Here is a 48,432-nt window from a genome sequence, read left to right on the forward strand (position 1 = left end):
TCCCCCTCCGACGGCGCTGTGCGCCGCCACCTCCCCCAAAAGGGGAGGATTGCCATACTGTTCCCCCATCCAGTCCCACACCGGGGCCATATCGGGGAAGAAGCCCAGGTGGCGGAACGGGGTGCATTGTGCGGTAAAGCGCACGTCGCCCCGGCACAGCGGCCAGCCCTCTTGCGGGACAGGCCGCGCAAATTGCCAGCGCCCGCCGCCGTCCTCGTCCGATCCGGGCACGAATTCGCCATGGCTGGCCCAGCGTTCCAGCCGCGGAGTCCACAGCGCCTGTCCGTCCGGACGGATGAACTGGTATTCCCCATAGCGTTCCAGCTTGCGGCCATGCCCGCTGTCGATCAGGGCATAGTCGTCCCAGCCCTGACCTAGCAGGAGCTGCGGCGGGATGGTCAGGCTGGCCATCTACCCCCGCGCCACCGCATGCTTGGCGATGTAATCGGCAATCGCGGCGTAATCGCCCGGCAGCTCGACCAGCCGCTCTTCGCGTTCGAACAGGTCACCGATCCGCGTGGGCAGGGTCGGGCGCTGGCCGGTTGCGCGCTCAACCGCATCGCGGAACTTGGCCGGGTGCGCGGTGGCGAGCGTGACTACGGGCACCTCGGGATCGATCCCGGCCGCACGGGCGGCGTGCAGGCCAATCGCGGTGTGCGGATCGAGCAATTCGCCCGAGGCATCCCAGGCCCAGCGGATCGCCTGCGTCATCTGGTCCGGATCGGCGCGGTGGCTGGTGAACAGCCTGGCTGCGCCTTCGCGCTGCTGGTTGGTCAGCTGCATCGCCTTGCTGGCTTCAAAGCCGGCCATCTGCGCCGCCAGCGCCGCGCCATCACGCCCGCCGACATCGAACAGCAGCCGTTCAAAGTTGGAGGAGACCTGAATGTCCATCGAAGGCGCGGCCGTGGGCGTGACGGTCCCCGCCGAATAGTCCCCGGTGGACAGCGCGCGGTGGAGAATGTCGTTGACGTTGGTCGCCACGATCAGCCGCTCAATCGGCAGGCCCATCTGCGCCGCGACATAGCCCGCGAACACGTCTCCGAAATTGCCGGTCGGCACCGCGAAGGCGACCTTGCGGTGCGGCGCGCCCAATTGCAGCGCGGCGGCGAAGTAATAGACCACTTGCGCCATCAGCCGCGCCCAGTTGATCGAATTGACCGCGCCGATGCTGAACCGGCTGGTCATCGCGCTGTCATTGAACATCCGCTTCACCATCGCCTGGGCATCGTCAAACGTGCCCTCGATCGCGATGTTGTGGACATTGGGGGCCAGCACCGTGGTCATCTGGCGGCGCTGCACGTCGGACACGCGGCCCTTGGGGTGGAGCATGAAAATATCGACCCGCGCCCGGCCCGCCACGGCATCGATCGCCGCCGAACCGGTATCACCGCTGGTCGCCCCGACAATCGTCAAGGGATCGCCGCCGCGGCCCAGGAATTCCTCGAACAGCAAGCCAAGCAGTTGCAGCGCGACGTCCTTGAACGCCAGCGTCGGCCCGTGGAACAGTTCGAGCAGCCACTGTTGCTCATCCAGCTGCTTGAGCGGGGTGACCGCATTGTGCGCGAAGCGGCCATAGGCTTCGGTGGTCAGTTCCAGCAGCCGCTCCGGCGTCAGGCAATCACCCACGAACGGCTGCATGATCCGCTGCGCCAGCGCGGCATAGGGCAGCCCGGCCATCCCGGCGATGTCCTCAGCCGAAAAGCGCGGCCACTCACGCGGCACATAGAGCCCGCCGTCGCTGGCCAGCCCGGCCAGCGTCGCCGCTTCGAAGTTCAGCGCCGGAGCGCTGCCACGGGTGGAGACGTATTCCATGGCGGGGCCGTTAGCCCCCCTCGCCCCCGGCGGCAAGCCGCTTGCGCAGCGCCAGGGCATAGATGACCAGCGCGGTAAGGGCGAAAGCGAACCATTGCAGGGCATAGGACAGGTGGTTGTTGGGCATGGCCGATGGATCTGGCTTGGCGTTGGCGGCAAGCCCCGCCAGCGGCGGATCGGCCACCAGCGCGCCGCCCCCGTTGAGCGTGCCGTGGACCAGCCCGCCCTGCCAGCGCACCGGCGCAGGGCTGCTCGCCCAGCCGAGCACCACCTCGATCCGGTCACCCTGCTGGGTCGTGCAGTCAGCCACCTGGGCCCAGCCGGTATCCCCCTTGGCATTGTGCCCGGCACGCGGGGCGATCGCGCCCAGCCTGGCACAGTCAAACCAGACGCGGTGATAAAGCAGGCCATCGGGCACGCGCGGCCCGTCCCAGCCTTCCAGCGCGCGTTCCGGGGCCTGACCCGCCTTGGCATAGAGCGCCAGCAGCGCTTCCTTCTGGTACAGCCGGTCAAGCTGCCAGCACCCCAGCCGCACCATCACGGCCACCGCGATCAGCACCACCAGCGTCGGGATCAAAGGCAGACGTTTCAGCATCAGTCCTGCTTCAGGTCCTGCGCCCCGGCCGCTGCCGCGTGGCGCTTGAATTCAGCGGCGAGCAGTGCGGCCTTGCCCACCCGCAGGCCCCACAGCGTCGCGCCCGCCGTCAGCGGCACCCACAGCACCACATGGACCCAGACCGGCGGGTGAAAGGTGAATTCGACCCACAGCGCCAGCCCCAGCACCACCGCGCCCAGCACCATGGTCAGGAACGCCGCCGGGCCATCCCCCACGTTGAAGCGGCTGAAATCCTGCCCGCAGGCGCTGCACCCCGGCGCAAATTTCGCCGCCCCTGCAAACAGGCTGCGCGCGCCGCACTGGGGGCAGAGACCGAAAAGGGCAGCCGGAACGAGTCCCGGCTGCCCTTCGGATTGCTTGGATTGGAGATCCGGCATTAGTGCGTCGGATAACCCCAGCCGCCCCAGACATAGACCGCGACGAACAGGAACAGCCACACCACGTCAACGAAGTGCCAGTACCAGGCCGCAGCTTCGAAGCCGAAGTGCTGCTTGGGCGTGAAGTCCCCATTGTAGGTGCGCTTGAGGCAGACGATCAGCATGATCGTGCCAACGATCACGTGGAATCCGTGAAAGCCCGTCGCCATGTAAAAGGCGCTGCCATAGGTGTTCTGGCCGAAGGGAAACGGCGCGTTGGCATATTCGTAGGCCTGGATGCTGGTGAACAGCAGGCCCAGCAGGATCGTGGCCCACAGCCCCTTCTTGAGGCCATCGCGATCGTTGTGGATCAGCGCGTGGTGCGCCCAGGTGACAGTGCAGCCCGAGCACAGCAGGATCAGGGTGTTGAGCAGCGGCAGGTCGAACGGATCCATCACCGCTTCGATCGCCTTGGGCGGCCACTGCCCGCCAACCACTTCAGCCAGAGCCGAAGGGAACATCGAGAAATCGAAGAAGGCCCAGAACCAGCCGACGAAGAACATCACTTCCGAAGCGATGAACATGATCATGCCGTAACGCTGATGCAGCTGCACCACCGGAGTGTGATCCCCGGCATGGGCTTCGCGAACGATCTTGGTGAACCACTGGAACATCGCGGCCAGCATCAGCGCCAGACCGGCCCAGGGCACCACGTGCCCGCCGGGCATCTTGTGCATGAACAGCACCATGCCGGTCAGGAAAGTGAACACCCCTATCGTGGTTGCCAGCGGCACCAGATCGGGCGGCAGGATGTGGTAATCGTGGTTCTTGGTTCCAGCCATGTGCTTAGGTCCCCGTTGATTCCCTCTGGTCCGGCGAGCTGCCCGCCGGAGATTTGCAAAGGCCCTTATCGCGCCCGTTCGGTGCGGTCCAGTCCATTTGCAGTGTCCTGCGCAGAGATGTGGAAAGTGTAGCTGAGCGTGATCTGCTGCAGGTCCCTGGTCTCCGGATCAGTCATGATCGCGGGATCGACATAGTAGAGCACCGGCATGTCCACCGTCTGCCCCGGCTGCAGGGTCTGCTGGTTAAAGCAGAAACACTGGATCTTGTTGAAATACTTGCCCGCCAGGTCCGGCGAGACGTTGAAGCTGGCGACCCCGGTGATCGGCTTGTCTGAAAGGTTCTGCGCCCGGTAATAGGCCACCTTGCGTTGGCCAATCCTCATTTCCTGGGTGGTCTGTTCCGGCCCGAACTTCCACGGCATGCCGCGATCGACATTGCCGTCAAATCGGACCGAGATCGATCCCGCCGCCACTTTCACCGCGGCCGCCTGCGCTTCGCTGACCCGCATGGTGGTGCCACCAAACCCGGTCACCTGGCAGAATATCCGATACAGCGGAACCGCCGCAAAACCGAGCGCCAGCATCAACAGCGCCCCGCCCGCGGCCAGCAGGCCGGTGCGGCGCAGATTGGCGGAACGGGTCGTAGCGGCGGTCATGCTCAGTGGCTCATCTTGGCGATGCTGATCGCGAAGAACAGCACTGCAAACCCCGCCAGGACCAGGCCCAGCATCCGGTTGCGGCCCTGGATGATCTTGCGGCGTTGCGTTTCGAATTCGTCAGGCGTGGTCATCATACAGATCCCATGATCCAGCGGTCCGCCACCAGCGCGGCGAACAGCACGAACAGATAGAGCACCGAATAGGCAAACAGGCGCTTTTCAGGCCGCATGTCCATATCCGCCGCCCCGCCCCTGAACACCGCAACCCGCAGCGCCAGCAACAAAAACAGCCCCGACAGCAGCAAGGCCGCCCCGCCATAGACCGGCCCTGCCCCGGCAAACCAGAACGGCGCCAGGCTGAGCGGCAGCAGCAGCACGGCATAGACCAGGATCTGGCGGCGGGTGCTGTGATGCCCGGCTACCACCGGCATCATCGGAATGCCCGCCGCAGCATAGTCCGTCTCGACAAACAGGGCGAGCGCCCAGAAGTGCGGCGGGGTCCAGAAAAAGATGATCGCGAACAGCAGCACCGGCATCAACGTGATCTCGCCGGTGGCGGCGATCCACCCGATCATCGGCGGAAACGCCCCGGCCCCGCCGCCGATCACGATGTTCTGCGGCGTGCGCGGCTTCAGCCAGATGGTATAGATGACCGCGTAATAGATGATCGAAATCGCCAGAATCGCTGCTGCCAGCCAGCCCACAGCCACGCCCAGGATCAGCACCGATGCCGCCGACAGCGCGATCCCGAAATCGCGCGCCGCCTTGCGGTCCATCCGGCCCGAGGGCAGCGGGCGGTTGGCGGTCCGCTTCATCTTGGCGTCAAGATCGGTTTCCCACCACTGGTTGAGCGCAGCCGCCCCGCCCGCGCCCAGTGCAATGCACAGGATCGCGGTAAAGCCCAGGATCGGATCGACCGGCCCCGGCGCGGCCAACAGCCCGCACAGCCCGGTGAAGATTACCAGACTCATCACGCGCGGCTTGGTCAGCGCAAAGAAATCGCGCCAGTCGGCGGGAAGCTGCAGGGTGGGGGCGGTCGTGGCGGTCATGATTCCGGGGGCGCTATAGGCTGGTCCGGGTTCGGGTGGAAGGGCAATTCCCACGCCCCTTTGGGGAAGAGCATGGCCTGCATAAACCGCCACCACCCCCAACCCCCTCCTCTGAAGAGGAGGGGGCTTCGAAGTAACGTCTTCCCGTCGGATGGCCAAATACCCCCCTCCTCTTCAGAGGAGGGGCAGCGAGACTTGGTAGCTCTGCTACCTAGTCGCAGCGGGGTGGTGCGGGTGCGAACGCTCCGCCAGCTTGCTAAAGCCGACTCAGCCAATCCACCAACAAGGCATTCACCGCATCCGGCCGTTCCTGCTGGGTCCAGTGGCCGCAGCCTTCCAGCACGTGGCCTTCGACGCGCGGGGCGAACATCCGCATCATCGCAACCGGGTCTTCGACCGCGCCGAACAGAGTGGTCGCGGGATCGCGGCTGCCGCCGATGAACAGGCAGGGCTGCTCGATCTGCTTGCCCTGCCAGGCTTTCAGCCATTCGTAATCCGCTTCGTGGTTGCGATAGCGATTGAGCGGCCCGCGGAAGCCCGATTGCTTGAATTCGGCTTCGTAGTAATCGAGATCGGCGGCGCTGAGCCAGGCCGGCAGCCCGGCGGGATCGGCCACATCGGGCAGCCCTTGCAGGAAAGTCGAACCGGCGGGCTTGTTCCAGTAATCGCCCGGCGGGACATCGCCAGAGATCGAATACATCATCTTGCGCACCCAGCCGCGCGGATCGGCTTCGGCCTCGGCCTCGGCCACGCCCGGTTCCTGGAAATATTCCTGATAGAAAAACCGGCCCTGGCTGGTGAAATGTTCGCGGAACACATCGGTAAAGGGCCGCAGCGGCGCGCCCGCGAACGGCACGGACAGTCCGGCCACGGCGCGAAACACATCGGGGTGAGTGAAAGCGGCATTCCACACAATTGGCGCGCCCCAATCATGCCCGATCAGCACCACCTGTTCACCCGGCGCGAGCGCATCGCGCAGCCCGACCAGATCCTGCGCGATCTGCTTGAGGCCATAGGCAGAGACTTCGTGCGGCTTGTCCGACCCGCCATAACCGCGCACGTCGATCGCACAGGCGGTGAAACCGGCTGCAGCGACCGGGCCGATCTGGTGGCGCCACGAATACCAGCTTTCGGGAAAGCCGTGGACCATGATCGCCAGCGGCCCGCTGCCCTCGATCGCGCAGCGCAGGGTAACCTCGCCGACGTTGATCATCCGAAATTCAGGCATCATTCGCTCTCCCTTTCGCTCACTCTAGCCGTTCGTGTCGAGCGAAGTCGAGACACCCCGCGCTGTGTTAGCGTGTCTCGACTTCGACCATAGGTCGAAGTTCATCCTGAGCGGGGCTGCTCAGGCGCAAGCCGAAGGGCTCGACACGAACGGAAGCGGGGGTGCCAGAACGAAAACGCCCCGGCGATAAGGCCGGGGCGCATTCTTGTCAGCCTTGCGACCGCGCTATCAGTGGTGACCCTTGTCCTCGATCACGGGCAGGGTTTCAAACTGGTGGAACGGCGGCGGGCTCGACAGCGTCCATTCGAGCGTGTCGGCACCTTCGCCCCAGTAATTGCCTTCGGCCTTCTTGCCCATGGTGTAGGCGTAGATGATGTTGATGAACCACACCACCATCGACGCGGCCATGATCTTGTAGCCAAGCGTGGACAGCGCGTTCCACTTTTCAAAGGCCGGGGCATAGTCCGGATAACGGCGCGGCATGCCCTGCAGCCCCAGGAAGTGCTGCGGGAAGAAGATCAGGTTCACGCCGACGAAGAAGATCCAGAAGTGGACGTGGGCCAGGAATTCCGAATGCCAGCGCCCGCTCATCTTCGGGAACCAGTAATAGAAGCCCGCGAACAGCCCGGTCACCGCGCCCAGCGACAGCACGTAGTGGAAGTGTGCGACCACGAAATAGGTATCGTGCACCACATCGTCCACGCCGCCGTTGGCGAGGTACACGCCGGTCACGCCGCCGACGGTGAACAGGAAGATGAAGCCGATCGCCCAGACCATCGGGCTCTTGAAGCTGATCGAACCGCCCCACATCGTCGCGATCCAGCTGAAGATCTTGATGCCGGTCGGCACCGCGATCACCATGGTTGCGGCGGTGAAGTACATCTTGGTGTTGAGCGACAGCCCGGTCGAATACATGTGGTGTGCCCACACGATGAACCCGACCACGCCGATCGCGACCATCGCGTAAGCCATGCCGAGATAGCCGAACACCGGCTTTTTCGAGAAGGTCGAGATGATCTGGCTGATGATGCCGAACGCCGGCAGGATCATGATGTACACTTCGGGGTGGCCGAAGAACCAGAACAGATGCTGGAACAGCACCGGATCGCCGCCACCGGCGGCATCAAAGAAAGTGGTGCCGAAATTGCGGTCGGTCAGCAGCATGGTGATGGCAGCAGCCAGCACCGGCAGCGACAGCAGCAGCAGGAAAGCGGTGACCAGCACCGACCACACGAACAGCGGCATCTTGTGCAGGGTCATCCCCGGCGCGCGCATGTTGAAGATGGTGGTGATGAAGTTGATCGCACCCATGATCGAGGCAGCGCCCGCCATGTGCAGCGAGAAGATCGCGAAATCGACCGCCGGGCCCGAGGCGCCATAAGTCGACAGCGGGGCATAGGCGGTCCAGCCGATCCCCGCGCCCTGCCCGGTGCCGCCCGGCACAAAGGCCGAAGCGAGCAGCGAGACGAAGCCCGCCACGGTCAGCCAGAACGAGATGTTGTTCATCCGCGGAAAGGCCATGTCCGGCGCGCCGATCATCAGCGGCACGAACCAGTTGCCAAAGCCCCCGATGATCGCGGGCATGACCATGAAGAACACCATGATCAGGCCGTGCGCGGTGATCAGCACGTTCCACAGGTGCAGCGACTGGTCAAACGTGGGATTGGCCACGCCGAACAAAGCCGAGAACTTGTCGAGGTACTGGATCCCCGGGGCGGCCAGTTCCAGCCGCATCATGCCCGAGAAGGCCCCGCCGATGATCCCCGCAAAAATCGCGAAGATCAGGTACAGCGTGCCGATGTCCTTGTGGTTGGTCGACATGAACCAGCGGGCGAAGAACGCCGGCTTGTGATCATGATCGTGATGTCCGTGGGCTTCGTCGTGAGCCTGGAAGTTATCTGCGGTGGTGGCCATGGGTTTGGACCTTGTCCTTGGAAGTTTCGGGCTCAGGCGGCGGGCTTGGCCGGAGCGGCCTCTGCCGGGGCGGCGGCGGGAGCGGCGGCAACGGCGGGCGCTTCGGGCGCACCGTCAATCTTGCCGCCGGCCTGTGCCATCACCCAGGCGTTGAACTTGTCACGCGGCAGGGCTTCGATCGCGATCGGCATATAGCCATGGCGCGCACCGCACAGTTCCGAGCACTGGCCGTAATAGACCCCCGGCTCGTTGATGAACAGCTGGCGTTCGTTGATCTTGCCGGGGACGGCGTCGATCTTGAACCACAGCGAAGGCACGGCGAAGGCGTGGATCACGTCAGCGGCAGTCACCTGCAGGCGGATCGGTTCACCAGCCGGGACGACCAGGCGATAGTCAGCCGCCAGCTGCGGCGGTTCACCGTTGGCCACGGCCTTTTCATCGGGCAGCATGTTCGAAATCACTTCGATCCCGCCATTGTCCGGATAGCTGTAGGTCCAGAACCACTGGTTGCCGGTGGCCTTGATCGTCAGCGCTTTGGCCGGGGGCATTTCGTAGGTCTTCTTGATTAGCTTGATCGAGGGGACCGCGATCACCACCAGGATCAGGATCGGAACCGCCGTCCACACCACTTCAAGAACAGTGTTGTGGCTGGTCTTCGAGGGAACCGGATTGGCCTTTGCGTTAAAGCGCAGGGCCACGAACACCAGCAGGGCCAGCACGAACACCGCGATGACCACGCAGACCCACAGCAGGAAGTTGTGGAGCGGCACGGCCTGATCGCCAACCGGCGAATACTGCGTCTGGACGTCCAGACCGCCATCAACCGGCATGCCCTTGCCCGCGGTGGGCTTCATCGGAGTGTAGCCGCCCGGTGCCACCTTGAAGTGCGGATCGTTGGGATCGATCTTGGGCGCTTCGGGAGCCGGTGCAGCAGCCGCAGTCGGTGCAGCAGTGGTCGCAGCAGCCTTGGCAGCATCAGCCGCCGGAGCAGCGGCTTCGGCAGCGGGGCTGGCAGCGGCGGCAGCGGGTGCCGCGTGAAGAGCCTGCGGAGCCGCCAGCAGTGCCAGCGAGAGTCCGAGTGCCTTGATTGCGCGAGCCGCGTCGCGGGCAGTTTGGCCGAATGTCATCGTTCGAGTGCTTTCGCTTTCCTTTGCCGGCGAGAAGACACAGTGCGCCCCCTCCCGCCCCCGTGGGAGACATGTTTGGCAGGGCCTATACGCGCGCTTGCGGGTCACCTCAAGCGCCTCTAGGGGATATTTTTGACGAAGTTCAATGACGGCTGTCCATAAGCCGCCGCTAAACCATGAAAGGCACCGAATCCGATGCAGGAAGAAGACGTTTTGGCCGAATTCCGCGCCAGCAAGGCGCTGCTTGAAGGCCATTTCCTGCTCTCATCGGGCCGCCACAGTGCCCATTACCTGCAATGTGCGCGGGTTTTGATGGATCCGGCGCGTGCTTCGCGCCTCGCAATTGCACTGGCTCAGCGAATCCCCCGCGAACTGCGCAAGGACATCGCCAAAGTGGTCTCTCCGGCGATGGGCGGGGTGATCATCGGCCACGAAATGGGCCGCGCGCTGGAAGTTGAGGCGATGTTCGTCGAACGGCCCGAAGGCACCTTCGAACTGCGCCGCGGCTTTGCGCTGGAACCGGGTGACAAAGTGCTGATGGTTGAAGACGTGGTCACCACCGGCCTGTCGAGCAAGGAAGCGATCAAGGCAATCGAAGCCGCCGGGGGCGAAGTGATCGCCGCGGCCGCGCTGGTCGATCGCAGCGCCGGAACGGCTGATCTGGGCGTGCCGTTCTTCCCACTGGTGGCGATCAATTTCCCGACTTACGCCGAAACCGAGCTCCCCCCCGAACTGGCCAGCACGCCTGCGGTCAAGCCGGGGAGCCGCGCAGCATCGTGACCCCCGGCCGCCTTCGCCTTGGCGTGAACATCGATCACGTCGCCACGATCCGCAACGCCCGCGGCGGGGATCATCCCGATCCGGTGCGCGCGGCAGAAATCGTCGCGATGTGCGGGGGCGACGGGATCACCGCCCACTTGCGCGAGGATCGCCGCCACATCCGCGATGCCGACCTCGCCCGGATCCAGGCCGCGACCGGGCTGCCGCTCAACCTCGAAATGGCCGCGACCGAGGAAATGCTCGAGATCGCGCTGCGGCACAAACCGCACGCCGCCTGCATCGTCCCCGAACGGCGCGAGGAACGCACGACCGAGGGCGGGCTTGACGCCGCCGGGCAGCACAACCGGCTCTACCCGATGGTCCAGCGCCTGCTTGATGCCGACATCCGCGTCAGCCTGTTCATCGCGCCTGACGTGCGCCAGATCGATGCCGCCCTGCGCCTGGGCGCGCCCGTAGTGGAACTGCACACCGGCGAATATGCTCATGCAACGGGTGAAGCACAGCTGGCTGAACTCGCCCGGCTGACCGACATGGCCGCCCTCGCCGCGCGCAACGGGATCGAACCCCACGCCGGCCACGGCCTGACCTATGACAATGTCCAGCCCGTCGCCGGAATTGCTGAACTGGCAGAACTCAACATCGGTCACTATCTGATTGGCGAGGCGGTGTTTGTTGGCCTGGAGACGGCAGTGGTGCGGATGCGCGAACTGATGGATGCGGCGCGCCGCTCGCATGGCGCTGGATAAGCGAATGATCATCGCCATCGGCTCTGACCTCTGCAATATCGAACGCATCCAGAATTCGCTGGACCGCTTTGGTGAGCGGTTCGAGAACCGCGTCTTCACCGAAATCGAACGCGCCAAGGCGGCTCGGCGGCCCTATACCAAGGCCGGGACCCTGGCCAAACGCTTCGCCGCCAAGGAGGCTTTTTCCAAGGCGGTCGGCACCGGCTTCAAGGCCGGGGTGTTCATGAAGGACATCGGCGTGGTCAACGCCAAGAGCGGCGCGCCGACCCTGGCGCTGACCGGCGGCGCGGCGGCGCGGCTGGCGGCGATTACCCCGGCTGGCCACGAAGCCGTGGTCCACCTGACCCTGACCGACGATCACCCCTGGGCTCAGGCCTTTGTGGTGATCGAAGCCCGCACGATCTGAAAGCATGAGCCAAGCAATGAACGAGCAAACCACCCCGCCTGCCGGCAGCGCCCCCAATCCGGCCCCGGCCGGAGAAAGCGATGCGGCGCCGGGGATTGACTGGATCGCCGAAATCAAGGGTCTGGCCTGGATGCTGGCGGCAGTGCTGGCGTTTCACAGCATCATCGCCAAGCCGTTCTACATTCCGTCAATTTCGATGATGCCCAACCTGCTGGTGGGTGATCGGCTGGTCGTATCGAAATTCCCCTATGGCTGGAACTGGGCCTCGGCCAGCTTTCACGTGCTGCCGCGCGGGGATTGGCGGGTAATGGGCGGAACACCGGACTATGGCGATATCGTTATCGTCGTGCCGCGCAACCGCAACGAAGACCTGATCAAGCGCGTCGTCGCCCGCCCGGGAGACCGGATCGCGGTGCAGGGCGGCCAGATCGTGCTCAACGGCAAGCCGATCCCGCGTGAAATCGTACCGACCGTGCAGATCCCGGCCGACGATGACCTGATGTGCGGCGATGGCGGCTTCATGACCCATTGCTATGACAGCTTCAACAGCTTCCGGGTCCGCTTGCCGAGCGGGAACGAAGTGTTTGAACTGCCGGCCTACCGTGAAACCATGCCCAATGGGGCCAGCTATATCGTGATCGACGATTTGCGCACCGAACAGGACAATTTCGCCGAAGTGACCGTGCCCGAAGGCCATGTTTTCCTGATGGGCGACAACCGCGATCATTCTGCCGACAGCCGCGTTTCGCTGGCTGAAAGCGGCCTGGGCGGGGCGGTGCCGCTGTCTGACGTGGGCGGGCGCGCCGAATTCACCACTTTCAGCCTCAACGGCACAGAAACGTTCAACCCGTTGACCTGGTGGGGGGCCTTGCGCGAAGGCCGCGCCTGGCGCAGCCTGCGTCCGGTCCATGTTCCGGAGGGTAAGTGATGGCCGATCAAGCCGCTCCTCAAGCAAGCGCCAAGCGCGCCCGCCGCCCGCGCAAGGCGGCGCCCGTACTGCTGGAAAACCAGTCCGGGCCAACCGACTTTTCCGATCCGCTGCTGCGCAAGGAAATCAAGCGTGCCGCAGTGTGGATCGGCATGGTGGTGCTGGTCGGGCTGGCGATCTATCTGGCCGAACCGCTGCTGGTGATATTTGGCGGCATGGTATTTGCCGCAATGATTGATGGCGGCGCGCGACTGCTGGGCCGGGTGCTGCCCGTGCCGCGCGCGATCCGGGTCACGCTGGTGCTGCTGCTGGCGGTGGCCTTCTTTGTCTGGGTATCGATGTTTGCAGGCAGCCAGATCGCCGATCAGGCCGCGGCACTGCCAGCCACGGTCGAAGCGCAGGTGATGCGCGGCGCGCAGTGGCTGCAAAGCAACGGCGTACGGATCGATGCCAAGGCCGTCGAAGGGCTGGCGGAAAAGGCTTTGGGCGGGGTCAGCCAGTTGACCAGCGCTGTCGGCGGCGTGCTGGGCGGGCTGACCACGGCTTTCCTGGTCATGGTGCTGGGCATCTATTTCGCCGCCGAACCCCAGCTTTACCGCCGCGGCGTGGCCTGGATGCTACCCCAGGGAGAGCGTGAACATTTCGCCGGAACCACTGCCGAAATGGGCCGCACCCTGCGCATGCTGATGTTCGGGCGGCTGATCGGCATGACCGTGGAAGGGTTCGGCACCTGGCTGATGCTGGCCATTTATGGCGTGCCGATGGCCAGCCTGCTGGGCCTGCTGACCGGGCTGCTGGCTTTCCTGCCCAATATCGGTGCGCCGATTTCCGGGCTGCTGATGGTCCTGGTCGGATTTTCCGGCGGGGTCGACATGGGGATCTACTGCGTGATCGTCTATGTCGTGGTGCAGACGGTGGACGGCAATATCATCGTGCCGATGATCGCCAAGAAGACCGCCGATCTGGCCCCGGCGCTGGTGCTGGGGGCGCAGCTGATCATGGGCGCGCTGTTCGGGATCATCGGGCTGATGCTGGCCGATCCGATGGTGGCCATGATCAAGGTCGCGCTGGAACGCCAGTCGCAGCGCAACCAGCCCACGCCTGCAACGGACTGAAACCTTGGCCCGCAAATTCCTCTACCTCGTCGCGATTCTGATCGCGCTGTTTGTCGCCGCCGGGCTGGTGTTCCAGCTCGCGCCGGACAAAGTGATGCGGCTCGCATTCGTGCCGTCAAAGCCGTTCGCCGCCCCGCTCGCCCTGCCGGCAAACCGCTATGCCGATCAGAAACTGTGGTTCGCGCGGCCTGGCCTGGCCAGCGATCCGCTGCATTGGGAGCCCAAGGGGGCCAAACCCGCCGCACCGGTCAAGGCGGCGGTGTTCTTCATCCACCCGACCAGCTACCTCGCCCGGGCAGACTGGAACGCCCCGCTGGACGACGGCGAATCGCAGGACCGGGCCAGGCTGTTCCTGCGCGGGCTGGCCAGTCCGCTGGGTAACGCGGTGCAGGTCTGGGCCCCGCGCTATCGCCAGGCTGCGTTCGGGGCGTTCTTTACCGATGGGCCGGAAGGCAAGCAGGCGCTGGACGCCGCCTATGCCGACGTGCTGGCCGCGTTCGATCAGTTCCTGGCGGAAGCCCCGGCCGATCTGCCGATCGTGCTTGCCGGGCATAGTCAGGGCGGTTTCCACCTCCGCCGCCTTTTGGCGGAACGTGTCGCGGACCAGCCGATCGCGCGCCGGATCGCGGCGGTCTATGCGGTCGGCTGGCCGGTCTCTGCCGAACATGATCTGCCGCGCATGGGCCTGCCAGCCTGCACCGCGCCGGACCAGAGCGGCTGCGTGGCCAGCTGGTTGAGCTATGGCGAACCTTATGACGCGGCGCAGATGGCCGGGGCCATGGCGCGCTATCAGGGGCTTGACGGACAAAGCCTGAAGGGCGGGCGATTCCTGTGCTGGAACCCGCTGACCGGCACGCTTGATACCAATGCGCCCGCCAGCGCCAACCTGGGCACGCTGGTGCCGACCAGCGATCTCAAGGATGGGGAAATCAAGCCCGGTTACACCCCCGCCGGATGCCGCAAGGATGGCACGCTGTCGCTGGGCGGCACGCCCAAGATGGGGCCCTATGTCCTGCCGGGGAACAATTACCACGTTTATGACATGCCGCTGTTCTGGGAAAATCTCCGCGCTGATTATGCGCGGCGGGTGGCGGCGTGGCAGAGCAAACATTGACCGGGCAGGCGCTGATCACCACCAGCGCGGCGGACCTGCGCGGGGCCTTGCCGCAAGGCGGGGCCTTGCTTGGGCTGGATCTGGGCACCCAGACAATCGGCACGGCCTTCTGCGACGCGGGCTGGCGGTTCGCCTCGCCCGGCAAGACCATGAAGCGCGGCAAATTTGGCGCAGACCGTGATACTTTGGCCGCGCTGATCCGCGAACGCGCGATCCAGGGCGTGGTGATTGGCCTGCCGCTCAACATGGACGGCAGCGAAGGCCCGCGCAGCCAGTCCAGCCGCGCCTATGCCCGCAACTTGTCCGCTGCCCTGGACCTGCCGATCCTGCTGTGGGACGAACGCTGGTCCACCGCCAGCGCCGAAAGCGCCCTGATCGCCCAGGACATGAGCCGCGCCAAACGCGCCGAACGGATCGATTCGCACGCCGCCGCAGTGATCCTGCAGGCTGCGATCGACGCGATGGTGGGCGGGTTCGGTTAGGCGGCGTGCGTACGAGGGTCCTTCGACAAGCTCAGGATGAGCGGGAATGATACGGATTTTGCACAAGCTTCCCTAAACGCCCACCAGCACCGCGCGCCGTGCGCGGGCTTCGTGGCCGACCATGCGGCTGCCCGAACCCTCCGCCTCGCGCCACAATTCGTCTCGACACGCCTCGTTCAGTTCGCGCCCCGCCAGCGCATCCCAGCAGGCCAGCCGCATCCGGTCGCTCGGGTGGCGGCGGGCAAAGCGGTGCGCCAGGTCCAGCGCTTCGCGGCTGCCCAGGCCAACCGCGATCTTGATGAAGGCCTCGCTTGGCCCCGGCGAAACAATCGCCCCGATCTCGCGCTTGTCGAGATCGACCCGGTACTGATCGAGCCAGGTCTGTGCCGGGCTGGTGTGCATCACGTTGATCGAGACCGAGAGCGAATCCGCGGGCAACTGGGCATGGACATCCAGATGCGCGCGGTAGAGCTGAAGCTTGCCCTCCTCCAGCCGTGACCGTTCGACGAAGCGCAGCGAGGGTAGCGCCTCGCCCCGGTATCCGGCCACTTCGCTGTAATCGAACTCGTAATAGTCGCTCCAGTACCCCGGCCCGAAATAGCCGAGCGTCAGGAAAGTGAAATTGTGATCGTGCGGCAGGCCATAGACAAAGCTGGTTCCGCCCGAAGCGCGCAGCATGTGTTCGTCGGCACTGGGCCACATCGCCGCGCGGACGAAGAAGTCCCCTTTGGGTGACGCCAGGATCATCACCTGCGGGCCATAGGCGGTCTCCTGCGCCTCATCGCGGTGGCGCTGGGCCAGTTCCTCGATCAGCAGGTCGCCCAGAAAGTCACGGTTGTTGCCCAGCCTCCGCAGCCACCTGGCGGCATTGTCGAGGCTGCCCTCATCATCGGGATTGAACCCCCGGTCGCTGATCCCGGCGACCATTTCGGGGAGCGAGGTGGCGGCACTATCGGCCAGATCGATCACGCGGGGCATGGTTCTACTCCGGCAAGCACAGGATACTGTTCGAGCAATTGCGCCCTGAGCGCACCGGCCGGGGCGGACAGGGGATCCTGCGCATTGCGGGCAATCTGGCCCAGCGCCCGAAACCCTTCGGCACTGTCAAGCGCAAGGCATTCGCGCAGCACCTGCCAGCGCATTGCCGCGCTGCCCTGTTCTTCGGCCATAGCGGCGAGCAGCGGGGCGGCATCGCTGCGGCCCATCCGGCCCAGCAGCGAGGCAGTCAGTTCCAGCTTGCTGTCGCGCGCGCTGGCCGCCGCCTGGTGCGCCAGCGCGCCATCGGCCAGCATGAATTCGCGCAGCACCCCCCCGCTGGCGGGGCGTCGCTGGAGTTTGAGCGAGACCAGGCTGCCCTCGACCCGGCAGAGCCACTGCGTCTCGCTCGCCCCATCACGGTGGACCACGGTGCCGGGCTGCATCACGCGGACCGACCGCACCAATTCCGCCCCGCCCGGCCGTTCGCGCACCAGCCGCGCACACTGCGCCTCGCCTGCGCCGCTCAGCACGTGTTCAACCGTCTGGGTGGGCGAGAAGGTCACCGAAACCGGTTCAGGCCGCCGCGCCAGCGCTGTCCCGTCGATCGCCTGCAGGGCAATCGTCGCGGTTCCGCGCCGCAGCAGCATCAGCGAGGAAATCAGTTCATCGGTAAAGTGGCGCAGCAGTACCAGCGCGAAGGGATTGTGTTCCAGTTCGCCCAGCAGCAGCGCGACCAGTCCATCGGCCAGCTGCCGCGCGGCACCGTCCCGCGGATCGAACAGCGCGGACAGGGCCGGCAAGTCCTCCAGCTCCGCGCCTTCGCCATAACGCGCCAGATCGGCATCGACTGTTGCCACGGCAGCGGTCTGCCGCCAGCGCTCCAGCGTCTCGCCAAGCCGGGCCTGGGCTTGGCGCTGCGGAGCAGGATCGCTCCGCAGCGCCGCAAGTTCCGGGCGGATCAGCATCCGGAACGGCCCGCTTAACGCAGCGCTTCGTAAAGGAACGCCATCACGATGATGATGGTGTCATCCGAAACGGCCTGGACCTGGTGGGCCAGGCTGCCGAACACGCCCGTCAGGGTATCGAGTTCGGGCAGGGCGGCGATATCGATCTTTGGCAGGTTCATGACTGGTCATCCCCATTGGCGCGGGGCACGCTTGCCCCGCCCGGGCATGTTCGCGCGAGGCGCGGCCGGGTTGAAATTAAAAGATTGTAATCGCCCCCGCAGCGCAGCAGAGAGGCCGCATGAACGAGGTCAGCAAGGCAAAATCGCTCCACGATCTGCCACCCGGTTTCATCTTTGACCCGGCCCGGGCTTCGGGTCTGATGACCCGCCACGGCCATGGCGGCTGGCTGGGGCTGAGCTATCACGCCCATGGTCCGGACTGGGTCGAACTGTCGCTGCCCTGGCGTGAGGAACTGGCCGGGCCGGGTGACAGCGGCGTGCTCGCCTCTGGCCCGATCATCAGCCTGATGGACAATGCCACGTCGATGTCAGCCTGGACCCTGTGCGGGCGGTTCGTGCCTCATGCCACCCTGGACCTGCGGATCGATTACATGCGCGCCGCTGTGCCAGGGCGCACGGTGATCGGGCACGGCGAATGCTACAAGCTGACCCGCACCATCGCCTTCATCCGCGGGATTGCGCACGATGGCGATCCGGACGATCCGGTGGCGCATGTCGCGGGGACATTCATGGCCACCCACGGATCCTATCTGTGAACAGCAGCGACACTGCCTTGCCGCCCTACGGCGAAGCGCTGGGGATCGTGGTCGATCATGACGAGGCGGGCAATCCGGTGTTGTCGGTGCCGTTTTCCGCCCGGATGATGGGCCGCCCCGGCTATCTCCACGGCGGCGCGATGAGCGGGCTGATGGAGATGGCCGCTTTTGCCGCACTGCGCGCCGAGCTGGCCCGCCGGGGCGAGACGGTGCGGCTCAAACCGGTCAACATCCAGGTCGAATTCATGCGCGGCGGGACCGAGCAGACGACCTATGCACGCGGCACTGTCACCCGCGCCGGCCGCCGCGTCGCGCTCGTCAATGCCGAGGCGTGGCAGGACGATCCCACCAAGCCGATCGCGCTGGCGCAAATGAAGATCCTGCTCAGCCCCGCCGAAGGGTAACCACACTGCCTTCAGGCAAGTGATCGCCCGGTGCCAGCCGCGCGGCATCGGCGCGGGCACGGGTGAGCACGGCGGACGGCATGTCCCCGACGAGCACCACGGCATCGGCCGTGCCCAGCCAGCGTGCCTCACGCAGGGTCAGATCATCGGGATCGTCAGAGCGCAGCACGATCTCGTGGTGCTGCCGGGGCGCATCCTTTGCCCCGTCCAGCCACGCTTCGAGCCGCGCCGCGCTGTCCGCTTCTAGTGGATCGAGCACGCCGCCCTCAGCCAGCGCAGCGTCAATCGCCCGCCGCCGGTCGCCCGCATCGGCCCAGCGCGCGCGCAATCTGGCCCGCGCCGCCCCCAATCCTTCCGCGAGTGCCCCCAGTGAGGCGGGAAGCAAGCCTTCCAGCCGCAGCCGCACTGCTTTGGCCAGCCCGGCCGAAACCCCGCCCGTGCCGACCGCGATCACCACCGCCCCGCGTTCCAGCAAGCTGGGCACGGTAAAATCGCACAGCTCTGGCCGGTCGGTAACGTTGACCAGCAGCCCGCGCGCCTTCAGCCGTGCCGCTGCCGCCTCCGGCTCGGCCATGGCAACAAAGGCCAGTCTGGCTTCGGCATTGTCTTCGCCCACCACCACGGCCCCGGCGCGTTCCACCAGCCGCCGCTTGGCCTCTCCCGCCTCGCCTTCGCCCAGCACGATCACGCGCTGGCCGGTCAGACGGTGGAAAAGGGGCAGGCTGTGCATCAGTCCAGCCAGTCCGGCACCCGCTCTGCCGCGCTGATCGCTTCGGGGACAATCCGGTCAGCCACCACCGCGAACTTGTCCCCATCGACCATCACTTCGGCCACGAACCCGCGGCTGTTATAAGAGCTGGCCATGGTCGCGCCATAGGCACCGGCGGTGCGGAATACCGCCAGATCACCAGGTTCAACCGCGTCAATTTCGCGGTCCATGGCAAAGGTATCGCCGGTTTCGCAGATCGGGCCGACGATATGCGCGGCCATGCGGCTGCCATTGGGGCGGACGGCGTCAAAATCGTGCCACGCCCCGTACATGGCCGGGCGGGCCAGATCGTTCATCGCCGCATCGACGATCACGAACGGGGTGTTGTTCGAACTGCGCTTGACCCGCACCACCCGGGTCAGCAGCAGCCCGGCATTGCCGCAGATCACCCGGCCGGGTTCGAACATCAGGGTAGCATCCCAGCGCGCCGTAACCCGCGCAACCATCGCGCCGTATTCCTCTGGCGAGGGGAACACTTCGCCCGCCTTGTACGGCACGCCCAGCCCGCCGCCAAGGTCAGCGTGGGTCACGCTCAGCCCGGCGGCGCGGATTTCAGCGATCAGTTCGCCCAGCTTGCCAAAGGCTTCTTCCAGCGGTTCCAGCTGCGACAGCTGGCTACCGATGTGGACTGCCACCCCGCGCATATCGAGTCCCGGCAGGGCGGATAGCCGGGCATAGATCCCCGCCGCCCGGTCAATCGGCACGCCGAACTTGTTTTCGGCCTTGCCGGTGGAAATCTTGGCATGGGTGCGGGCATCGACGTCTGGATTGACCCGCAGCGCACAGGGCGCGCGCTGGCCCAGCGCGGCGGCGAGCGCGGCGAGTTCGACGCCCTCTTCCTCGCTTTCGATGTTGAACTGCCCGATCCCGCTTTCCAGCCCCTGGACCATTTCTGTGGCGGTCTTGCCTACGCCAGAGAACACCACGTCCTGCGGTGCCATCCCGGCGGCGAGCGCGCGGGCCAGTTCACCGCCCGAAACCACGTCCGCCCCCAGCCCTTCGCGCTGCATCACCCGCAGCACCGCCAGGTTGGGATTGGCCTTGACCGCGAATGCCACGTGGCTGCGCGGCAGACCCGCCAGTGCCGCCTTGAACACCCGCGCGTGGCGTTCCAGCGTGGCGCGGGAATAGACGTAAACTGGGGTGCCAACCGCCTCGGCGATGGCACTCAGCGGGACGTTTTCGGCGTGGAGTTCGCCGCCGATAAGCTCAAAATGGTTCATTGGGTCGCTAACTCAGGAAGGGGGCAGGTCAAACGGATCGTCGGCACGTTCTTCCGACCGTTTTCGCAGTTCGACGCTGCGCTCCGGGGCCGACTGGACCGTAACCTTGGTCAGGTCATCGGCGCTGGGCTGATCTTCGCGGCCATAGGGCGCGGGCGGGAGCTGCTTGCCCGGACGCGGCTTCAGATCTGCCTTCTGCCCGCAAGCGGCCAGGGCCAGTATCGCAGCGGCAAGGAACAGGCGGCGCATCGGTGTCACTCCAGCCCCAGCGCCATGCGCGCTTCAGCTACACGTAGCCTTACCTGATCGGGCGCGGTTCCGCCATGGCTGGCGCGCGCGGCGACCGATGCCTCGACCGAGAGGGCAGCATAGACCCGCTCATCAATCCGCGCATCGATGGCCTGCAGATCGTCCAGCGGCAACTGATCGAGCGCCACGCCCCGGCTTTCCGCCAGCTTGACTGCGGCGCCGGTGATGTGGTGCGCTTCGCGGAACGGAATGTTCGCCTGCCGCACCAGCCAATCGGCCAGATCGGTGGCGGTGGCATAGCCAAGCTCTGCCGCAGCGCGCATCCGGTCAGTCCGGAACGTGGTTTCCGCGACCATCCCGGTCATCGCGGCCAGGCAGAGGGTCAGCAGGCCAGCCGCTTCGAACACCGGCGGCTTATCGTCCTGCATGTCCTTGGAATAGGCGAGCGGCAGGCCCTTCATCGTGATCATCAGGCTGGTCAGGCTGCCGATGATCCGCCCGGCATGGCCGCGTACCAGCTCTGCCGCATCGGGGTTCTTCTTTTGCGGCATGATCGAGCTGCCGGTGGAAAGGCTGTCGGGCAAGCGGACAAAGCCGAACGGCTGGCTGGCCCAAATGATGAATTCCTCGGCCAGCCGCGACAGGTGCAGCGCGGTTTGCGCGGCGGCCATCAGGTAATCGAGCGCGAAATCGCGGTCCGAAACCGAATCGAGGCTGTTGGCAGTCGGGCCATCGAAGCCAAGCGCGCTGGCAGTGGCATGACGGTCGATCGGAAAGCCGGTTCCGGCCAGGGCCGCGCTGCCGAGCGGGCTCTGATTCATCCGCGCCCGTGCATCAGCAAAGCGTGAGCGATCGCGCCGGGCCATTTCGTAATAGGCCATCAGGTGGTGGCCGAGAGTGACCGGCTGCGCGGTTTGCAGATGGGTGAAGCCGGGCATGATGCTGGCGGCGTGTTCCCCAGCGCGGGTTACCAGTGCCGCCTGCAGCGCCGCCAGTCCGGCATCGGCGGCATCGCAGGCATCGCGCACCCACAGCCGGAAATCGGTCGCTACCTGATCGTTGCGGCTGCGCGCGGTGTGCAGGCGCCCTGCCACCGGGCCGATCAGTTCGGCCAGCCGGCTTTCGGTGGTCATGTGGATGTCTTCAAGGTCCCAGTTTTCGGGCACCCCGGTGGCGGCATATTCGGCCGCCACGGAATCGAGCCCGGCGGAAATGGTCGCGGCATCCTCTGCGCTGACGATCCCTTGTGCGCCCAGCATCGCGACGTGCGCCTTGCTTGCCGCGATGTCTTGCCGCCACAAGGCCTTGTCGAACGGGATCGAGGCATTTATCTCGCGCATGATCGCGGAGGGACCTTCGGCGAACCGACCACCCCACATCGCATTGGAGCCGCTCTTGCTATCGTCCCGCTCACTCACAGCCCTGATCCTCGGCATGACCGTCCTGGTCGCGGGGTGCGATAGGCAAAGCGGGGACGCGGCGCAACCGCAAGCAGCACCGGGCGGCGATGCAGGCGCTGGCCTACTCGACGCCAGCCACAAGGGCAGCGAGCTGCCCGACTTCACTTTCAAGGACGCCAGCGGCAAGGAATTGCGGCTCGCCAGCCTGAAGGGCAAGCCGCTGCTGATCAACCTGTGGGCCACCTGGTGCGGGCCCTGCGTGGCTGAACTGCCGACCTTGCAAAAGCTGGCGCAGGACCGCAAGGGTCAGTTGCAGGTGCAGATCGTCAGCCAGGACATGGGCGAAGGCGGGGCGGTGGCCGATTTCCTCAAGGCGCGCACGATCACCGCGTTGCCGGCATGGCTTGATCCGGACAACCAGTTGGCCAGCCATTACAAGGCGGAAACCCTGCCGACGACGATCTATTACGGTGCGGACGGGCGCGAGCGGTGGCGCTGGATCGGCGGGCGCGATTGGGGCAGCGCCGATACGGCCGTGCTGCTGAACCAATAGCAAGGGGTGGTGGGCGCTAACGGGCTCGAACCGCTGACCCTCTCGGTGTAAACGAGATGCTCTACCAACTGAGCTAAGCGCCCCCCGTACCGGACAAGTGCCGGGGAAGGCCGCCTCTTTAGTGTGCCAGCCGAAATCGTCAATCACTGTGACTTGATTTACCGCATTGTTCACCTACCTGGGCCGTGGTCTGCTGCTGCGCAGACGGAGGAATGCACATGAGCAGCTACGGCGACGACATCTATGCCGAACCGGCCACGATCAACCCCGATACGCTGGCGGCGCTGGGCCCGCTTGCCCCGCTTGCCGGGATCTGGGAAGGGACGCGCGGGGTGGACATTGCCCCCAAGCAGGCGGGGCCGCGGACGCAGGAATATCGCGAACGGATCGAACTGCAACCGGTCGATCCCGGTAACAACGGCCCGCAGCTGCTTTACGCCCTGCGGTATCACACCTGGATCTGCAAGCCGGGTGAAAGCGGGACCTATCACGATCAGGTGGGCTACTGGCTGTGGGAACCGGCCAGCCAGACGGTGATGCACAGCCTGACCATCCCGCGCGGGCAAACCGTGCTGGCGGCCGGGCAGGCTGCGCCCGATGCCCGTCAGTTTACCTTGCGGGCAGAGCGCGGCAGCACGGACTATGGGATCTGTTCCAACCCCTATCTCGAGAGCAATTTCCGTACCGACAGTTTCGAGATTACGGTAACTGTCCACGCTGATGGCACCTGGTCCTATGACGAAGATACGGTGATGACGATCAAGGGACAGAGCGAACCGTTTCACCACCGGGACCGTAACCACCTGACCCGGATCGCCGCGCCGACCCCCAATCCGGTGGCACCGCAGGGGCAGTGACCGTCAGACCAGCGCCAGGGCCTGCTGGTCGATTGCAGCGAAGTAGCGGGCCATGCCGTCAGACGCCGTATCGCTGAGCGCGATGAAGGCGCGGCGGCGGTCGCTGGGGTCTTCAACGCGTTCGAACAGCCCCGCTTCGGTCATCTGGCCGATCCAGCGCAGTGCAGTGGTGGGCGGCACCCCGCTGGCGATGCACAGGCTGGTGACGGATACCCGCGTATGCTCGGCCCGCGCGGCGGTGAGATCTAGCAGCATGTCCCAGGCCGGATCGGCGAACAGCTCTCCATCGAAAAAGCGCGCGCGCTGCTGGCGGGAGCGGATGATCCGGCGCACCAGCCGGGGATCGGGCAAAGGCGTGCGCGTCTGGCGCAGCACCGGTTCGCCCATTCCGGCCGGAGCGCCGAAAAAGGCCGGACGCGGGCTTTCCAGCGCCAGTGCCGCTTCGCCTTCACGGTCCAGCGGGGTAATCCCGGAGCGCGCGCCGATCCGTTCGAGCCGCTGGGCGATCTGGCCGACCTGTTCGGTCAGTCGCAGCAGCGTCAGCCGGTCATCCTCGCTCAGTTCGCGCAGCCGCAGCCCCGGAACCTGCCCCAGCACCCGGCCCAGCGCGATCACGCGTTCGGCCCGACTGGGATCGACCAGCAATTGCGGGGCCGACTGGTCCAGACAGGCAAACACATCGTCCAGTGCGGACACACTGGTCGAAACCACCAGCTGCGCCCCGGCATGGGCCGCGCGCAGATCAAGCCGGGTCAGCGCGGCAAGCGTCGCGCCATCGACCGCGGGGCAATCAACCAGCACCACCCCGCCCAGCCCCTGCGCCTGCCCATCGAGCAAATCCGCCAGCCCGCCGACCTGCCCGATCCGGAACCCTGCCATTTCGGCATCGTCGCGCATTTCCAGCCGCACATCGGGCCGATCGGCAAAGACCGAGAGCAACAGGGGGACCCCGGCTGCATCGTTGGCGGGCAAGGCATAGGCAAAATCAGCTTGGGCCATCGGGTCCGACTCCGGTTCCGTTATGGAACGAGAGTAGAACAAAGAGAGGCCATGTCAAGAATTAGAAGTGACCCTCACTTGTCACACGGCGAATAAGCATTTGCCAACCGCCTGGTTTGGTGTGAGCTTTCCCTTGTGAATCAGCGAGGGAGAGGGATATGGCGAGGCTGCTCGAAAAGGGACTGGCTGGCGCGCTCTGTTGTCTGATCGGCTTCTGGGCAACGGGCGAGGCTTACGCGCAGACTGCCCCGACCGACTATCTGGTCCAGCAGGTCTGTACGACCACACAGGGTGCTGTTGTCGCGATCGATCCGGTCAATTGCGCGCCGTCATTGCGCCGCAAACTGGCGATTGGCGAGGCCCTGCCCTATCACAAGATGGACTATCAGGGCGAACAGATCAGCGATTCCTTCCCGATCGACGATGCTAACGGCATCACCAGGGCTGTGCAGACGTTCTTCTTCACCCGGCCCAGCGATTCGATCCGCCATCCCGACACACTGGTCCCGCTTGATGGACAGTTCGAACCCAATGCTTTTTACGCAGGCTATTTTCCTGATGATCGCTATCGGGATGCCAGCCAGCACTATCTTGTTCATTTCGATCCCAAAAACGGCGGCTACAATATTATCGGCGCGGACGGCAGCTATGTCTATTTTCGCGGAACCTACGATCCGGTCGGCGGCTGGCAACCCTGGTGGACTCCCGATTGTCAGGCCAAGGGCTGGCTGCTTATGCCAAGTACGTCCTTTGCGGTCGGCAGCTCTGGCCAGGCCCAGTCGCCAACCGATCACTACGCGTCGTGCCCGGGCACGGTTGCAACGCAGGCGTCATCGGTCGACTGGCACCATTCCACCTTCACCTTTGCAACTAACAAATCGCTCGACAGCTATTACGCCTATCATTTCTCGCCATTCGACGGAGCGATGGAAGCAACCTACCTGACCAGGGAATATGGCGTGACCAGGTTTGAATCCTGGCGCGACCTTTCGCGCTATCCGATCGAAAATCAGGCACAGTTGACGGCTTTCGCGCAGTGGCGCTGCCCCAATGTGCCAACTACCACACAGTTGCGAGGGCACACCTATACCATCATCGACTGCCGCGACTGGTCAAAGGTTGTCTTCGAAGGCACCCCTGCAGCCCCGATCTCGTGGCTGCCCACTGCAAATCCCAATCAGCAGCCCAACCTGCCGCTGTGGCCGGTCGATCCGCTCTACACACGCAGCAACACGCTGAAGGACGGCTATCTGGGTGGCCCCTATGCCGCTGGCGGTGCCTTCGGCCAGGGGAACTGTGGGCTGGGAGCCTGGACGCGCACCACTGCGCCTGGCGCAACGCTCAATTGGGCCTGGGCTCCGGTCGATACGCCGATGACCACCCAGAAAAACTGCACCCTGCTGTTTTCGACACCCGACGATCCCGGAACCAATCCGACGCAGGCGATTGTACAAACCCAGCCAATCCCTTCCTCTGCCAACAGCTCTCTCGCCAGCTACGGCGTGACGCTGTGGGCGCCGCAATGGACCGTTGGCACACCCATGCCCCAGGTGCGCGTAGCCATGATCCAGATGAACGGTGCCACCCAGGTCGGATCAAGCATCATGACCGTCAATCTGACGAACCGGCCCGCTGTGTTCCGCGCCACCGCGACCATGAGCGGAATTGCCAACAGCGTTGTGTTCAAGATCTACCCGATGACCGCGATGACCGAATTTCAGTTCACCGGCGCCTGGGTCAATATCAAGCCCAAGCTGACGGAGCCGAGAAGCGGATGTCGCTATTGCTGAGCGCCCCCGCGCGCCGCGATCAGGCCGTCACGTCCACCACTGCCCCCAATGGCACCGCGCGCCACAGCGCTTCGATTTCCTGGTTGGACACGGCCACACAGCCCTGGGTCCAGTCACCCTTCAGACGTCCCAACGACAGCCAGTTGGGCTGGCCGTGGATATAGATCTCGCCCCCCGGACTGCGGCCCTGCGCCTTGGCAAAGGCGGTCGCGGCGGCATCCGGGTAGGAGAGCCGGAGCGATAGGTGGTACGAGCTTTCGCCGTTGCGGAAATCGATGGCATAGCGGCCCTCGGGCGTCTTGCCGTCGCCTTCAAAATGCTTTTGCCCAACCGGCGCATTGCCCAGCGCGACGCCCTGCATGGTGTGGACCAGCTTGCCGCCGGACCACAGCTCCATCTCCCGCGCGCCCTTGTGGATCACGATCCGGTCGATCCGGGGCAGCTCCGGCACGTCGGGTGCCGAACCGCGCAGCAGCCACACCGCGCCCCCCGCCAAAGCCAGCAGCAGCGCGCCGCCCAGCCCCAGCAGAATGCGCCGTCCCCGCATCATCAATCCACGAACGGATCGCGCACCAGGATCGTGTCCTCGCGCTCGGGGCTGGTGGAAACGAGTGCCACCGGGGTTTCGATCAGTTCCTCGATCCGGCGGATATATTTGATCGCCTGGGCCGGCAGATCGGCCCAGCTGCGCGCGCCGGCGGTGGTGCCGCTCCACCCTTCCATCTCTTCATAGACCGGTTCGACCGCGGCCTGATCGGCGGCGTGGCTGGGGAAGTAGTCAAGCTCTTGCCCGCGCAATTTATAACCGGTGCAGATCTTGATCGTTTCAAACCCGTCGAGCACGTCAACCTTGGTCAGCGCGATCCCGGTGACACCGCTGATCGTGCAGCTTTGCCGGGTCAACACCGCATCGAACCAGCCGCAGCGGCGCTTGCGCCCGGTGACCGTGCCGAATTCGTGGCCGCGTTCGCCCAGCCGCTGGCCGGTTGCGTCCTCCAGTTCGGTCGGGAACGGGCCCGATCCGACGCGGGTGGTATAGGCCTTGACGATCCCCAGCACAAAGCCGGGCGCGCTGGGGCCCATGCCCGATCCGCTGGCGGCGGTGCCGCTGACGGTGTTGGAACTGGTGACGAACGGATAGGTCCCGTGATCGACATCGAGCAGCACGCCCTGCGCGCCTTCAAACAGGATCCGCTTGCCCGCTTTGCGCGCCTGGTTGAGCGTGCGCCACACCGGCTTTGCGAAAGGCAGCACAAAGGCGGCGATGTCCCACAGGTCCGCCAACAGGCGGTCGCGGTCAATCGGCGGCTGGCCAAACCCGCTGCGCAGGGCATCGTGGTGGGCGCAGATCCGGTCCAGCTGCGGCCCCAGATCGTCCAGATGCGCCAGATCGCAGACCCGGATCGAGCGCCGCCCGACCTTGTCTTCATAAGCCGGGCCGATCCCGCGCCGGGTGGTGCCGATCTTGCCCGCGCCGCTGGCATCTTCGCGCAGGGCATCCAGATCGCGGTGGAACGGCAGGATCAGCGGAGCATTTTCGGCGACTTGCAGGTTCTGGGGATTGATATCGACCCCCTGCCCTTTCAGCTTGGCCACTTCATCGCGGAAGTGCCACGGATCAAGCACCACCCCGTTGCCGATCAGGCTGAGCGTGCCGGTGACAATGCCGCTGGGCAGCAGGCTGAGCTTGTAGGTCTGGTCCCCCACCACCAGGGTATGCCCGGCGTTGTGCCCGCCCTGAAACCGGACCACGGCATCGGCGCGGCTGGCCAGCCAGTCAACGATCTTGCCTTTGCCTTCATCGCCCCACTGGGCACCGATCACGGTAACGTTGGCCACTTAGAGAATCCCCGCCGCAAAGAACCGTGCGCGCCCTAGGGCATGGCGCGCGCCGGGGCAATCGCGCAGTGCTGCAACTGCACAATTGGGCGGACTGGACACACTGGACACAGTCCTGAGGAAAAATGTCCACCCCCCGGCGCAAGTGCGAAGCGCGCCCGCCGAATCGGATCGCGGAGCGGCGCAGCGCGGAAATGGCGGGATTGCGTGGGGCATGGCGGGGATTATCCGCCTCTGCGGGCGTGTAGGAAAGTGGAAAGTGCAGCGGGCATCTTGGATGGATATCCGTATATCCGGATATATGGATATCCATCCAGGTATCTCCCCCCTCCCCGTCACCCTGAAACAAGTTCAGGGTCACGGGATTTATCAGGGTGACGGGATTTAGGGGGTGTGGTGGGGTGCCCCGCGACACAGTGCGACAATTCACGACTGGTCAACCCTTCCACGCGCAATATCCTGACCCAGCCAACAGGAGTCCGCGATGCGCAAGACCGTGCTGATCCCCCTTGCCGCGCTGGCCGTGCTCGGCGCCAGTCTGGCCCAGGCGCAGGAACGCGGCTGGCTGCGTGAACGGATCGCGGCGCGCATGGCACAGCGCGGGCAGAATGATGCGCCGCGCCTGCGGGCCGACCAGACGATTGCCTATGGCAGCGAAGCCTTGCAGCAACTTGATTTCTACCGCGCAAAAGGGGCCGGCACACCGGCTCCGCTGGTGGTCTATGTCCACGGCGGCGGCTGGAAGCGCGGCAGCAAGGAAACGGCCGCCAGCCGTTATGCCCCGGCGCATTTTACGCAGCTTGGCTATAACTATGCCTCGATCGATTACCGGCTGGTGCCGGATGCCAGCGTGGAACAACAGGGTGCGGATGTGGCCGCCGCGCTCAAGGCCTTGCTGGACCGCGCGGGCGCGCTGGGGATCGATCCTGGCCGCGTCGTGCTGCTGGGCCACAGCGCGGGTGCGCATCTGGTCGCACTGGTCGGGACGGACGAGCAATATCTGCGCGGCGCCGGGCTCAGCTTTGCGAACCTGAAGGGGGTGATCCCCAATGATGGCGCCGCCTATGACGTGCCGCGCCAGATCGCCGATGGCGGCAATTTCATGCACGATACCTATCTGCAGGCCTTTGGCACTGACCCGGCCCGCCAGCGCGCGCTAAGCCCGACGCTGCAGGCAGCCGCGCCCAATGCCCCGGCCTTTCTGCTGATCCACGTCCAGCGCGCAGACGGGATTGCCCAGGCCAAACAACTGGAAGCGGCCTTGCGGGCGGCGGGCACCAGGATCGAGCGGCGCGACTTCCCCGGCCAGGGCCTGCGCGGCCACATGGAAATCAACCGCGATCTGGGCAAGCCGGACTATCCGGCAACCGCAGTGGTCGATGCGTGGTTGAAGGGGGTGTTCGGGGGGTAGGTTGCGCTGTGCCGCATTACCCCTCCGTCAGCCGCTTTCAGCGTCTGCCACCTCCCCATTTGTGGCATTCGCCAAAAATGGGGAGGATCAATCACCGCTTCGCCTGGATCCTTCCCATTTTTCCCGCAGGGACAAATGGGAAGGTGGCAGCCCGCAGGGCTGACGGAGGGGTATTGGCGATAACCAACTCGGGCCCCACCGCCCGATCAAATCTTAAACCGGCACCGCCTCGCCGCCCTCAAGCCGGTGCGTGCAGCCCAGCCTGGCCGGGTCGCAACCCTCACACACCGCCGCCACGGTGCGCCAGCCCACGGCGCGCAGCCGCGCGGCTGCTTCGGGATCATGTCCCAGCGGCAGGAACAACGTGTCGCGCGGCGCTTCGGCTCCGGCGAGTCCATCGATCAGCGCATCGGGATAGAGCGAGAAACCGATCGCCGGTTCCTCGTCTCCGCCCGCCCGGCCCAGGATGGCATAAGACCCGCCCCGGCCCAGCGCGCCGGGCAGCCCATCGGCATAGATCGTGAAGCCCAGCCAGGACTGGTATTCGAACCCGTGGCGCTCGCTGGGGTCCAGCGTCAGCCGCGCGGCTGTGCCCAGTCGCGCCGCGATCTGGCGCAGCGCCGCGATCCGGGTGGACAGCGCGCCGCCCGCGTCAATTGCCGCCAGCCGTTCGATTGCCGTGGCGAAAGGTCCGATCGCGGTAAGCAGCGGCAGGTAGGCTTCGCCGCCCGCAGCGACCAGTCCGCCCGCGTCCTTGGCATCCAGTTCGCGCCGCACCGCCTCGATCTTGTCAGCGTCCAGCGGCAAGGCCCCGTTGCCGTCAACTCCGGCGAGGGTATCGACCAGATCGGGCAGCGTGAAATCGACCGAAATCCCGCTGGCCCCGGCAGCGCGCAGCGCCTCGATCGCCATGGCGACCAGTTCGCCCGCTGCAGTCACGCTATCGCTGCCGATCAGTTCCGCGCCAACCTGCAGCCGTTCGCGCGTGGGATCCAGCCCGTCGCCCTTGATGGTCAGCACTTGTCCGGCATAGCACAGCCTGAGCGGGCGCGGCGCGGCGCTGAGGCCCGTGGCGGCGATCCGCCCGACCTGCACCGTGATGTCACTGCGCAGCGCCAGAGTGCGCAAGCTGGCCGGATCGACAAACCGGAACATCCGGCGCGGCTGAACCCCGGCCATGCGGCTGGCCATCGATTTTTCAAACTCGATGCTGGGCGGCTGGACGCGGTCAAACCCGTGGCTGTCCATCACGTCAATCAAGGCCCGCGTCACCCGCGCAGCGGCGGCGGCGGCGGCGGGCAGACGGTCTTCCAGACCTTCGGGAAGCAAATCGCGGTCGGTATCCATGGGCAGGCCTTTAGCGGATGGAGACGGAATTGCTATCGGCAAGAAGGGAATCGTTCACGCAGAGACGCAGAGAAGAAGGGGAGACGCAGAGGGGCCGCGAGCGCCGCAGGCGATCTTCCCAGCCCCAACCTTGCGCCAGCTGCAAGGCTGCGAGAGGATAAGCGGCTTCGCCGCAAACGCACCATCTCTGCGCCTCTACTTTCTTCTCTGCGTCCTCTGCGTGAACCCCTTCTAACTCAAAACGCCAAAGCCATCACCCGCTTCACGCCGGGCAGCGTCTTGGCCTGATCGAGCACCACGCCGGGCAATGCGCTGTCAAGGCTGAGCAGCAGCACGGCTTCCCCGCCTGCCTCGCGGCGGCCCAGGTTGAAGGTGCCGATGTTCGCGCCGTTTTCGCCCAGCAGGGTGCCGATCCGGCCAATGAAGCCGGGGGCATCCTCGTTGACAATATACATCATGTGGCCGGCCAGTTCGGCTTCAACCTTGATCCCGAACAGTTCAACCAGACGCGGTTCGGCGTTGGAGAACAGCGTGCCCGCGACCGAGCGTTCGCCTGCATCAGTCTTCACCGAAACGCGGATCAGGGTGTGATAGTCCCCGGCCTTCTCGGTTTTGACCTCGCGCACTTCCATGCCGCGTTCCTTGGCCAGGAACGGGGCGTTGACCATGTTGACCGTGTCCGACTGGGTGCGCAGGAACCCGCACAGCACCGCGGCGACGATCGGCTTGATGTTCAGTTCTGCCGCCGCGCCTTCGGCGTGGATCGAAATGCGCGGGATCGCCCCGGTGGTGAGCTGGCCAACCAGGCTGCCCAGCTGTTCCGCCAAGGCCATATAGGGACGCAGCTTGGGCGCTTCCTCAGCGCTCAGGCTCGGCACATTGAGCGCATTGGTGACCCCGCCGTTGACCAGATAGTCGGCCATCTGCTCGGCCACCTGCAGCGCCACGTTGACTTGCGCTTCGTTGGTCGATGCGCCCAGGTGCGGGGTGCAGATGAAGTTGGGGGTGCCGAACAAGGGCGATTCCTTGGCCGGTTCGGTCTGGAACACGTCCAGCGCCGCACCCGCGACCTGGCCGCTATCGAGCGCGTCCTTGAGCGCCGCCTCGTCGATCAGCCCGCCGCGCGCGCAGTTGATGATCCGCACGCCCTTCTTCGTCTTGGCGAGGTTTTCGCGGCTGAGGATATTGCGGGTCTGGTCGGTCAGCGGGGTGTGCAGCGTGATGAAGTCCGCCTTGCCCAGCAGCGTATCGAGATCGGCCTTCTCCACGCCCATTTCCACCGCGCGTTCGGGGGTGAGGAACGGATCGAAGGCGACGACTTTCATCCGCAGCCCCAGCGCGCGCGCCGCGACGATCGAGCCGATGTTGCCTGCACCAATCAGCCCCAGCGTCTTGCCGGTCACTTCAACGCCCATGAAGCCGTTCTTGGGCCACAGTCCCTGCTGGGTCTGGGCATTGGCTTCGGGGATCTGGCGGGCCAGCGCGAACATCATCGCGATGGCGTGTTCGGCAGTGGTGATCGAGTTGCCGAACGGGGTATTCATCACCACCACGCCCTGCGCCGAAGCGGCGGGGATATCGACATTGTCCACCCCGATCCCGGCGCGGCCGATCACTTTCAGATTGGTCGCGGCGGCCAGGATCTCCTTGGTCACCTTGGTCGAGCTGCGGATCGCGAGGCCATCGTATTCGCCGATCCGCGCGATCAGCTGTTCGGGGGTTTCCCCGGTGATGACATCCACATCGCAGCCCATTTCAGTGAAAATGCGCGCGGCGTTGGGGTCCATCTTGTCGGAAATGAGAACTTTGGGCTTGGTCATTGAATACTCCCTCTCCCCTTCAGGGGAGAGGGCCGGGGAGAGGGGGAACTCACGCACCGGCCCTGATGTTGAGAAATGGCGGAGCGGGGGATTCCCCTCTCCCAACCCTCTCCCCTGAAGGAGAGAGGGCCTAAGCAGTGTCAGGCGGATTTTGTCGCGGCATAGGCCCAGTCGAGCCACGGGCCGAGATCGGCAATGTCGGCCGCGTCAACGGTCGCACCGCACCACACGCGCAGGCCCGGGGGGGCATCGCGGTATCCGGCGATATCATAGGCCGCGTGCTCTTTTTCGAGCAGGCCGGTCATCGCCTTGATGAAATCGGCGTCCGCGCCTGCGACCGAGAGGCAGACCGAAGTCTTCGAGCGGCTCGCCGGATCGGCGGCAAGGTGGCTTAGCCAATCACGCTCGGCCACGATCTGGTCCAGCGCCGCCGCATTGGCATCGCAGCGCGCCTTGAGCCCGGCCAGACCGCCCAGCCCCCTGGCCCATTCCAGCGCAAAGATCGCGTCTTCGACCGCGAGCATCGAGGGGGTGTTGATCGTTTCACCCTTGAACACGCCTTCGGCCAGCTTGCCCTTGGAGACCAGCCGGAACACTTTGGGCAGCGGCCAGGCCGGGGTATAGCTTTCCAGCCGTTCGACCGCGCGCGGACCCAGGATCAGGACGCCGTGGCCGCCTTCGCCGCCCAGCACCTTTTGCCAGCTGAACGTCGCGACATCGATCTTGTGCCACGGCAGGTCATAGGCAAACACCGCGCTGGTCGCGTCGGCAAAGGTCAGGCCCTGCCGGTCGTCCGGGATCCAGTCACCGTTCGGCACGCGTACGCCGCTGGTGGTGCCGTTCCAGGTGAACAGCACGTCATCGGCGAAATTGACCTGCGCCAGATCGGGCAGCTGGCCATAGTCAGCGCGGATCACCGTGGGATCGAGATTGAGCTGCTTGACCGCATCGGTCACCCAGCCTTCGCCAAAGCTTTCCCAGGCCAACGCCGTCACGCCGCGCGCGCCCAGCATGGTCCACATCGCCATTTCGAAGGCGCCGGTGTCTGATCCGGGGACAATGCCGATGCGGTGCGTATCGGGCAGCTGCAGCACTTCGCGCATCAGATCAATGCACAGCTGCAAACGCGACTTGCCGATCTTCGCGCGGTGCGAACGACCGAGGCATTCGGTGGCCAGTTTGTTCAGGGAATAGCCCGGCGGCTTGGCGCAGGGACCGGAAGAAAAGAACGGACGCGCGGGTTTGCGCGCCGGCAGTTGTGCAGACATGTAGTCTCTCCTTGCAGAGAGCACGCGCGGCGTTGGGACCGCGTGGCCCGGCGCCGCGTCTAGTCATGCACCCACTTATGTCAAGCATAAGCGGAGCAAATAGTTTTGCCGGGATCGTCGTTACCCCCGCGTTAACCACCAAGCGGTGGGCCGCCTTAACCAAATGGGGGGAAACTGCCCCCCATGCGCAAGGCTGTGTTCCTTTTGCCGATGCTGGCCCTGACCGCTGCCTGTGGAGCGATCCCGCAGGCGCAGGCCCCGCAGCGTGCCGCGGTTAACCGCCCCGCCGCGGCAACCATGGCCGCGCGCCCGGAAAACCGCGTCTGCCTGTCTGGGCTCGGCGCGAGCCGGGCGAGCTTCACCCCGCTGCCCGATCAGTATTACGGCGCGGGGTGCAGTGCGGTGAATGCGGTGCGGCTGGCCAGCCTGCGCAGCGATTCGGCATCGCTGGGGCTGACCAACCTGGGCCCGGTGACCTGCCCGCTCGCCGAAACCTTTGCCGCCTGGGCCCGGTTCGGCGCAGACCGCTCCGCGCAGCAAATTCTGGGCAGCGCGCTGGTGCGGATCGAAACCATGGGCAGCTACAATTGCCGCAACGTGGCCGGCAGCGAACGCCGCAGCGCCCATGCCACCGCCAATGCGATCGACGTATCAGGCTTCGTTCTGGCTGACGGGCGCCGGATCACCGTTTCAGGCGACTGGCACAGCGCCAGCCCGCGCGTGCGCCAGTTCCTGACCACCGTGCAAGGCAGCGCCTGCAAGCGCTTTGGTACGGTGCTGGGCCCGGCCTACAACCAGGCCCACCACGATCACCTGCATCTGGAACTCAGCGGCAAAGCGTTCTGCCGGTAAGCGTGCTACTTCACAAAGGCCTTGCGCAGCGCTTCGTCCGCGCGGCGCTGCCAGCCTGCCCCGGTTGAGCGCAAGGCGGCCAGGACCTCGGGCGAAAGCCGCAGATTGACCTTTTGCTTGAGCTCTTCCGGCGCCTTGGCCGGGCGGCCACGCGGGCGGACCAGCAGCGCGGCAAATTCCGCCCCATGCACTTCGGCGGCGGGGCGCGCGCGAGCCAGCATCTCGTCCGTCAGCTCGGGAATGTCGTCGAAATCATCGACTAGCGGCATTTTGCTCATAGCGCCTCAGCTCCTTCTCATGCGCCCGTCTGAAGCCAATCAATCGTATCTTGTCGTCGCGACGGACGTAAACGATCAAATGGGGCAAGCGAGCAATCCGTCCAACCGCAATGAAGCGCTGTTCGCCGTAGTCTTTACGAATGTCTTCGAATACGACCGGATCTTCATCAAAGCCGGAAAAATCAGCCAGCGTCCTTCGGCATGAAGAAAGTGTAGTCCGGCAGGCTTTCAAACGCCAGTTTCAACGCCTCGCTCCACCCCACCGAGATGGCGTGGAAATAGGGGTTGTCCTTGCCGATCCGGCGCTGGTGCGCGGGTTCGAAGCGGTCGTTCTCGATCACCAGCAGGTCCAGCGGCAGCCCGACCGAAAGGTTCGCCTTGATCGTCGAATCGAAGCTGACCATCAGCAGCTTGACTGCGTCTTCAAAGCTCATGTCACGGCTATAGCCGCGCAGGATGATCGGCCGGCCATATTTGGTTTCGCCGATCTGGAAGAACGGCGTGTCAAAGCTGGCTTCGATGAAATTGCCTTCGGGATAGATCAGGAACAGGCGCGGTTCCATGCCCTTGATCTGGCCGGCGACGATGATCGAGGCGGTGAAGGTGCCCGGCCCGGCGGTTTCGCCGTTGCTTTCATCGCTGCTCGCGATCGTTTCGCGCAGCATCCGGCCAACTTCGGTCGCGACCTGAAACATGGTCGGGGCTTCCAGCACCGAATTGTGCCGTTCAGCCGGAGCCTTGTTGCGTTCTTCCAGCTGGCTGATCACGGCCTGGGTGGTGGCAAGGTTGCCCGCCGTCATCAACGCGATCATGCGTTCGCCCGGCACCGACCAGTGGTGCATCTTGCGGAACACCGAAATATTGTCGACGCCCGAATTGGTGCGGGTGTCGCTCATCAGGACCAGCCCTTTGTCGAGCATCATGCCAACGCAGTACGTCACGAACGAATCCCCTTCATTCGCCGCGTCTATTGCTCTGACGTCTGCTGTTCAACCGCCAGCTTGACTGCCAGCCGACTTTCCCCCGATCCCCAGCTGAGCCCCGTCACCGGCGCGGCCTCGCGGTAATCGCGGCCAGTGGCAACGCGGATATAGCGTTCGTCAGGGCTGATCCCGTTCGACACATCAAACCCGACCCAGCCCAGCCCTGCGACATGGGCTTCGGCCCAGGCGTGACTGGCCTCCTGATCGATCCGGTCATCCATCATCAGATAGCCGCTGACATAGCGTGCCGGAATGCCCAGCGCGCGCGCTGCGCCGATCAGGATATGGGCATGGTCCTGGCACACCCCCATGCCCAGCGCGGCGGCTTCCTCGCCGCTGGTGTGGACCTGGGTTTCACCCGTGACATAGGCGACATGGGCCAGGATCAGGGTGGACAGCTGGTGCAGCACGGCCAGCACATTGCCCTTGGGCGCATCGACCTGCGCCATGATCGCCCGCACCCGGGGGCCGGGCCGGGTCAGCGGCGATTGCGCCAGAAAGGCCCATAGCGGCATGTGCCCACTGTGGTGGCCCAGCACCCCGGCATTGTCGGCTGTGGCGATCAGCCCTTCGCACATCACTCTAACATCGGTCACTCCAGGCAGGACCGAAACCAGCGTGATATGGTTGTGGTTGTGGTCTTCGTATTCCACCTCGCGCACTGCGCCTTCGAACTGCATCGACCAGTTCAGCACCTGCTGGCCGTGAGTGGTCTTGGGGGTCAGCCGCAGCCGCTGCAACCCGTGCGAGACCGGCTGGTCAAACTGGTAATGGGTGGTGTGGGCAACGCGCAGTCTCATCACGCATAGAACCTGTAATCATACTCGATCGCCTGAGCGACCTGCTGGTTGCAGGCCACGAAGAGGGTGATGAATTCATGCAGCCCGCCTTCGAGAATCGAATCGATGCTGCTTTGGTGGAACCGCGTCCCCAGCCCGCGCAGCAATTCGTGTGCGCTGGTTTCGTGGCCATATTCATGGGCCAGACCAAACAGGTTGCTGCGCAGCTTGTCGATGCAGAAGGCCAGGCTGCGCGGGAAGCGCTGATCGAGGATCAGGAATTCCGCGATCCCGCGCGGGTCCATCTTGCCCGCGTTGAGCCAGCGGTAGGAGCGTTCCCCCGCGACCGATCGCAGCACCGATTCCCACTGCACATTGTCCAGGCTCGATCCGACCCAGGCGATGGATGGCAGCAGGACATAGTACTTCACGTCCAGAATCCGCGCCGTGTTGTCGGCGCGTTCGATGAACGTGCCGATGCGGGTGAAATTGTGGATCTCGTTGCGCAGCATGGTGCCTTCCATCGCGCCGCGCACCAGAGTCATCTGGCGGCGGATCGCGGCCAGCACTTCGCCCAGCATGGGTTCGCGCACCGGGCGGGCCAGCACGTCCTTCAGGCTCATCCAGCTTTCGTTGACCGCTTCCCAAACTTCGCGGGTCAGTGCGGTGCGGACCGCGCGGGCATTGGTGCGCGCGCCTTCGATCATCGCCAGCACCGATCCGGGGTTACCCTTGTCGCGCAGCAGAAAGTTCCAGACCTTGTCGCCGCTGTACTCGGTGCCGTGAACCGCCTCGTAATCAAACGCGGCGCCGACCGTGGTGATGACCGAGCGCCATTCTTCATGACTGGCGGACTGGTCACGGGTCAGCGCCATGCGGAACCCGGCCTCAAGCAGCCGCGCGGTATTCTCTGCGCGTTCGAGGTAGCGGGCCATCCAGAAGACGCCATTGGCGGTGCGGCCGAGCATAGCCATCAGTCCTCCAGCACCCAGGAGTCTTTGGTCCCGCCGCCCTGCGACGAATTGACCACCAGCGAACCCTTTTGCAGCGCCACGCGGGTCAGGCCGCCGGGGGTGATGTCGGTCCCTTGCGGGCTGACCAGCACGAATGGCCTGAGGTCCACGTGGCGCGGGGCAAGGCCAGCCTTGGTAAAGATCGGCACGGTCGACAGCGCCAGCGTGGGCTGGGCGATGTAATTATCCGGCTTGGCGCGCAGCTTGGCGGCGAAAGCCTCGATCTCCTTCTTGCTGCTGGTCGGGCCGATCAGCATGCCATAGCCGCCCGATCCGTGGACTTCCTTGACCACCAGATCGGCCAGATTGTCGAGCACATAGGCCAGACTGTCCGCCTCGCTGCAGCGCCAGGTCGGAACATTGGCCAGCAGCGGCTTTTCGCCGGTATAGAATTCGACGATTTCGGGCATGAAGCTGTAGATCGCCTTGTCGTCCGCGATCCCGGTGCCCGGCGCATTGGCGATGGTGATCCCCCCGGCGCGGTAGATGTCCATGATCCCCGGCACGCCCAGCACCGAAGTGGGATTGAAGCTAAGCGGATCGAGGAAATCGTCATCGACCCGGCGGTAGAGCACGTCGATCGGGGTATAGCCGCGCGTGGTGCGCATCGCGACCCGGCCATCGACCACTCTGAGGTCGCTGCCTTCGACCAGTTCGGCACCCATCTGATCGGCCAGAAAGGCATGTTCGAAATAGGCCGAATTGTAGATCCCCGGGGTCAGCACCGCCACCACCGGGCGCTCCCCCGCACAGGCCGGGGCACAAGCGGCGAGGCTCTTTGCCAGGCGGCGGGGATAGTCCTGCACCGGGCGCACGTTCACTTTGGTGAACAGTTCCGGGAACATCGCCATCATCGTTTCGCGGTTTTCCAGCATGTAGGACACGCCGCTGGGGGTGCGGGCATTGTCTTCCAGCACCATGAAATCATCCGGCCCGGTCCGCACCAGATCGATCCCGACGATGTGGGTATAGACCCCGCCCGGCGGGACAAAGCCGACCATCTGGGGCAGGAACGCCTCGTTCTGCGCGATCAGACGCTGCGGAAAACGTCCGGCGCGGACAATCTCCTGACGGTGGTAAATGTCATGCAGAAAGGCGTTGAGCGCGCGCACCCGCTGTTCGATCCCGCGTGACAGCTTGCGCCATTCCGCCGCAGTGACGATCCGCGGCACCATATCAAACGGGATCAGCCGTTCTTCCCCGGCATCGTCGCCATAGACGTTGAACGTGATCCCGGTCTTGCGAAAGAACCCTTCGGCCTCGGCCCCCTTGCGGCGCAAGGCCAGCGGGTCCTGGGCATCGTACCACTCGCGGTAACCGCTGTACGCGGCGCGCACCGTGCCTTCGGCGGTGAGCATCTCGTCAAACGACGAGGGCGAGTGAGTCATGCCAAGCGTCCCCTTCGCCGACTATGACTGACGTGTGACGGGGGAGAGTCAAGTCCAATCATGCTGCACTTGCGAACAACGGTGAAAAAATTCGGACTTTCAGGCGTTTTCACACCTTCGTGAGGCGTGACGGGCAGCGGTGGTTGGCGGGAACGGAAGCGGGGGCGATCAGGCCCGGCTGCCGCTCACTTGGCCTCACCCAAAACAGCCCTGGTCATGCCATCGACCAGCTTGCCGCGATGGAACCGCGCCTCGCGCGCCAGCGGCATGGCATAGAGCGCCTTGAGCATCGCCTCGTCCTGCGTGGTCAGCTCATCGGGCACCGTCGCGCCAGGGGCAAACAGCGCCAGGATCGATCCCGGCGGCGGATCGGCCAGCGGGCGGATTTCGGCCAGCAGGACCAGCGCGGCGAATTCACCCACTGCGGCCAGCGACTTGCCCTGCGCCAGGTTGACATCCACAACCACCCCGGCGCCCTTAAGCTCACGCTTGCCGGGCGTTGCGATCAGGCTGCTGACCTTGCTGGCGAATACGTCCTGAGTGGGCCCGCCGCCAGTGCTGGTGCCCCCTTCGGGCGTGATCTGAAAGCCCAGCGGCGGAACCGCCATCACGGCATCGCCATCGGCCCCGCGCAAGCCGGTACGGTACCACCAGCGCAGCGGCGCATTGCCCCCGCGCATATCCGCCAGTTGCACCTCGCCCAATTCGTCAAAAGCACTCGGTTCGCGCCGTTCCAGGTCTCGGACATAGCCTGCGGCATCGGGCGTGAAAGCGATCACCGCATTGGCGCGGCATCCGGGCCTTGCCAGCCTGACGCCGACCCGGCTGGCGATCCGCTGAAATCGCGCGCTGACCATGCCGCCGATTCCCGCATCCACCCCCAGCACTTTCAGGCAGACCGGATCGATCCACCGCGCCGCTGGAGTAATTCCTCGGGCGATCCCCAGCTTGCTGACATAGTCCACGGCCTGGGCGCGGGCCTGTTCCCGATCAAGCCGCTGGCCGGTGACAGTGATTTCCGGTTCGGCCCGCAGCGGCGCGGCCAGCGCCAGGCTGGTCACGATTGTCAGGCCCATGACGGCGCGCAGCAAAATCATCGCAGTTCTCCTGCCTGGACGCGCAGGATACCACAGCTGCCTGTCAGATTGCGACAGGAAAGATGAACCGGAACAAGCCGATCGCCGCCCTGTCAGACGCAAATCAGCCAGCGCCTAACCCGCCCTCCAGCGCAGCGACATGCAGGTAAACCCGGCGTCGATCTTGGCGATTTCGGCATTGGGCAGCGCCGCCACGCGGGCGCCGTATCCATCCAGCAGCTCGATCAGCCGGGGATAGCCCGCGCCAACCAGGATCGTATCGCGCACCCGCAGCACATTGGCTCCGCCGTCCTCACCTTCGGGCACCACCAGCACGCGGTATCCGGCAAAGATCCCGCTGGCGGCAAGCGGGGCGGTGGCGAGCACGGTTTCCTCGTCAATCAGCGAACTGGCGGTCTTGAGATGCAGCACTTCGGGCGGGGTCTCGGCCACTTTCGCGCTATAGCCCAGTTCGGCCAGCAGCCCGGCCAATGCCTCGGCCCCGGCGCGGTCGGTGCGGGCCGACAGGCCGATATAGGCGAAGTCCGGCATCACCAGCACATCGCCGCCATCGGCATAGCCTTCGCGCTGTTCCAGCAGCACGGGAAAACGCGCCGCCAGCACGTCACGCAAGAACTGCCCCTCCGCCTCGCGGCTTGGCGCACCGGGGCGCAGCAGCACCGCGCCTTCGGGAAAGACCAGCGCCGGGTCTTCGACAAAGATCGCGTCGGGGAAATCCTCCAGCGGATCGAGTTCCTGCACCGCCAGCCCGGCGCTGCGCAGCGCCGCGACATAGCCCGCATGCTCGGCCAGCACCCCGTCCAGCGTGGGATCCGCACCTCCGCCCGCGCGCAGGCCCTTGACCACGCTGGCGCCGGGGCGGCGCACGATCGCATCGGTAAAATCGAAGATTCGCGTCATTGCGCCTCACATGCAAAGGGCGGAGCGCCAGCGCCCCGCCCCAAGGTTACCTGAAAGTGCGTTCAGACCTGGAGACCAAGCCGCTTGGCAACAAAGATCAGGATCATCGCGCCGAGGACCGAATAGATGAAACCGGCCGGCTTGAGCTGGGTGCCCGGCTCTTTATCAAGCATGCTGCCAACGAAGCCGGCCCCGAACGAACCCGCCAGACCCAGAACCATCGACATCAGCCAACCATTGCCATTGTCACCGACGTAGAACAGCTTTGCCAGGGCCCCGACGATCAGGCCCATCACTGCCATGCTGACATATTTCATTGCGCTTCCCCTTTAACTAGCCCGAAGATATCACAATCGAAGCCGCTGCGACCCGTCTCTGGGCATGGGCAAGGCACTCCAAACCGCGCCGCGAGTCAAGGATTTGCTGCGCAGCATCAGGTTTTGCTGCGCAGCATAGCGCCCTGTCGGGCAACCCGGGGGCAGCAGAATGCAGCGCTATTTGCAGTCACCGATCCGTTCGCTGATCACCTGGGCCTGCATATGCATGCCGCCGCCGGGCAGGCTGGCACCGCTGGTGTCGGTGGTCATCTTCAGGTCCGATCCGGTTGGCGTGAAAGTGCCATGCAGCACCGACTTCGTGGTCATGCCTTTGGCCGTCTGGCAGGTCATCTGCGCGTCAATCGCGCCGCCATCGGCCTTGAAGCTGTCATATTTGCAGTTCCCTTCGGCGGCGTGCCGGGTCATTTCCTCATAGCCCATATTGGCCTTGTCCGGGGTCAGACAGAATTCGGTGCTGTGTCCCGCCGCGCCAAACATACCTTTCATCCGCCCGGCCATCGCCTGATCCATTCCGGGGAAAGAGACGTCGCCGATCTTGATCGTGGTGCGGTACTGCCCCGGCTGCGGGCGCAGCGCGATCCCGGCGGCGGCGGCTTCCTGCTGCACTTCGCCCACGCTTTTGCCCCCACCCGCGCCCGCGTCTGCACCAGAGGGTTGCTGGTTGCAGGCCGCCAGCAACAGCAGCGGCACGGCCAGCGAAAACGGAGCAAGTCTGGGCATGATGGCACCTCCGGCAAATTCTTCCGGAGTGGAGGCTATCAAGCCCTGGATCAGGCGGCAAGCCGCAGCTTGCCCGGCAGGTTCGCCAGCCGTTCGGGCATCAGGAAGCGTTCAAAGGTGCGGTGCAGGTGCTCCACCACCGGGGGATAGAGCGGGGCATCGAATTCGATCCCTGCCGAATGCCCCTTGATCCAGCGGATCACTCCGGTCTGGCCTTCCAGTCCTTCAGGGCGGACCACCACCATGTCGCCCACACCCAGGATCAACCCCAGGCTGTCGATTCGGCAGCCGTGCTCCGAAAGGTTGGAAATAACCACCCGATCAACAAAACCTGAGCGCGATCGGCACCGGGCTGGCAGGACCAGATGCAGGCGGTTCGATCGACGCAAAGCGCGGACATTATCGCGTTCCATGACAAGCTCCATCCCGGCGGGGCCTGCTTGCCGTAACGGCAGCCCCGCATGTTCAGGATAACGGCAACAAGCCCTGTCGATTTAAGCCCCGGCAAAATGAGTCCCGCATTGCAACGCGCGCCTTGAAACGCGCGGATTTCTGCGCCAGTCTGGCAGCAATCAAGCATTGGGAGTGATGCAAATGGACATCGAATTCAGCCCGGAGGACCTGGCGTTCCGCGACGAAGTGCGCGCCTTCATCGCCGAAAACTACCCCAAGGAGCTGCGCGGCAAGCAGGATGAAGGGGATGAACTGAGCAAGGAGGACTTCCTGTCCTGGCACAAGGTTCTGGCCAAAAAGGGTTGGGTCGCTCCGGCCTGGCCGGTCGAATACGGCGGCACCGGCTGGACCGTGACCCAGCGTTTCATCTGGTCTGAAGAAACCGCGCGGGCGGACTGCATCCGCCTGATGCCGTTCGGCCTGACCATGGTCGGCCCGGTGATCTACACTTTCGGCACGCCCGAACAGAAGGCCCACTTCCTGCCCCGGATCCTGTCGGGCGAAGATTGGTGGTGTCAGGGTTACTCTGAACCCGGCGCCGGATCAGACCTTGCCAACCTGCGCACCCGTGCGGTGCGGGATGGCGATCACTATGTCATCAACGGCCAAAAGACCTGGACCACCATGGCCCAGCACGCAGACTGGGGCTTCTTCCTGTGCCGCACCGATCCCGATGCCAAGGCGCAGGAAGGGATCAGCTTCATCCTGGTCGACATGAAGAGCCCGGGCATCGAAGTGCGCCCGATCATCACGCTGGGCGGCGAACACGAAGTCAACGAAGTGTTCCTGGAAGACGTGCGGGTGCCCGTGGCCAACCGCGTGTTTGAAGAGAACAAGGGCTGGACCTGCGCCAAGTTCCTGCTCGCCCACGAACGCGTCGGGATTGCCGGGGTCGCCGCCAGCAAACGCGGGATCGAACGCATCCGCCAGATCGCCGCGACCGAGCTCGACGGTGACAAGGCGCTGCTGGCCAATCCATTCTTCCGCCGCAAGGTGGCCGAACTGGAAATGGACCTGACCGCGCTGGAATTCACCGAACTGCGTACGCTGGCCGGTGAAGCTGCGGGCAAGGGTCCGGGGCCGGAAAGCTCGGCACTCAAGATCAAGGGCTCGGAAATCCAGCAGCGGCTGACCGAACTGACCCTGGAAATGGCCGGCCACTATGGCGCACCCTATTTCCGCGGGTTTGGCGAAGGTGACAATGAACACCCGATTGGCCCCGGTGCCTGGGCCAACCGCGCCGCACCAACCTATTTCAACGCCCGCAAGACCACGATTTACGGCGGTTCGAACGAAATCCAGCGCAACATCATCGCCAAGATGGTGCTGGGGCTCTGAGCTGACGCGCGAACCGACCACAAGGATTTGAACCAATGGACCTGAGCTATACCGAAACGCAGGACATGCTGCGCGATACCCTCGCGCGGTTCCTGGCTGACACTTACGATTTTGAAACCCGCAAGAAGATGCTCGATCGCCCCGAAGGGCGCGATCCGGGCATCTGGCGCGCGCTTTCGGCCGAACTTGGCCTGACCGGCGCCAGCTTTGCCGAAGAGCATGGCGGCTTGGGCGGCGGCGCGATCGAGAACATGATCATGATGGAGGAACTGGGCAAGGTCATCGCGATCGAACCCTGGCTGCAGACCGTGGTGATCGGCGGCGGCGCGCTGAAGGCGGTGGGCGGGGCCCATGCCGATGCGCTGATCCCGCAGATCATCGGCGGCGATGCGGTGTTCGCCTTTGCCTATGCCGAGCCGCAGGGCCGCTATGACCTTGCCAACATTGCGACCAGCGCCAAGGGCGATGCCTCGGGCTACGTCCTCAATGGCCACAAGGCCGTGGTCTATGCCGCGCCCTGGGCTACGCACCTGCTGGTCACCGCCCGCACCGGCGGAGCGCGCGCTGATCGCGGCGGGGTGGAACTGTTCCTGGTCGAAGCGAACGCGAAGGGCATTACCCGCCGCGATTACCCGACTGTCGATGGTTTCCGTGCTTCCGAAATCTACTTCGAGAACGTCTCGGTCCCCGGCGATGCTCTGCTCCCCGGCGGGATTGACCTGATCGAAGCGCTGGTCGACGAAGCGACCATGGCACTGTGCGCCGAGGCGACCGGGGTGGCCCGCAAGCTGTTGGAAGGCACGGTCGAATATACCAAGCAGCGCAAGCAGTTCGGCCAGCCGATCGGCAAGTTCCAGGCGCTCCAGCACCGCATGGCTGACATGCTGGTGGAGGCTGAGCAGATCCAGTCGATGACCCTGATGGGCACCCTGCGGCTCGACCTGCCGACTGACCAGCGCAAGGCGGCGGTCAGCCTGGCCAAGGCCAAGGTCGCCCGCAGCATCAAGTTCGTCGGCCAGAGCGCGGTGCAGACCCATGGCGGGATCGGCATCACGATGGAGCTGGGCATCGGCCACTACTTCAAGCGCGCGACCATGATCGAGAGCCAGTTCGGCAGCGCCGATCACCACCTCGCCCGCTATGAGGCCCTGACCCTGCCTGCTTAAGCGGGGTCCGGCTCCTCCTCCTCCTCGCCACCCGGCAGGCGCGGCTGACCCTGGCCGCGCCAGGCCGGGTCGGCGGCGAGCTTGTCGAGCACCGCGCGGGCAGCCGCCGCCATCCGCCCGCCATGCGGCGCATAGGCCACCGGCATCAGGTTGAGCCGGGCGGCTTCCGCGCGGCCATCGCGCAATTGCTGCAGAGCCAGGTTCATCCGCAGCGCCAGGTCATAAGGCGCCAGCTCCGCCGCACGCTCCAGCCCTTGCACCGCCAGCGGACTGGGCACTTTGCGCTGTGCCTCGAATGATCGGTAGTAATAGATCAGCGGCAGCGGGTGATCGTTTTCGAGATGGTTGAGATCGACGAAGCTATCCCGCGCCGTCTTGTAATCCGCCGCCGCGCCGCTCTTTCCGGCCAGACGGAACCGGGTCAGGCCCTTTTGCACCAGCGCTTTTACCTGCCGGGGATCAAGCCTTAGCGCGGCATCTGCCGCAGCCAGGGCCGCATTGTCATTGCCCGCGTCATATTCTGCCTCAGCCAGCATCGCCTGGACCATCGCCTCGTCCGGATAGCGCGCGGCCAGCTGGCGCACCCCGGCCGCCACTTCCGCCACCTCGTCCCGGCCCAGCCCGTTGTGCTGACGCACCCGCAGCCCCATCCCCGCCGCCTCACCCGGCCCCAGCAGCCGCGCGGTAACCGCGCCGACCGGCAAGGCGCGGCCCTTGATCACGATCGTCGTAAAACGGTGCCGCACCGCGTATTTCTCCAGCTCCTTGTCCAGCACAGCCGGATCACCGAACACGGCGCGGGCCGCATCGACTGACTTCTGGCCCGTGGTCAACGCATCGAAATAGGCGGTCAGCTGGCCTTTGCGGGGGCCGCCCATCACCAGATAGTGGTAGAACAACCAGCTGCGTGCATAGAACGAGGTCTTCCCCAGCGTCGGCGTGGCCGGATCGAACAGGGCAGCGGCGGGCACCGGTGGCATGTTCTGCAACTGATGCAGCCGCAGCGGATTGGGCCGCCCGATGGTCATTCCGCCATCTTTCTCGAACCCGGCCGAAGCAAAGAATTCCGCGGCGCCTTCATTTGCCCAGTTCGGCATCGGAAAAGTGCTGCCGCTGATCAGGAAATGGTGGGCATATTCGTGCAGGAACGTCGCCAGTTCGCGGTCGGTATCGGCATTGCGGGCGCTCGACAGGTCGGGCACCACCGCCATGGTTGCCCCGGCGCGGGGGCGATAGAAGCCGCCGACGAATTTGGCCCTGGCCTTGTCCGAAATCAGGTTCTGCACCGCCTTGAAACTGCCCACGGCATAGACCGTGACCCGGTTCGACGGGCTGGGCACCGCGTTCTTCGCCCCCGTCACCAGCGCCAGCGCGGCGTGATAGCGTTCCAGATTGGTGGCAAAGCGGACCAGTTCGGCCTCGCCCGCATCGGCATAGACCACGAAGTGATCGCTCGACGCCTCGCGCCAGTCGGCCCGGACCGGAGCCGCCCCCAGCGCGGCGAGCGAGACTGCGAATGCGAGCTTTTTCACCGCCATTCCCAATGTTTACTCCGTCATTCCCGCCACACAAGCCCGCTCACGCGTTCCTTGCCATCAGCCCGCCATCGACCGGGATTGTCGCCCCGGTGATATAGCTTGCCGCCGGCAGGCACAGGCTCAAAGTCATGTGCGCCACTTCTTCCGGGCGGCCATAGCGGCGCAGCGCGGTGCGGCGCTGGGCGAAAGTGGCCTTGTCACCTTCTGGCACATTCGCGGTCATCCCGGTCAGGATCGGGCCGGGGCAGATGCAGTTGACCGTGATCCCCTCTTTCCCCAGCTCCACCGCCATGGCGCGGGTCAGCCCGGTGACCCCGGCCTTGGCGGCAGAGTATGGACTGTCGCGATTGGTTGCCCCCAGCGCTTCGGTGCTGGCGATGTTGACGATCCGGGGCGAAGCAGACCGCCGCAGCCACGGCAGCGCCGCCCGCACCAGCCGCTGGTGCGCGGTCAGCAGCACCAGCACTGCCCGGTCCCACACCGCATCATAGCTGTCATCATCCAGCGGGCAGAACGCGCTGATCCCGGCGTTGTTGACCAGCGCGTCGATCCCGCCAAAGTGCCCCGCGACCTGCCCCACCACATCGCGGATCGCCGCGTGATCCCCCACGTCAAGCGCCCAGCCCCGCGCGCTCAGCCCTTGCGCGCGCAGCGCCGCCGCGATTTGCTCCACCGCTTCGCCCGACAGGTCGGTCAGGGCCACATTCGCGCCCTCGGCGGCGAAGACTTCGGCCGTCGCCCGCCCCATCCCGCTCGCCGCGCCGGTCACCAGCACTGTCAAGCCGCGCACCGATCGGCTCAGCCCCTGTTCCATCCTGCCTCTCCTTGCTGTTCTGGCCCGAACTGTGCGGCGCTTTGCCCGGCAGGTCCAGCGGTGGCACGACTGGACACTGTGGACACAGTCCTGAAGCGTGAATTGAATGGCGCCGCGCAGCGCCCGCCAAAGGCGCAGTGCGGCCATTTCCGGCGCTGCTGGCCCCGCCGCAGGCCCTGCGATCCCGGCGAGAAACCGTACGGCTCTTTACTTCATAACCCAGCACCGCCCGGTCCACTGCCGCCCACAGCGCCGCCTGATCCGGTTCGCCCTGCACCGGGTCGGGCCAATCCTCCAGCTCCTCCTCCGGTTCATCCTCCGGTTCATCCGCGCAGTGATCCAGCGCTTCGGCCACCTGCTCCGCGTTCAGCATCGCGCTGTCACGGGCCCAGACTTCGAGCCAGGCGCGCAGTTGCCCGTCGCGCTGTGCCTGTTTTGCCGCTTCGGCCGGATCGTCCACCGGCTCGTCCACTGGCGCGGGCGCGGGCGCGGGCACGGCGACCGGCACTGGCTCTGCCTCGGGCAGCCCCGCCAGCGCGGCCAACGCGGCATCGAACGCGCCCGCCTGCGCCGCAGCGGCCCCATCCGCCTCGCACAGCTGGTCAAGCCGCGCCAGGTGCGCCAGCAGCAGCCGCGTATCAAAGCGCCGCCGGGTTGCGATCTGCTCCCCGTGATAGAACACCGCTTCTTCCACCCCGTCCAGCGCGCGTTCCGCCAGCACCGCTTCCACATGCCGCCGCGCCAGAACCAGCGCCCCGCGCCACGCCAGATCGAACGCGCCATCGCGCCGCCGCGCCAGATAGACCCCCGAGCGCGACACCCCCACCCGCGCCGCCGCCACCCGCACATTGCCGTGGCGCGACAGTTCATCAACAAAGCGGAGTTTGATGGCGGGCGTGAGCACGGGTTCAACCGAGAACGGCTGAAAAGCCCCCTCCTCTTCGCAGGAGGGGGTTGGGGGTGGTGGCGTCAA

52 protein-coding genes, 1 tRNA gene and 1 pseudogene are annotated in these 48,432 nt (G+C 65.2%); 16 read left to right on the forward strand and 38 right to left on the reverse strand.

Annotated features, from left to right (window positions below; all coding sequences use genetic code 11):
- The 11 genes and pseudogenes from MNBBLIKP_RS17385 to coxB all read right to left on the reverse strand — a co-directional run.
- Positions 1-411 (reverse strand): annotated as a pseudogene (locus tag MNBBLIKP_RS17385) (hypothetical protein); the annotation flags it as partial.
- Complete coding sequence (thrC, locus tag MNBBLIKP_RS17390; protein ID WP_088311542.1) at positions 412-1,812, reverse strand: threonine synthase; 1,401 nt, start codon at positions 1,810-1,812, stop codon at positions 412-414.
- A 10-nt stretch (positions 1,813-1,822) separates the two neighbouring features.
- Positions 1,823-2,407 (reverse strand): SURF1 family cytochrome oxidase biogenesis protein, encoded by a 585-nt coding sequence (locus MNBBLIKP_RS17395; RefSeq protein ID WP_369678923.1) that lies wholly within the window; start codon positions 2,405-2,407, stop codon positions 1,823-1,825.
- A complete protein-coding gene (locus MNBBLIKP_RS17400; RefSeq protein ID WP_088311543.1) occupies positions 2,407-2,805 on the reverse strand; it encodes a DUF983 domain-containing protein in 399 nt (132 codons plus the stop codon). The genes MNBBLIKP_RS17395 and MNBBLIKP_RS17400 overlap by 1 nt, the downstream gene beginning before the upstream one ends.
- Positions 2,805-3,626 (reverse strand): cytochrome c oxidase subunit 3, encoded by an 822-nt coding sequence (locus MNBBLIKP_RS17405; protein WP_088311544.1) that lies wholly within the window; start codon positions 3,624-3,626, stop codon positions 2,805-2,807. The genes MNBBLIKP_RS17400 and MNBBLIKP_RS17405 overlap by 1 nt, the downstream gene beginning before the upstream one ends.
- A gap of 65 nt (positions 3,627-3,691) precedes the next feature.
- Positions 3,692-4,282, reverse strand: a complete 591-nt coding sequence (locus MNBBLIKP_RS17410) for a cytochrome c oxidase assembly protein (RefSeq protein WP_088311545.1) — start codon at positions 4,280-4,282, stop codon at positions 3,692-3,694.
- A gap of 2 nt (positions 4,283-4,284) precedes the next feature.
- Positions 4,285-4,416 carry a hypothetical protein gene (locus MNBBLIKP_RS18370; protein ID WP_254913115.1) on the reverse strand — a complete coding sequence of 44 codons (132 nt, stop codon included), beginning with the start codon at positions 4,414-4,416 and terminating at the stop codon, positions 4,285-4,287.
- Complete coding sequence (locus MNBBLIKP_RS17415; RefSeq protein WP_088311546.1) at positions 4,416-5,333, reverse strand: heme o synthase; 918 nt, start codon at positions 5,331-5,333, stop codon at positions 4,416-4,418. Before MNBBLIKP_RS17415 ends, MNBBLIKP_RS18370 begins: the two co-directional genes overlap by 1 nt.
- A gap of 256 nt (positions 5,334-5,589) precedes the next feature.
- Complete coding sequence (locus tag MNBBLIKP_RS17420) at positions 5,590-6,564, reverse strand: alpha/beta fold hydrolase (RefSeq protein ID WP_254913116.1); 975 nt, start codon at positions 6,562-6,564, stop codon at positions 5,590-5,592.
- A 225-nt stretch (positions 6,565-6,789) separates the two neighbouring features.
- On the reverse strand, positions 6,790-8,475 hold the full coding sequence (ctaD, locus tag MNBBLIKP_RS17425) for a cytochrome c oxidase subunit I (protein ID WP_088311547.1): 1,686 nt from the start codon (positions 8,473-8,475) through the stop codon (positions 6,790-6,792).
- 32 nt (positions 8,476-8,507) lie between these two features.
- Positions 8,508-9,602, reverse strand: a complete 1,095-nt coding sequence (coxB, locus tag MNBBLIKP_RS17430) for a cytochrome c oxidase subunit II (protein WP_088311548.1) — start codon at positions 9,600-9,602, stop codon at positions 8,508-8,510.
- Between the two features lie 195 nt (positions 9,603-9,797).
- Here coxB and pyrE point away from each other — a divergent pair, with 195 nt between their 5' ends.
- From pyrE to ruvX, 7 genes are read left to right on the forward strand one after another with little or no spacing between them, the layout of a single operon-like run.
- Entirely contained in the window at positions 9,798-10,382 is a 585-nt protein-coding gene (gene pyrE, locus MNBBLIKP_RS17435; RefSeq protein ID WP_088311549.1) for an orotate phosphoribosyltransferase, read from the forward strand.
- Positions 10,379-11,128 carry a pyridoxine 5'-phosphate synthase gene (locus MNBBLIKP_RS17440; RefSeq protein WP_088311550.1) on the forward strand — a complete coding sequence of 250 codons (750 nt, stop codon included), beginning with the start codon at positions 10,379-10,381 and terminating at the stop codon, positions 11,126-11,128. The genes pyrE and MNBBLIKP_RS17440 overlap by 4 nt, the downstream gene beginning before the upstream one ends.
- A 4-nt stretch (positions 11,129-11,132) precedes the next feature.
- Positions 11,133-11,534, forward strand: a complete 402-nt coding sequence (acpS, locus tag MNBBLIKP_RS17445; RefSeq protein WP_088311590.1) for a holo-ACP synthase — start codon at positions 11,133-11,135, stop codon at positions 11,532-11,534.
- A 16-nt stretch (positions 11,535-11,550) separates the two neighbouring features.
- Positions 11,551-12,462 carry a signal peptidase I gene (gene lepB / locus MNBBLIKP_RS17450; RefSeq protein WP_088311551.1) on the forward strand — a complete coding sequence of 304 codons (912 nt, stop codon included), beginning with the start codon at positions 11,551-11,553 and terminating at the stop codon, positions 12,460-12,462.
- Entirely contained in the window at positions 12,462-13,577 is a 1,116-nt protein-coding gene (locus MNBBLIKP_RS17455; RefSeq protein ID WP_088311552.1) for an AI-2E family transporter, read from the forward strand. The genes lepB and MNBBLIKP_RS17455 overlap by 1 nt, the downstream gene beginning before the upstream one ends.
- A 4-nt stretch (positions 13,578-13,581) precedes the next feature.
- Positions 13,582-14,691, forward strand: a complete 1,110-nt coding sequence (locus tag MNBBLIKP_RS17460; protein WP_088311553.1) for a DUF3089 domain-containing protein — start codon at positions 13,582-13,584, stop codon at positions 14,689-14,691.
- The gene (gene ruvX, locus MNBBLIKP_RS17465; RefSeq protein ID WP_088311554.1) at positions 14,688-15,173 is read left to right on the forward strand and encodes a Holliday junction resolvase RuvX; all 486 of its coding nucleotides are present in this window, start codon (positions 14,688-14,690) and stop codon (positions 15,171-15,173) included. Before MNBBLIKP_RS17460 ends, ruvX begins: the two co-directional genes overlap by 4 nt.
- A 72-nt stretch (positions 15,174-15,245) precedes the next feature.
- Here ruvX and MNBBLIKP_RS17470 read toward each other — a convergent pair whose 3' ends face one another.
- Genes MNBBLIKP_RS17470 through MNBBLIKP_RS18155 form a run of 3 tightly spaced genes read right to left on the reverse strand, consistent with a single transcriptional unit; the run spans position 15,246 to position 17,277 of the window.
- Positions 15,246-16,151, reverse strand: coding sequence for a transposase (locus MNBBLIKP_RS17470; RefSeq protein WP_088311555.1), 906 nt, complete (start codon positions 16,149-16,151; stop codon positions 15,246-15,248).
- Positions 16,139-17,116, reverse strand: a complete 978-nt coding sequence (locus tag MNBBLIKP_RS17475; RefSeq protein WP_088311556.1) for a hypothetical protein — start codon at positions 17,114-17,116, stop codon at positions 16,139-16,141. Before MNBBLIKP_RS17475 ends, MNBBLIKP_RS17470 begins: the two co-directional genes overlap by 13 nt.
- 14 nt (positions 17,117-17,130) lie before the next feature.
- Positions 17,131-17,277, reverse strand: a complete 147-nt coding sequence (locus MNBBLIKP_RS18155; RefSeq protein ID WP_176399827.1) for a hypothetical protein — start codon at positions 17,275-17,277, stop codon at positions 17,131-17,133.
- A 119-nt stretch (positions 17,278-17,396) separates the two neighbouring features.
- On the opposite strand from MNBBLIKP_RS18155, the gene MNBBLIKP_RS17480 reads away from it, so the two are divergent.
- Together MNBBLIKP_RS17480 and MNBBLIKP_RS17485 are read left to right on the forward strand one after the other, a co-directional pair.
- Positions 17,397-17,873, forward strand: coding sequence for a PaaI family thioesterase (locus MNBBLIKP_RS17480; RefSeq protein ID WP_176399828.1), 477 nt, complete (start codon positions 17,397-17,399; stop codon positions 17,871-17,873).
- On the forward strand, positions 17,870-18,277 hold the full coding sequence (locus MNBBLIKP_RS17485; protein WP_088311557.1) for a PaaI family thioesterase: 408 nt from the start codon (positions 17,870-17,872) through the stop codon (positions 18,275-18,277). Before MNBBLIKP_RS17480 ends, MNBBLIKP_RS17485 begins: the two co-directional genes overlap by 4 nt.
- Here the strand turns inward: MNBBLIKP_RS17485 and MNBBLIKP_RS17490 are convergent.
- The 4 genes from MNBBLIKP_RS17490 to argH are packed head-to-tail and all read right to left on the reverse strand — an operon-like array spanning position 18,258 to position 21,897.
- Positions 18,258-19,007: a precorrin-2 dehydrogenase/sirohydrochlorin ferrochelatase family protein gene (locus tag MNBBLIKP_RS17490; RefSeq protein WP_088311558.1), complete on the reverse strand. Its 750-nt coding sequence runs from the start codon at positions 19,005-19,007 to the stop codon at positions 18,258-18,260. The two genes, MNBBLIKP_RS17485 and MNBBLIKP_RS17490, sit on opposite strands and share 20 nt — an antisense overlap.
- Positions 19,007-20,269, reverse strand: coding sequence for a diaminopimelate decarboxylase (gene lysA, locus MNBBLIKP_RS17495; protein ID WP_088311559.1), 1,263 nt, complete (start codon positions 20,267-20,269; stop codon positions 19,007-19,009). The genes MNBBLIKP_RS17490 and lysA overlap by 1 nt, the downstream gene beginning before the upstream one ends.
- A gap of 12 nt (positions 20,270-20,281) precedes the next feature.
- On the reverse strand, positions 20,282-20,518 hold the full coding sequence (lptM, locus tag MNBBLIKP_RS17500; RefSeq protein WP_088311560.1) for an LPS translocon maturation chaperone LptM: 237 nt from the start codon (positions 20,516-20,518) through the stop codon (positions 20,282-20,284).
- A gap of 5 nt (positions 20,519-20,523) precedes the next feature.
- Positions 20,524-21,897, reverse strand: a complete 1,374-nt coding sequence (gene argH, locus MNBBLIKP_RS17505; RefSeq protein ID WP_088311561.1) for an argininosuccinate lyase — start codon at positions 21,895-21,897, stop codon at positions 20,524-20,526.
- Positions 21,898-21,952: 55 nt separating this feature from the next.
- Between argH and MNBBLIKP_RS17510 the strand changes: the two genes are divergently transcribed.
- The gene (locus tag MNBBLIKP_RS17510; protein ID WP_254913117.1) at positions 21,953-22,471 is read left to right on the forward strand and encodes a TlpA family protein disulfide reductase; all 519 of its coding nucleotides are present in this window, start codon (positions 21,953-21,955) and stop codon (positions 22,469-22,471) included.
- 7 nt (positions 22,472-22,478) lie between these two features.
- Here MNBBLIKP_RS17510 and MNBBLIKP_RS17515 read toward each other — a convergent pair.
- Positions 22,479-22,554, reverse strand: a tRNA-Val gene (locus tag MNBBLIKP_RS17515).
- A 135-nt stretch (positions 22,555-22,689) separates the two neighbouring features.
- On the opposite strand from MNBBLIKP_RS17515, the gene MNBBLIKP_RS17520 reads away from it, so the two are divergent.
- Positions 22,690-23,328 (forward strand): FABP family protein, encoded by a 639-nt coding sequence (locus MNBBLIKP_RS17520; RefSeq protein ID WP_088311562.1) that lies wholly within the window; start codon positions 22,690-22,692, stop codon positions 23,326-23,328.
- 3 nt (positions 23,329-23,331) lie between these two features.
- Here the strand turns inward: MNBBLIKP_RS17520 and MNBBLIKP_RS17525 are convergent, their stop codons facing one another.
- The gene (locus tag MNBBLIKP_RS17525) at positions 23,332-24,327 is read right to left on the reverse strand and encodes a winged helix DNA-binding protein (RefSeq protein WP_088311563.1); all 996 of its coding nucleotides are present in this window, start codon (positions 24,325-24,327) and stop codon (positions 23,332-23,334) included.
- Positions 24,328-24,485: 158 nt separating this feature from the next.
- Here MNBBLIKP_RS17525 and MNBBLIKP_RS17530 point away from each other — a divergent pair, with 158 nt between their 5' ends.
- The gene (locus MNBBLIKP_RS17530) at positions 24,486-26,117 is read left to right on the forward strand and encodes a hypothetical protein (protein ID WP_088311564.1); all 1,632 of its coding nucleotides are present in this window, start codon (positions 24,486-24,488) and stop codon (positions 26,115-26,117) included.
- A 19-nt stretch (positions 26,118-26,136) separates the two neighbouring features.
- Here MNBBLIKP_RS17530 and MNBBLIKP_RS17535 read toward each other — a convergent pair whose 3' ends face one another.
- Together MNBBLIKP_RS17535 and MNBBLIKP_RS17540 are read right to left on the reverse strand one after the other, a co-directional pair.
- Positions 26,137-26,667: a L,D-transpeptidase family protein gene (locus tag MNBBLIKP_RS17535; RefSeq protein ID WP_088311565.1), complete on the reverse strand. Its 531-nt coding sequence runs from the start codon at positions 26,665-26,667 to the stop codon at positions 26,137-26,139.
- Positions 26,667-27,956 carry an adenylosuccinate synthase gene (locus tag MNBBLIKP_RS17540; RefSeq protein WP_088311566.1) on the reverse strand — a complete coding sequence of 430 codons (1,290 nt, stop codon included), beginning with the start codon at positions 27,954-27,956 and terminating at the stop codon, positions 26,667-26,669. The genes MNBBLIKP_RS17535 and MNBBLIKP_RS17540 overlap by 1 nt, the downstream gene beginning before the upstream one ends.
- Before the next feature lie 484 nt (positions 27,957-28,440).
- Here MNBBLIKP_RS17540 and MNBBLIKP_RS17545 point away from each other — a divergent pair, with 484 nt between their 5' ends.
- Positions 28,441-29,367: an alpha/beta hydrolase gene (locus MNBBLIKP_RS17545; RefSeq protein WP_088311567.1), complete on the forward strand. Its 927-nt coding sequence runs from the start codon at positions 28,441-28,443 to the stop codon at positions 29,365-29,367.
- A 213-nt stretch (positions 29,368-29,580) separates the two neighbouring features.
- Here the strand turns inward: MNBBLIKP_RS17545 and MNBBLIKP_RS17550 are convergent, their stop codons facing one another.
- From MNBBLIKP_RS17550 to MNBBLIKP_RS17565, 3 genes are all read right to left on the reverse strand, one after another.
- Positions 29,581-30,714, reverse strand: coding sequence for an ATP phosphoribosyltransferase regulatory subunit (locus tag MNBBLIKP_RS17550; protein ID WP_088311568.1), 1,134 nt, complete (start codon positions 30,712-30,714; stop codon positions 29,581-29,583).
- Positions 30,715-30,950: 236 nt separating this feature from the next.
- Positions 30,951-32,534 (reverse strand): phosphoglycerate dehydrogenase, encoded by a 1,584-nt coding sequence (gene serA, locus MNBBLIKP_RS17560; RefSeq protein ID WP_088311570.1) that lies wholly within the window; start codon positions 32,532-32,534, stop codon positions 30,951-30,953.
- A gap of 140 nt (positions 32,535-32,674) precedes the next feature.
- Positions 32,675-33,802, reverse strand: a complete 1,128-nt coding sequence (locus MNBBLIKP_RS17565) for a phosphoserine transaminase (protein WP_088311571.1) — start codon at positions 33,800-33,802, stop codon at positions 32,675-32,677.
- Positions 33,803-33,985: 183 nt separating this feature from the next.
- Between MNBBLIKP_RS17565 and MNBBLIKP_RS17570 the strand changes: the two genes are divergently transcribed.
- Positions 33,986-34,654, forward strand: a complete 669-nt coding sequence (locus MNBBLIKP_RS17570) for an extensin family protein (protein WP_088311572.1) — start codon at positions 33,986-33,988, stop codon at positions 34,652-34,654.
- A 5-nt stretch (positions 34,655-34,659) separates the two neighbouring features.
- On the opposite strand, the gene MNBBLIKP_RS17575 is transcribed toward MNBBLIKP_RS17570, so the two are convergent.
- From MNBBLIKP_RS17575 to MNBBLIKP_RS18160, 11 genes are all read right to left on the reverse strand, one after another.
- The gene (locus MNBBLIKP_RS17575) at positions 34,660-34,932 is read right to left on the reverse strand and encodes a BrnA antitoxin family protein (RefSeq protein ID WP_088311573.1); all 273 of its coding nucleotides are present in this window, start codon (positions 34,930-34,932) and stop codon (positions 34,660-34,662) included.
- Complete coding sequence (locus MNBBLIKP_RS18415) at positions 34,907-35,164, reverse strand: BrnT family toxin (protein ID WP_088311574.1); 258 nt, start codon at positions 35,162-35,164, stop codon at positions 34,907-34,909. Before MNBBLIKP_RS18415 ends, MNBBLIKP_RS17575 begins: the two co-directional genes overlap by 26 nt.
- The gene (locus tag MNBBLIKP_RS17585) at positions 35,115-35,873 is read right to left on the reverse strand and encodes a proteasome-type protease (RefSeq protein WP_088311575.1); all 759 of its coding nucleotides are present in this window, start codon (positions 35,871-35,873) and stop codon (positions 35,115-35,117) included. The genes MNBBLIKP_RS18415 and MNBBLIKP_RS17585 overlap by 50 nt, the downstream gene beginning before the upstream one ends.
- A 26-nt stretch (positions 35,874-35,899) precedes the next feature.
- The gene (locus MNBBLIKP_RS17590) at positions 35,900-36,715 is read right to left on the reverse strand and encodes a transglutaminase family protein (protein WP_088311576.1); all 816 of its coding nucleotides are present in this window, start codon (positions 36,713-36,715) and stop codon (positions 35,900-35,902) included.
- Positions 36,715-37,662 carry an alpha-E domain-containing protein gene (locus MNBBLIKP_RS17595; RefSeq protein WP_088311577.1) on the reverse strand — a complete coding sequence of 316 codons (948 nt, stop codon included), beginning with the start codon at positions 37,660-37,662 and terminating at the stop codon, positions 36,715-36,717. The genes MNBBLIKP_RS17590 and MNBBLIKP_RS17595 overlap by 1 nt, the downstream gene beginning before the upstream one ends.
- 5 nt (positions 37,663-37,667) lie before the next feature.
- Positions 37,668-39,095, reverse strand: coding sequence for a circularly permuted type 2 ATP-grasp protein (locus MNBBLIKP_RS17600; RefSeq protein WP_088311578.1), 1,428 nt, complete (start codon positions 39,093-39,095; stop codon positions 37,668-37,670).
- A 185-nt stretch (positions 39,096-39,280) separates the two neighbouring features.
- Positions 39,281-40,192, reverse strand: a complete 912-nt coding sequence (locus tag MNBBLIKP_RS17605) for a hypothetical protein (protein ID WP_088311579.1) — start codon at positions 40,190-40,192, stop codon at positions 39,281-39,283.
- 114 nt (positions 40,193-40,306) lie between these two features.
- Complete coding sequence (locus tag MNBBLIKP_RS17610; RefSeq protein ID WP_088311580.1) at positions 40,307-41,092, reverse strand: dimethylarginine dimethylaminohydrolase family protein; 786 nt, start codon at positions 41,090-41,092, stop codon at positions 40,307-40,309.
- 62 nt (positions 41,093-41,154) lie between these two features.
- Positions 41,155-41,409, reverse strand: coding sequence for a GlsB/YeaQ/YmgE family stress response membrane protein (locus MNBBLIKP_RS17615; protein ID WP_088311581.1), 255 nt, complete (start codon positions 41,407-41,409; stop codon positions 41,155-41,157).
- Positions 41,410-41,586: 177 nt separating this feature from the next.
- Positions 41,587-42,150, reverse strand: a complete 564-nt coding sequence (locus tag MNBBLIKP_RS17620) for a DUF3617 domain-containing protein (RefSeq protein ID WP_088311582.1) — start codon at positions 42,148-42,150, stop codon at positions 41,587-41,589.
- A 50-nt stretch (positions 42,151-42,200) separates the two neighbouring features.
- Positions 42,201-42,563 carry a PilZ domain-containing protein gene (locus tag MNBBLIKP_RS18160; protein WP_176399829.1) on the reverse strand — a complete coding sequence of 121 codons (363 nt, stop codon included), beginning with the start codon at positions 42,561-42,563 and terminating at the stop codon, positions 42,201-42,203.
- 181 nt (positions 42,564-42,744) lie between these two features.
- On the opposite strand from MNBBLIKP_RS18160, the gene MNBBLIKP_RS17630 reads away from it, so the two are divergent.
- Both MNBBLIKP_RS17630 and MNBBLIKP_RS17635 read left to right on the forward strand, forming a co-directional pair.
- Positions 42,745-43,941: an acyl-CoA dehydrogenase family protein gene (locus tag MNBBLIKP_RS17630; RefSeq protein ID WP_088311583.1), complete on the forward strand. Its 1,197-nt coding sequence runs from the start codon at positions 42,745-42,747 to the stop codon at positions 43,939-43,941.
- Between the two features lie 35 nt (positions 43,942-43,976).
- Entirely contained in the window at positions 43,977-45,107 is a 1,131-nt protein-coding gene (locus MNBBLIKP_RS17635) for an acyl-CoA dehydrogenase family protein (RefSeq protein ID WP_088311584.1), read from the forward strand.
- Here MNBBLIKP_RS17635 and MNBBLIKP_RS17640 read toward each other — a convergent pair.
- Positions 45,104-46,639, reverse strand: a complete 1,536-nt coding sequence (locus MNBBLIKP_RS17640) for a hypothetical protein (RefSeq protein WP_140420655.1) — start codon at positions 46,637-46,639, stop codon at positions 45,104-45,106. The genes MNBBLIKP_RS17635 and MNBBLIKP_RS17640 overlap by 4 nt on opposite strands.
- A 46-nt stretch (positions 46,640-46,685) precedes the next feature.
- Positions 46,686-47,459 carry an SDR family NAD(P)-dependent oxidoreductase gene (locus tag MNBBLIKP_RS17645; RefSeq protein WP_088311586.1) on the reverse strand — a complete coding sequence of 258 codons (774 nt, stop codon included), beginning with the start codon at positions 47,457-47,459 and terminating at the stop codon, positions 46,686-46,688.
- Positions 47,460-48,432: the final 973 nt, after the last annotated feature.

Source organism: Novosphingobium sp. B 225 (genome assembly GCF_002198665.1).
GTDB lineage: Bacteria > Pseudomonadota > Alphaproteobacteria > Sphingomonadales > Sphingomonadaceae > Novosphingobium.

Bases quoted from the DNA above. Each gene is read 5' to 3' on its own strand.
- thrC (WP_088311542.1), bottom strand. From the start codon at position 1,812: ATGGAATACGTCTCCACCCGTGGCAGCGCTCCGGCGCTGAACTTCGAA.
- MNBBLIKP_RS17395 (WP_369678923.1), bottom strand. From the start codon at position 2,407: ATGCTGAAACGTCTGCCTTTGATCCCGACGCTGGTGGTGCTGATCGCG.
- MNBBLIKP_RS17400 (WP_088311543.1), bottom strand. From the start codon at position 2,805: ATGCCGGATCTCCAATCCAAGCAATCCGAAGGGCAGCCGGGACTCGTT.
- MNBBLIKP_RS17405 (WP_088311544.1), bottom strand. From the start codon at position 3,626: ATGGCTGGAACCAAGAACCACGATTACCACATCCTGCCGCCCGATCTG.
- MNBBLIKP_RS17410 (WP_088311545.1), bottom strand. From the start codon at position 4,282: ATGACCGCCGCTACGACCCGTTCCGCCAATCTGCGCCGCACCGGCCTG.
- MNBBLIKP_RS18370 (WP_254913115.1), bottom strand. From the start codon at position 4,416: ATGACCACGCCTGACGAATTCGAAACGCAACGCCGCAAGATCATCCAG.
- MNBBLIKP_RS17415 (WP_088311546.1), bottom strand. From the start codon at position 5,333: ATGACCGCCACGACCGCCCCCACCCTGCAGCTTCCCGCCGACTGGCGC.
- MNBBLIKP_RS17420 (WP_254913116.1), bottom strand. From the start codon at position 6,564: ATGATGCCTGAATTTCGGATGATCAACGTCGGCGAGGTTACCCTGCGC.
- ctaD (WP_088311547.1), bottom strand. From the start codon at position 8,475: ATGGCCACCACCGCAGATAACTTCCAGGCTCACGACGAAGCCCACGGA.
- coxB (WP_088311548.1), bottom strand. From the start codon at position 9,602: ATGACATTCGGCCAAACTGCCCGCGACGCGGCTCGCGCAATCAAGGCA.
- pyrE (WP_088311549.1), top strand. From the start codon at position 9,798: ATGCAGGAAGAAGACGTTTTGGCCGAATTCCGCGCCAGCAAGGCGCTG.
- acpS (WP_088311590.1), top strand. From the start codon at position 11,133: ATGATCATCGCCATCGGCTCTGACCTCTGCAATATCGAACGCATCCAG.
- lepB (WP_088311551.1), top strand. From the start codon at position 11,551: ATGAACGAGCAAACCACCCCGCCTGCCGGCAGCGCCCCCAATCCGGCC.
- MNBBLIKP_RS17455 (WP_088311552.1), top strand. From the start codon at position 12,462: ATGGCCGATCAAGCCGCTCCTCAAGCAAGCGCCAAGCGCGCCCGCCGC.
- MNBBLIKP_RS17470 (WP_088311555.1), bottom strand. From the start codon at position 16,151: ATGCCCCGCGTGATCGATCTGGCCGATAGTGCCGCCACCTCGCTCCCC.
- MNBBLIKP_RS17475 (WP_088311556.1), bottom strand. From the start codon at position 17,116: ATGCTGATCCGCCCGGAACTTGCGGCGCTGCGGAGCGATCCTGCTCCG.
- MNBBLIKP_RS18155 (WP_176399827.1), bottom strand. From the start codon at position 17,277: ATGAACCTGCCAAAGATCGATATCGCCGCCCTGCCCGAACTCGATACC.
- MNBBLIKP_RS17480 (WP_176399828.1), top strand. From the start codon at position 17,397: ATGAACGAGGTCAGCAAGGCAAAATCGCTCCACGATCTGCCACCCGGT.
- MNBBLIKP_RS17490 (WP_088311558.1), bottom strand. From the start codon at position 19,007: ATGCACAGCCTGCCCCTTTTCCACCGTCTGACCGGCCAGCGCGTGATC.
- lysA (WP_088311559.1), bottom strand. From the start codon at position 20,269: ATGAACCATTTTGAGCTTATCGGCGGCGAACTCCACGCCGAAAACGTC.
- lptM (WP_088311560.1), bottom strand. From the start codon at position 20,518: ATGCGCCGCCTGTTCCTTGCCGCTGCGATACTGGCCCTGGCCGCTTGC.
- argH (WP_088311561.1), bottom strand. From the start codon at position 21,897: ATGTGGGGTGGTCGGTTCGCCGAAGGTCCCTCCGCGATCATGCGCGAG.
- MNBBLIKP_RS17510 (WP_254913117.1), top strand. From the start codon at position 21,953: ATGACCGTCCTGGTCGCGGGGTGCGATAGGCAAAGCGGGGACGCGGCG.
- MNBBLIKP_RS17520 (WP_088311562.1), top strand. From the start codon at position 22,690: ATGAGCAGCTACGGCGACGACATCTATGCCGAACCGGCCACGATCAAC.
- MNBBLIKP_RS17525 (WP_088311563.1), bottom strand. From the start codon at position 24,327: ATGGCCCAAGCTGATTTTGCCTATGCCTTGCCCGCCAACGATGCAGCC.
- MNBBLIKP_RS17530 (WP_088311564.1), top strand. From the start codon at position 24,486: ATGGCGAGGCTGCTCGAAAAGGGACTGGCTGGCGCGCTCTGTTGTCTG.
- MNBBLIKP_RS17535 (WP_088311565.1), bottom strand. From the start codon at position 26,667: ATGATGCGGGGACGGCGCATTCTGCTGGGGCTGGGCGGCGCGCTGCTG.
- MNBBLIKP_RS17545 (WP_088311567.1), top strand. From the start codon at position 28,441: ATGCGCAAGACCGTGCTGATCCCCCTTGCCGCGCTGGCCGTGCTCGGC.
- MNBBLIKP_RS17550 (WP_088311568.1), bottom strand. From the start codon at position 30,714: ATGGATACCGACCGCGATTTGCTTCCCGAAGGTCTGGAAGACCGTCTG.
- serA (WP_088311570.1), bottom strand. From the start codon at position 32,534: ATGACCAAGCCCAAAGTTCTCATTTCCGACAAGATGGACCCCAACGCC.
- MNBBLIKP_RS17565 (WP_088311571.1), bottom strand. From the start codon at position 33,802: ATGTCTGCACAACTGCCGGCGCGCAAACCCGCGCGTCCGTTCTTTTCT.
- MNBBLIKP_RS17570 (WP_088311572.1), top strand. From the start codon at position 33,986: ATGCGCAAGGCTGTGTTCCTTTTGCCGATGCTGGCCCTGACCGCTGCC.
- MNBBLIKP_RS17575 (WP_088311573.1), bottom strand. From the start codon at position 34,932: ATGAGCAAAATGCCGCTAGTCGATGATTTCGACGACATTCCCGAGCTG.
- MNBBLIKP_RS17590 (WP_088311576.1), bottom strand. From the start codon at position 36,715: ATGAGACTGCGCGTTGCCCACACCACCCATTACCAGTTTGACCAGCCG.
- MNBBLIKP_RS17595 (WP_088311577.1), bottom strand. From the start codon at position 37,662: ATGCTCGGCCGCACCGCCAATGGCGTCTTCTGGATGGCCCGCTACCTC.
- MNBBLIKP_RS17600 (WP_088311578.1), bottom strand. From the start codon at position 39,095: ATGACTCACTCGCCCTCGTCGTTTGACGAGATGCTCACCGCCGAAGGC.
- MNBBLIKP_RS17605 (WP_088311579.1), bottom strand. From the start codon at position 40,192: ATGATTTTGCTGCGCGCCGTCATGGGCCTGACAATCGTGACCAGCCTG.
- MNBBLIKP_RS17610 (WP_088311580.1), bottom strand. From the start codon at position 41,092: ATGACGCGAATCTTCGATTTTACCGATGCGATCGTGCGCCGCCCCGGC.
- MNBBLIKP_RS17615 (WP_088311581.1), bottom strand. From the start codon at position 41,409: ATGAAATATGTCAGCATGGCAGTGATGGGCCTGATCGTCGGGGCCCTG.
- MNBBLIKP_RS17620 (WP_088311582.1), bottom strand. From the start codon at position 42,150: ATGCCCAGACTTGCTCCGTTTTCGCTGGCCGTGCCGCTGCTGTTGCTG.
- MNBBLIKP_RS18160 (WP_176399829.1), bottom strand. From the start codon at position 42,563: ATGGAACGCGATAATGTCCGCGCTTTGCGTCGATCGAACCGCCTGCAT.
- MNBBLIKP_RS17630 (WP_088311583.1), top strand. From the start codon at position 42,745: ATGGACATCGAATTCAGCCCGGAGGACCTGGCGTTCCGCGACGAAGTG.
- MNBBLIKP_RS17635 (WP_088311584.1), top strand. From the start codon at position 43,977: ATGGACCTGAGCTATACCGAAACGCAGGACATGCTGCGCGATACCCTC.
- MNBBLIKP_RS17645 (WP_088311586.1), bottom strand. From the start codon at position 47,459: ATGGAACAGGGGCTGAGCCGATCGGTGCGCGGCTTGACAGTGCTGGTG.